At 66.2% G+C, this 56,141-nt stretch carries 54 protein-coding genes (2 of these 54 only partly in view); 22 read left to right on the top strand and 32 right to left on the bottom strand.

The window, feature by feature from the left end:
- A protein-coding gene (locus K4043_RS08030) for a prolyl oligopeptidase family serine peptidase (RefSeq protein WP_265308873.1) crosses the window boundary here: on the bottom strand, nt 1–1,225 show its 5' portion. 872 nt of this gene lie to the left of the window's left edge; only the first 1,225 of its 2,097 coding nucleotides appear in the window; its start codon is at nt 1,223–1,225; its stop codon lies off the left edge, out of view.
- Nucleotides 1,226–1,259: 34 nt separating this feature from the next.
- Complete coding sequence (locus tag K4043_RS08025; RefSeq protein ID WP_123730138.1) at nt 1,260–1,592, bottom strand: hypothetical protein; 333 nt, start codon at nt 1,590–1,592, stop codon at nt 1,260–1,262.
- Between the two features lie 197 nt (nt 1,593–1,789).
- Between K4043_RS08025 and K4043_RS08020 the strand changes: the two genes are divergently transcribed.
- Entirely contained in the window at nt 1,790–2,401 is a 612-nt protein-coding gene (locus tag K4043_RS08020; RefSeq protein ID WP_123730137.1) for a lipocalin family protein, read from the top strand.
- Nucleotides 2,402–2,549: 148 nt separating this feature from the next.
- Here K4043_RS08020 and K4043_RS08015 read toward each other — a convergent pair whose 3' ends face one another.
- The 3 genes from K4043_RS08015 to K4043_RS08005 form a co-directional block, all read right to left on the bottom strand.
- On the bottom strand, nt 2,550–3,239 hold the full coding sequence (locus K4043_RS08015; RefSeq protein WP_123730136.1) for a methionine ABC transporter permease: 690 nt from the start codon (nt 3,237–3,239) through the stop codon (nt 2,550–2,552).
- Nucleotides 3,236–4,243 carry a methionine ABC transporter ATP-binding protein gene (locus K4043_RS08010; RefSeq protein ID WP_123730135.1) on the bottom strand — a complete coding sequence of 336 codons (1,008 nt, stop codon included), beginning with the start codon at nt 4,241–4,243 and terminating at the stop codon, nt 3,236–3,238. The genes K4043_RS08015 and K4043_RS08010 overlap by 4 nt, the downstream gene beginning before the upstream one ends.
- A 132-nt stretch (nt 4,244–4,375) precedes the next feature.
- On the bottom strand, nt 4,376–5,272 hold the full coding sequence (locus K4043_RS08005; protein ID WP_265308870.1) for a DMT family transporter: 897 nt from the start codon (nt 5,270–5,272) through the stop codon (nt 4,376–4,378).
- A 79-nt stretch (nt 5,273–5,351) separates the two neighbouring features.
- Here K4043_RS08005 and K4043_RS08000 point away from each other — a divergent pair, with 79 nt between their 5' ends.
- Nucleotides 5,352–5,834, top strand: coding sequence for a YajQ family cyclic di-GMP-binding protein (locus K4043_RS08000; protein ID WP_123730133.1), 483 nt, complete (start codon nt 5,352–5,354; stop codon nt 5,832–5,834).
- A gap of 419 nt (nt 5,835–6,253) precedes the next feature.
- Here K4043_RS08000 and K4043_RS07995 read toward each other — a convergent pair whose 3' ends face one another.
- The 3 genes from K4043_RS07995 to K4043_RS07985 form a co-directional block, all read right to left on the bottom strand.
- The gene (locus tag K4043_RS07995) at nt 6,254–7,354 is read right to left on the bottom strand and encodes a helix-turn-helix domain-containing protein (RefSeq protein ID WP_265308869.1); all 1,101 of its coding nucleotides are present in this window, start codon (nt 7,352–7,354) and stop codon (nt 6,254–6,256) included.
- 88 nt (nt 7,355–7,442) lie between these two features.
- Nucleotides 7,443–8,570: an NAD(P)-dependent alcohol dehydrogenase gene (locus K4043_RS07990; RefSeq protein ID WP_265308868.1), complete on the bottom strand. Its 1,128-nt coding sequence runs from the start codon at nt 8,568–8,570 to the stop codon at nt 7,443–7,445.
- 14 nt (nt 8,571–8,584) lie between these two features.
- Entirely contained in the window at nt 8,585–10,048 is a 1,464-nt protein-coding gene (locus K4043_RS07985; RefSeq protein ID WP_265308867.1) for a benzaldehyde dehydrogenase, read from the bottom strand.
- A 210-nt stretch (nt 10,049–10,258) separates the two neighbouring features.
- Between K4043_RS07985 and K4043_RS07980 the strand changes: the two genes are divergently transcribed.
- Nucleotides 10,259–10,837 (top strand): DUF1415 domain-containing protein, encoded by a 579-nt coding sequence (locus tag K4043_RS07980; RefSeq protein ID WP_123730129.1) that lies wholly within the window; start codon nt 10,259–10,261, stop codon nt 10,835–10,837.
- Entirely contained in the window at nt 10,828–11,628 is an 801-nt protein-coding gene (locus K4043_RS07975; protein ID WP_123730128.1) for an SDR family oxidoreductase, read from the top strand. Before K4043_RS07980 ends, K4043_RS07975 begins: the two co-directional genes overlap by 10 nt.
- Nucleotides 11,629–11,755: 127 nt before the next feature.
- Here K4043_RS07975 and K4043_RS07970 read toward each other — a convergent pair whose 3' ends face one another.
- Entirely contained in the window at nt 11,756–13,789 is a 2,034-nt protein-coding gene (locus tag K4043_RS07970) for a M3 family metallopeptidase (protein WP_265308866.1), read from the bottom strand.
- Nucleotides 13,790–13,907: 118 nt separating this feature from the next.
- Nucleotides 13,908–15,020 (bottom strand): PLP-dependent cysteine synthase family protein, encoded by a 1,113-nt coding sequence (locus tag K4043_RS07965; protein WP_265308865.1) that lies wholly within the window; start codon nt 15,018–15,020, stop codon nt 13,908–13,910.
- A gap of 109 nt (nt 15,021–15,129) precedes the next feature.
- Between K4043_RS07965 and gloA the strand changes: the two genes are divergently transcribed.
- Entirely contained in the window at nt 15,130–15,657 is a 528-nt protein-coding gene (gene gloA / locus K4043_RS07960; RefSeq protein ID WP_123730125.1) for a lactoylglutathione lyase, read from the top strand.
- Nucleotides 15,658–15,705: 48 nt separating this feature from the next.
- Here the strand turns inward: gloA and K4043_RS07955 are convergent, their stop codons facing one another.
- Complete coding sequence (locus K4043_RS07955) at nt 15,706–16,068, bottom strand: hypothetical protein (protein WP_265308863.1); 363 nt, start codon at nt 16,066–16,068, stop codon at nt 15,706–15,708.
- Between the two features lie 183 nt (nt 16,069–16,251).
- On the opposite strand from K4043_RS07955, the gene K4043_RS07950 reads away from it, so the two are divergent.
- The 3 genes from K4043_RS07950 (at nt 16,252) to K4043_RS07940 (ending at nt 19,512) form a co-directional block, all read left to right on the top strand.
- Nucleotides 16,252–16,686: a VOC family protein gene (locus K4043_RS07950; RefSeq protein WP_265308862.1), complete on the top strand. Its 435-nt coding sequence runs from the start codon at nt 16,252–16,254 to the stop codon at nt 16,684–16,686.
- Between the two features lie 74 nt (nt 16,687–16,760).
- On the top strand, nt 16,761–18,059 hold the full coding sequence (locus K4043_RS07945; protein WP_123730122.1) for a putative DNA modification/repair radical SAM protein: 1,299 nt from the start codon (nt 16,761–16,763) through the stop codon (nt 18,057–18,059).
- Nucleotide 18,060: 1 nt separating this feature from the next.
- A complete protein-coding gene (locus K4043_RS07940) occupies nt 18,061–19,512 on the top strand; it encodes a UdgX family uracil-DNA binding protein (protein WP_265308860.1) in 1,452 nt (483 codons plus the stop codon).
- A 62-nt stretch (nt 19,513–19,574) separates the two neighbouring features.
- On the opposite strand, the gene K4043_RS07935 is transcribed toward K4043_RS07940, so the two are convergent.
- Nucleotides 19,575–20,006, bottom strand: coding sequence for a CBS domain-containing protein (locus K4043_RS07935; protein ID WP_123730120.1), 432 nt, complete (start codon nt 20,004–20,006; stop codon nt 19,575–19,577).
- 385 nt (nt 20,007–20,391) lie between these two features.
- Nucleotides 20,392–22,233: a glutamine--fructose-6-phosphate transaminase (isomerizing) gene (glmS, locus tag K4043_RS07930; protein ID WP_123730119.1), complete on the bottom strand. Its 1,842-nt coding sequence runs from the start codon at nt 22,231–22,233 to the stop codon at nt 20,392–20,394.
- Nucleotides 22,234–22,437: 204 nt separating this feature from the next.
- Between glmS and K4043_RS07925 the strand changes: the two genes are divergently transcribed.
- From K4043_RS07925 to K4043_RS07895, 7 genes are all read left to right on the top strand, one after another.
- Nucleotides 22,438–23,703 (top strand): efflux RND transporter periplasmic adaptor subunit, encoded by a 1,266-nt coding sequence (locus K4043_RS07925; protein ID WP_123730118.1) that lies wholly within the window; start codon nt 22,438–22,440, stop codon nt 23,701–23,703.
- 42 nt (nt 23,704–23,745) lie between these two features.
- On the top strand, nt 23,746–24,471 hold the full coding sequence (locus tag K4043_RS07920; protein ID WP_123730117.1) for an ABC transporter ATP-binding protein: 726 nt from the start codon (nt 23,746–23,748) through the stop codon (nt 24,469–24,471).
- Between the two features lie 8 nt (nt 24,472–24,479).
- Nucleotides 24,480–25,781 carry an ABC transporter permease gene (locus K4043_RS07915; RefSeq protein WP_265308857.1) on the top strand — a complete coding sequence of 434 codons (1,302 nt, stop codon included), beginning with the start codon at nt 24,480–24,482 and terminating at the stop codon, nt 25,779–25,781.
- 16 nt (nt 25,782–25,797) lie between these two features.
- Nucleotides 25,798–27,018, top strand: a complete 1,221-nt coding sequence (locus K4043_RS07910) for an FtsX-like permease family protein (RefSeq protein WP_265308856.1) — start codon at nt 25,798–25,800, stop codon at nt 27,016–27,018.
- Nucleotide 27,019: 1 nt separating this feature from the next.
- Nucleotides 27,020–27,427, top strand: coding sequence for a PDZ domain-containing protein (locus K4043_RS07905; RefSeq protein WP_265308854.1), 408 nt, complete (start codon nt 27,020–27,022; stop codon nt 27,425–27,427).
- Between the two features lie 79 nt (nt 27,428–27,506).
- Nucleotides 27,507–28,847: a sigma-54 dependent transcriptional regulator gene (locus K4043_RS07900; RefSeq protein WP_265308853.1), complete on the top strand. Its 1,341-nt coding sequence runs from the start codon at nt 27,507–27,509 to the stop codon at nt 28,845–28,847.
- Nucleotides 28,844–30,187, top strand: a complete 1,344-nt coding sequence (locus K4043_RS07895; protein ID WP_265308852.1) for an ATP-binding protein — start codon at nt 28,844–28,846, stop codon at nt 30,185–30,187. The genes K4043_RS07900 and K4043_RS07895 overlap by 4 nt, the downstream gene beginning before the upstream one ends.
- A gap of 90 nt (nt 30,188–30,277) precedes the next feature.
- On the opposite strand, the gene glmU is transcribed toward K4043_RS07895, so the two are convergent.
- Nucleotides 30,278–31,642, bottom strand: coding sequence for a bifunctional UDP-N-acetylglucosamine diphosphorylase/glucosamine-1-phosphate N-acetyltransferase GlmU (glmU, locus tag K4043_RS07890; RefSeq protein ID WP_265308851.1), 1,365 nt, complete (start codon nt 31,640–31,642; stop codon nt 30,278–30,280).
- Between the two features lie 84 nt (nt 31,643–31,726).
- Between glmU and K4043_RS07885 the strand changes: the two genes are divergently transcribed.
- Nucleotides 31,727–32,110, top strand: coding sequence for a GtrA family protein (locus tag K4043_RS07885; RefSeq protein WP_123730110.1), 384 nt, complete (start codon nt 31,727–31,729; stop codon nt 32,108–32,110).
- 81 nt (nt 32,111–32,191) lie between these two features.
- On the opposite strand, the gene K4043_RS07880 is transcribed toward K4043_RS07885, so the two are convergent.
- From K4043_RS07880 to K4043_RS07840, 9 genes are all read right to left on the bottom strand, one after another.
- Nucleotides 32,192–32,614 carry a F0F1 ATP synthase subunit epsilon gene (locus tag K4043_RS07880; protein WP_005411127.1) on the bottom strand — a complete coding sequence of 141 codons (423 nt, stop codon included), beginning with the start codon at nt 32,612–32,614 and terminating at the stop codon, nt 32,192–32,194.
- Between the two features lie 112 nt (nt 32,615–32,726).
- Nucleotides 32,727–34,133: a F0F1 ATP synthase subunit beta gene (gene atpD, locus K4043_RS07875; RefSeq protein ID WP_121040078.1), complete on the bottom strand. Its 1,407-nt coding sequence runs from the start codon at nt 34,131–34,133 to the stop codon at nt 32,727–32,729.
- A 37-nt stretch (nt 34,134–34,170) separates the two neighbouring features.
- Nucleotides 34,171–35,034 carry a F0F1 ATP synthase subunit gamma gene (gene atpG / locus K4043_RS07870; RefSeq protein WP_123730109.1) on the bottom strand — a complete coding sequence of 288 codons (864 nt, stop codon included), beginning with the start codon at nt 35,032–35,034 and terminating at the stop codon, nt 34,171–34,173.
- A gap of 76 nt (nt 35,035–35,110) precedes the next feature.
- On the bottom strand, nt 35,111–36,658 hold the full coding sequence (atpA, locus tag K4043_RS07865; protein ID WP_123730108.1) for a F0F1 ATP synthase subunit alpha: 1,548 nt from the start codon (nt 36,656–36,658) through the stop codon (nt 35,111–35,113).
- Between the two features lie 44 nt (nt 36,659–36,702).
- A complete protein-coding gene (locus tag K4043_RS07860; RefSeq protein ID WP_259259006.1) occupies nt 36,703–37,230 on the bottom strand; it encodes a F0F1 ATP synthase subunit delta in 528 nt (175 codons plus the stop codon).
- A 3-nt stretch (nt 37,231–37,233) separates the two neighbouring features.
- Nucleotides 37,234–37,704 (bottom strand): F0F1 ATP synthase subunit B, encoded by a 471-nt coding sequence (locus K4043_RS07855; RefSeq protein ID WP_123730106.1) that lies wholly within the window; start codon nt 37,702–37,704, stop codon nt 37,234–37,236.
- A gap of 111 nt (nt 37,705–37,815) precedes the next feature.
- Complete coding sequence (gene atpE / locus K4043_RS07850; RefSeq protein WP_017354883.1) at nt 37,816–38,118, bottom strand: F0F1 ATP synthase subunit C; 303 nt, start codon at nt 38,116–38,118, stop codon at nt 37,816–37,818.
- Between the two features lie 67 nt (nt 38,119–38,185).
- Nucleotides 38,186–38,980: a F0F1 ATP synthase subunit A gene (atpB, locus tag K4043_RS07845; protein ID WP_046273137.1), complete on the bottom strand. Its 795-nt coding sequence runs from the start codon at nt 38,978–38,980 to the stop codon at nt 38,186–38,188.
- Nucleotides 38,981–39,011: 31 nt separating this feature from the next.
- Nucleotides 39,012–39,380 (bottom strand): hypothetical protein, encoded by a 369-nt coding sequence (locus K4043_RS07840; protein WP_184997288.1) that lies wholly within the window; start codon nt 39,378–39,380, stop codon nt 39,012–39,014.
- A gap of 536 nt (nt 39,381–39,916) precedes the next feature.
- Here K4043_RS07840 and K4043_RS07835 point away from each other — a divergent pair.
- Nucleotides 39,917–40,735, top strand: a complete 819-nt coding sequence (locus tag K4043_RS07835) for a hypothetical protein (protein WP_123730103.1) — start codon at nt 39,917–39,919, stop codon at nt 40,733–40,735.
- A 493-nt stretch (nt 40,736–41,228) separates the two neighbouring features.
- Here K4043_RS07835 and lpdA read toward each other — a convergent pair whose 3' ends face one another.
- From lpdA to K4043_RS07815, 4 genes are all read right to left on the bottom strand, one after another.
- Nucleotides 41,229–43,043 carry a dihydrolipoyl dehydrogenase gene (gene lpdA / locus K4043_RS07830; protein WP_265308849.1) on the bottom strand — a complete coding sequence of 605 codons (1,815 nt, stop codon included), beginning with the start codon at nt 43,041–43,043 and terminating at the stop codon, nt 41,229–41,231.
- A 17-nt stretch (nt 43,044–43,060) separates the two neighbouring features.
- On the bottom strand, nt 43,061–43,675 hold the full coding sequence (locus K4043_RS07825) for a hypothetical protein (RefSeq protein WP_321160137.1): 615 nt from the start codon (nt 43,673–43,675) through the stop codon (nt 43,061–43,063).
- 29 nt (nt 43,676–43,704) lie between these two features.
- A complete protein-coding gene (gene aceF, locus K4043_RS07820) occupies nt 43,705–45,111 on the bottom strand; it encodes a dihydrolipoyllysine-residue acetyltransferase (protein ID WP_265308846.1) in 1,407 nt (468 codons plus the stop codon).
- 200 nt (nt 45,112–45,311) lie between these two features.
- Entirely contained in the window at nt 45,312–45,833 is a 522-nt protein-coding gene (locus K4043_RS07815; RefSeq protein ID WP_265308844.1) for a DNA-deoxyinosine glycosylase, read from the bottom strand.
- Nucleotides 45,834–46,025: 192 nt separating this feature from the next.
- Here K4043_RS07815 and K4043_RS07810 point away from each other — a divergent pair, with 192 nt between their 5' ends.
- The 3 genes from K4043_RS07810 to glpK all read left to right on the top strand — a co-directional run bounded on the left by K4043_RS07810 (nt 46,026) and on the right by glpK (nt 49,848).
- Nucleotides 46,026–46,658, top strand: a complete 633-nt coding sequence (locus K4043_RS07810) for an OmpW family outer membrane protein (protein WP_019183623.1) — start codon at nt 46,026–46,028, stop codon at nt 46,656–46,658.
- 148 nt (nt 46,659–46,806) lie between these two features.
- Nucleotides 46,807–48,300 carry a glycerol-3-phosphate dehydrogenase gene (gene glpD, locus K4043_RS07805; protein ID WP_265308843.1) on the top strand — a complete coding sequence of 498 codons (1,494 nt, stop codon included), beginning with the start codon at nt 46,807–46,809 and terminating at the stop codon, nt 48,298–48,300.
- A gap of 48 nt (nt 48,301–48,348) precedes the next feature.
- Entirely contained in the window at nt 48,349–49,848 is a 1,500-nt protein-coding gene (glpK, locus tag K4043_RS07800) for a glycerol kinase GlpK (RefSeq protein ID WP_265308842.1), read from the top strand.
- Nucleotides 49,849–49,920: 72 nt separating this feature from the next.
- On the opposite strand, the gene K4043_RS07795 is transcribed toward glpK, so the two are convergent.
- Both K4043_RS07795 and K4043_RS07790 read right to left on the bottom strand, forming a co-directional pair.
- The gene (locus tag K4043_RS07795; protein WP_121040102.1) at nt 49,921–50,715 is read right to left on the bottom strand and encodes a MetQ/NlpA family ABC transporter substrate-binding protein; all 795 of its coding nucleotides are present in this window, start codon (nt 50,713–50,715) and stop codon (nt 49,921–49,923) included.
- 113 nt (nt 50,716–50,828) lie between these two features.
- Nucleotides 50,829–51,794 (bottom strand): YafY family protein, encoded by a 966-nt coding sequence (locus tag K4043_RS07790; RefSeq protein WP_123730096.1) that lies wholly within the window; start codon nt 51,792–51,794, stop codon nt 50,829–50,831.
- 90 nt (nt 51,795–51,884) lie between these two features.
- Here K4043_RS07790 and K4043_RS07785 point away from each other — a divergent pair, with 90 nt between their 5' ends.
- Both K4043_RS07785 and K4043_RS07780 read left to right on the top strand, forming a co-directional pair.
- Nucleotides 51,885–52,502 carry a hypothetical protein gene (locus K4043_RS07785; protein WP_265308840.1) on the top strand — a complete coding sequence of 206 codons (618 nt, stop codon included), beginning with the start codon at nt 51,885–51,887 and terminating at the stop codon, nt 52,500–52,502.
- A gap of 122 nt (nt 52,503–52,624) precedes the next feature.
- Nucleotides 52,625–53,401 (top strand): DUF481 domain-containing protein, encoded by a 777-nt coding sequence (locus K4043_RS07780; RefSeq protein WP_123730094.1) that lies wholly within the window; start codon nt 52,625–52,627, stop codon nt 53,399–53,401.
- A gap of 67 nt (nt 53,402–53,468) precedes the next feature.
- Here K4043_RS07780 and hemC read toward each other — a convergent pair whose 3' ends face one another.
- The 3 genes in view from hemC to K4043_RS07765 are tightly spaced (at most 55 nt apart) and all read right to left on the bottom strand, a layout consistent with a single transcriptional unit that may run on beyond the window.
- Nucleotides 53,469–54,380 carry a hydroxymethylbilane synthase gene (gene hemC / locus K4043_RS07775; RefSeq protein ID WP_123730093.1) on the bottom strand — a complete coding sequence of 304 codons (912 nt, stop codon included), beginning with the start codon at nt 54,378–54,380 and terminating at the stop codon, nt 53,469–53,471.
- Nucleotides 54,381–54,435: 55 nt separating this feature from the next.
- The gene (locus tag K4043_RS07770; RefSeq protein ID WP_265308838.1) at nt 54,436–55,164 is read right to left on the bottom strand and encodes a LytTR family DNA-binding domain-containing protein; all 729 of its coding nucleotides are present in this window, start codon (nt 55,162–55,164) and stop codon (nt 54,436–54,438) included.
- A 10-nt stretch (nt 55,165–55,174) separates the two neighbouring features.
- Nucleotides 55,175–56,141, bottom strand: partial view of a histidine kinase gene (locus K4043_RS07765; protein WP_265308836.1) — the 3' portion only. Its footprint extends 80 nt past the window's final position; the window shows 967 of its 1,047 coding nt (coding positions 81–1,047); its start codon lies beyond the right edge, outside the window; its stop codon occupies nt 55,175–55,177.

The following is a 56,141-nucleotide window of genomic DNA, read 5'->3' as shown; positions in this document are numbered from 1 at the left end:
AATCGGTGACGGTCATCCACACCGCATCGCTGTCATCGGCATCCACCGCGCCGACGGCCACGGTGCCGAACGACGGCGCACCGGTGAAGGCCGTCGTCTTCCAGCCGGTGTCGCCCGGCGTCAGGACACTCAGGCGGCTCTTCACGTCGTCCAGCACGTTCAGGACCAGATGGTTCCTGGTCCAGCTGGTGCCGGCCAGCGAGGTGGTCTCGGTCGGCGCGAACAGCACGTCGAAGTCACGCTTGCCGGCAAGGTAATCGTCCAGCTTGGTGGCCAGCAGCGAGCCGGCGGCGTAGGTCTTGCCGCCCACGGTCCACGGCTCGCGCAGCTCCAGGGTCAGCCACTGCTTGCGCAGGCCCTTTTCGGCCGAGTTCGGCGCATCGATCCTGGTCAGCTTGCCATCGTCGGCACGCAGGTAGAGCTCGTTGTTGTAGAAGGCCAGCGTGCGGCTGACCAGGTTGCGCTCATAGCCGGGGGTATCGTCGTGCATGGCCGCGATGTACATGTCATCGGGCTTGCCTTCGTAGACCACCGAGGCCGAGGTCAGCGGGGTGCCGCGCTTCCACAGCTTGGCCACGCGCGGATAACCGGAGGTGGTCATCGTGCCGGTACCGAAATCGGTATAGACGAACACGGTGTCGCGGTCGATCCAGTTCAGGCCGCCCTTGGACTCGGGGCGGAAGAAGCCGTCCTTGATCCAGGTCTTGTTGGCCAGGTCGAACTCGCGGGTGACATCGGCATCGGCGCCGCCGCGCGACAGCGCGATCAGGCAGCGCGAATAGTCCGGGCGCAGGCAGTCGGCGCCGTGCCAGACCCAGTTCTCGCCCTCGGCCTTGTTCAGTGCATCCAGGTCCAGGACGGTTTCCCACTGCGGCGAGGCCTTGCGGTACTCGGCCAGCGTGGTGCGGCGCCACAGGCCGCGCTCGTGCTGCTTGTCCTTCCAGAAGTTGTAGTAGTAGTCACCGATCTTCTGCACGCCGGGAATCTTGGCGTCGGAATCGAGCACCTCGCGGATGCTGGTCTCCATCTGCTTGAACGCGGGGGTCGAGGCCAGGCGGCCTTCGGACTTGGCGTTCTGTTCCTTGACCCACGCCAGCGGTTTGTCGCCGGTGACGTCTTCAAGCCAGGCGTACTTATCCGCGGGGGCGTCAGCGGCCATGGCGGTTCCCGCCGCACCGGCGGAGATCAGACCTGCCACGAGGCAGGCGGAAGCGAATCGTGACATTGCAGCTCCAGGCGTTCATAGCCTTGGGACGCTATCACACCGGCTGGCCGCGGCTCACGTGTCGAAGGTCAGGCCGCGCCGGACGCACCAGCGGGCGACGCCGGCGCAGGGCCTGCGGCCCGCGGCGGCGGCGGGCGGTCCGGTTGAGCAGGCCGGCCAGCGGCAGGCGGAAGCGATGCAGGCTCCACCAGGCCATCAGCGGCATGCCGATCAGCCACATCGGCAGCCAGCCGATCCACTCGCTGTGTCCCCGTGCGGCGGGCCAGACCAGGACCAGGGCCATCCCGGCGAGGGCAACCTGCCTGACGCAACGCAGCACCCGGGGATCGGGACGGTCGGACAAACGCGGGGAAGACGACAGGGTCATGACACAGCTCCGTGCGAAAGTGATGCGTCACCTTGCCGCGCCGCTATCTCAAGGGCTGCGACCTTGTACGGCACGGCGTCGGGAGGGTCGCCGGTGTCGCGTCAGTGTGAATCGGTCACGCAACCGCTGCGCCGCCATTGACGTTCTCCGCTGTCCCACCCACCATGCCTCTGCCAGCCACTGGAGCCACCCGCCGCATGTCTTCGAACCGCCCGCTTCGCGCTGTCCTGTTGGTCTCCTCGATGGCATTGCTGTCTGCCTGTGCGTTCCGCCATGAGACCAAGCCGGAACCCGCGCCGACCCCGGTCGCCGTCGACAGCGCCGGTGCGCCGATCGACCTGCAGCGTTTCATGGGCACCTGGTATGTGATCGGCCGGGTGCCGAATCCCATCGAACGCGGCCACGTCGCCAGCGTCAACGAATTCCGCCTGCGTGGCGACCAGAAAGTGTCCATCACCTACCGCTACCGCAACGGCTTCTCCGAACCGCTGCAGGAGCTGACGGTGCGCGCTTCAGTGGACGAAAAGAGCGGCAACCACAACTGGCGCACCTGGTTCTACAAGGTCGTGCCGACCCACACCCGCGTGCTGGAAGTCGCGCCGGATTATTCGTGGGCGATGCTCGGCTACCCGGGCCGCGAGATGGCCTGGGTGTTCGCGCGCCAGCCGGACATGGACAAGGAGCTCTACAAGGAGCTCGCCACCCGCCTGCGTGACGATTACGGGGTCAACACCGACAAGCTCAAGCGCGTGCCGCAGCACCCCGAGCAGGTGGACCGGCTGGGCTTTGAAGTGCCGAACGTCCGATAAGGGCGGCGGTCAGGGCGACTCGCGCGGCTGCACCCTGCGCTAGATTTCCTGCCGGGTCGGCAGCGTCTTCAGATCGTACTCGGCCTGGAGGGCCAGCCACGACGCGGCGTCGAGGATGGCGTACCGACCAATGGTCGGTACCTACCGGTTACTTCCGGCTGTAATGCCCCACCAGGCGGTCGCCGATCATCTGCAGAATCTGTACCAGCACCAGCAGCAGCACCACGGTGACCAGGGCCACGTCGGTATGCGAACGCTGATAGCCGTCGCGGAACGCCAGGTCACCCAGGCCGCCCGAGCCGATCGCACCGCCCATCGCGGTGAAGCCGATCAGGGCGATCACGGTGACGGTGGCGCCAGCGATGAGGCCAGGCCGCGCTTCAGGCAGCAGCACCCGGGTGACCAGCTGCCAGGTGGTGGCGCCCATCGCCTGGGTGGCTTCGATCACGCCGCGGTCCACTTCGCGCAGCGCGGTTTCGACCAGGCGCGCATAGAACGGCGCCGCGCCGATCACCAGCGGCACGATCGCACCGCGGACGCCGAGCGAGGTACCCATCATCCACAGGGTGAGCGGGATCAGCACGATCATCAGGATGATGAAGGGGACCGAACGCAGCAGGTTCACCAGCAGCGCGAGCGCGCCATACAGCACCGGCTTGCGGTGCAGCTGCGGCGAGCCGGTCAGGAACAGCAGCACGCCCAGCGGCAGGCCGATCAGCAGCGTCAGCGGCAGCGAGCCGCCGAGCATCAGCAGGGTATCCAGCGTGGCCTGGCCGATATCGGCCCATTTGCCGGCGTCGAGATGGCGGAAGAACCCGCCTGCGGTAGCCAGGATCATCGGCGCAGCTCCTCAAGGTGGACACCGGCGGCGACAAAGCCGGCCTGTGCGGCCTGCACGTCGCCCCCGACCAGCGACACGGTCAACTGGCCATACGGGGTGTCCTTGATCCGGTCGATACGGCCGGACAGGATGTTGTAGTCCACGCCGGTCTCGCGCGCGATGCGCCCCAGCAGCGGTTCGTAGGTGTCCGCGCCAAGGAAGGTCAAGCGCACGATGCGCCCGGCGACGGCCTCGAAGTCCTTGTGCAGCTCGCCCTCGTCCACCTGTTCGGACTCGCTCACGAAGCGGCGGGTGGTCGGGTGCTGCGGGTGCAGGAACACCTCGGTGACCGGGCCGGTCTCGACCAGGTGGCCAGCATCGAGCACCGCAACGCGGTCGCAGACACGGCGGATCACGTCCATCTCGTGGGTAATCAGCACGATGGTCAGGCCCAGCTCGCGGTTGATCTTGCCGAGCAGTTTGAGCACCGAGGCGGTGGTCTGCGGGTCCAGTGCGCTGGTGGCCTCATCGCACAGCAGGATCTGCGGGCGGGTGGCCAGGGCGCGGGCGATGCCGACGCGCTGCTTCTGGCCACCGGACAGCTGCGCCGGGTACTTGTTGGCGTGCGCTTCCAGGCCGACGGTATGCAGCAGTTCGTTGACGCGGGCGTCGATCTCCGCCCGCGGCGTCCCCGCCAGCTCCAGCGGGAAGGCGACGTTGGAGGCCACCGTGCGCGACGAGAGCAGGTTGAAGTGCTGGAAGATCATGCCGATCTTCCGGCGCAGCACGCGCAGACCCTCGGCATCGAGCGCGGTGACATCCTCGCCATTGATCAGCAGGCGGCCGCCGGTGGGCTCCTCCAGCCGGTTGATCAGCCGGATCAGGGTCGATTTGCCCGCGCCGGAATGGCCGATGATGCCGAACACTTCGCCGGCCTCGATGGTCAGATCCAGCGGCTGCAGCGCGGCAATCGCGCGGCCGCCGACGGCATAGGATTTGTGCAGGCGCTGGAACTCGATCACTTCGCGGTCAACCGGGGCATCGACGGGAGGGGGCGTGCAGCCTACCAGCGCGGGACGGCCCTGGCCCGCGCGGCAGGATCGAATCATATTCCGTTTGATTATAAGGCGGCGTCATGGCCCACCCGGGCCGGCTCAGGGGTGGTCCAGCGGTCTGGGCGGTTGGACCTGGCGGACCCGCTCCCGATGCAGCAGGTACAGGCCGGAGGCCACGATGATCGCCGCGCCCAGCCAGGTGACCGAGTCGGGCAGCGCGCCCCAGAACAGCAGATCCCAGCCGATCACCCAGACCAGCCCGGTGTACTCGAGGGGTGCGATCATGGAGGCTTCGCCCAGCTGGAAGGCGCGGGTCAGGGCCACCTGCCCCCCTGCCCCGGCCAGGCCCATGCCGGCGATCAGCGCGGCATGGCCCAGCTGCAGTGGCCGCCAGTCGGGGATCGCCAGCAGACCCGCGCCGACGGCCATGATCACCAGGAACCACACCACCATCGACTGGGGGGTGTCGGTGCGGGTCAGCATGCTGACCGTGATCGCGGCCAGTGCGTAGGCGGTCGCAGCCAGCAGGACCATCAGCCCGGGCAGCGAGATGAAGCCGCCGACGCCGGGCCGCAGCACGACCAGCACGCCTACCAGGCCGATGCCGATGGCGATCCAGCGGCGCGGGCCGACCTTCTCCCCGAGCAGGGGCACGGACAGCGCGGCGATCAGCAACGGGGCAACGAAATAGATGGTGTAGGCCGTGGACAGCGGCAGGCTGCGCAGGGCGTACACGAAGCAGCCGATCATCGCCATGCCGAGCACGCCGCGCAGCAGGTGCAGGACCCAGCGCTTGGGCACCAGCGATCGCGGGCCGGCGGTGGCCAGCACCCAGACCAGCACGAACGGCAGCGAGGCCGCGCCGCGCAGGAAGGTGACCTGCAGGGTGGGATAGCTGGTGGCCAGCTGCTTCATGCCGGCATCCATCAGCGAGAAGCAGGCCACGGCCATCAGCATCCAGGCAACGGCGCGGGAGGGGGAGCGTTGGGTGTTCATGGCCCATTATCGCCGCCGGGGACGGGCCGTCCATGGCGGGTTGGTTAGAATGGGGCATTCACCCGTTGGAGTTCTCCCCATGCCCTCTTTTGACGTCGTTTCCGAAGTCGACACCCACGAGCTGACCAATGCGGTCGACCAGGCCAACCGCGAGCTGTCCACGCGCTTCGATTTCAAGGGGGTGGACGCCAAGTACGTGCTGGAAGACAGCGTGATCAGTCAGTCCGCACCGAGCGATTTCCAGTTGCAGCAGATGACGGACATCCTGCGTCAGCGCCTGACGGCGCGGAAGATCGATGCGGCGTGCCTGGAGTTCGGTGATATCGAGTCGAATCTGGCCGGCGCGCGGCAGAAGATCACGGTCAAGCAGGGGATCGAGCAGAAGGTGGCCAAGAAGATCGCGGCGAAGATCAAGGAGGCCAAGTTGAAGGTGGACAGTCAGATCAATGGCGACAAGCTGCGGGTGACGGGCAAGAAGCGCGATGATCTGCAGGATGCGATGGCGCTGTTGCGGAAGGAGACGTTCGAGGTGCCGCTGCAGTTCGATAATTTCCGCGATTGATCTTGGCCTGACGGCTGTAGCGAGGAGCGCCAGCGAAGGGCACCGCTGTTTGTTGCTGATGGGCGTTCGTTGTTTTTGGCGCTGGCAGCTCATCGCTAAAGGCTGGCGATTCACTGGCGAGGGCTGCGTCGGGTAGGGCCAGGCCTTGCCCGGACCCGCCGTAAACCCATCCATGGGGGCTCATGTCGCGGCATCCATGCCGCTCATGGTCCAGGCAAGGCCTGGCCCTACCCGCCGCCCCGACGCTTTCTCGGCGGACGGGCGAGCAAACTCGGCGGATCGGCGAGCAAAGCGGTAGTGCCGGCCCGTGGCCGGCAACCAGGCGATCTCCCATCGGTCGTGCCGCCCGTGGCCGGCAACCTCGTTGCGCAGATCTAAAAGATGCGGCTTCCGGCGTATGTACCGCCGGGCGCTGGTCATTACGCGCGAATCAGCTTGTACAGGGTGGTGCGTGAGATACCGAGCTGACGTGCGGCGGCGCTGACGTTGCCTTGATGCGCGGCCACGGCGTCGCGCACGTGCTGTGTGGTGTGTGTGCGCAGCGAAGTATTTGCAGCGTTGGCGCGCGGCGCGTCGAGTTTCAGGCTGGCATACGGTGCGAGTGGTCCGCGCAGGTACTGCACGTGCACGGCGGTGTCGTCATCCAGGCGGACGCGATGGGCAGGGCCGCTCTGCAGCAGGCGGCGGCGCTGGTGGGGGCTGGCGCCGGCAAACAGGCCGTCCAGGGTAAGAACGGGCAAGTGGCCGCGACGCGGCAGTCCGAACAGGCGGCGGGCCACGCGGTTGGCGGCGCGGACATGGCCGTCTTCTTCGATGGCCAGCAGGCCCTGCAGCGGTGAGTGCAGCCAGCGGGTGTCGTGTTGCACGGCCAGCAGGTGGCAGGGGCGGTGATCCTGCATGAGGCGGTTCTCGGCCGACAGCGCGGCCTGGCGGAAGTAGCCGTGCAACAGCTCGGCATCGCGCTCGCCGGTGCCGGTGATGTCCAGTGCGCCCAGTACTTCGCCATCCAACCCATGCAGCGGGACGCTCAGGCAGAACACCGAGGCGAAGCGGTCGAGATAGTGCTCGTTGCCGCGCACCAGGGCGGGCGCGTCTTCGGCCAGGCTGCAGGCCGGTGCGGTGGTGCCGATGTCGATCTCGCGCAGGCGGCGACCGATCTGGATCGGGCGCAGCACCGGCACGTCGGCCAGGCCATGTTCGCGCTGGGCGACGACCAGGCCGTCGGCGTTGACGCAGAACAGGGTCCATTGGCGGCCACCGAAGGCGGCCCAGAGGTGGTCCATGTCCTCGCGCACACAGCGTGCGAGGCGGCGGTCGGCAGGGTCGTCGAGGCGCGTGGCAGCCGCGGCAAGAGGCGCGTAGTACGGCTCCTGCCGCGGCTGCACGCCGGCCTGGCGCGAGCGCTCCCAGGAGCGCTGCACCGGCGGGCTGACCACGCTGTCCATCAACGCGCCGCCCTCGGCGAAACGCTGACGGGCGGCGGCCAATACCTGCTGCTGTTCCAGAACCATCGCGGCCATCGGTCGATCTCCACCTCGAACCGACAGCCTACTCCCGCAAAGCTGACTGGTACGTCGTCGCAGGCATGCATGCCTGCGACGGACCGTTTCACCCGCCGATGGTCAGGATCGGCTTGAGGGTGACACCGCGGGTGCTGTCCTCGGCGGCCTGATTGATCTGATCCAGCGGGTAGAACTTGACCAGCTTGTCGAACGGGAAGCGGCCCTGCTGATACAGCTGCACCAGCTGCGGAATGAACACTTTGGGCACGCTGTCGCCCTCGACGATGCCACGGATGCTGCGTCCGCCGAGCAGCAGGTTGTTGACGTCGAACTCGGCCTTAGTGCCCAGCTTCGGCGCGCCTACCACGCCGATCACCCCCAGCCCGCCGAGGGCCTCGATGCCCTGCGCGAGCACCTCCGGACGACCGGTGGATTCCAGTGCGAAGTTCGCGCCGCCGCCGGTGATCCCGCGCACCGCTTCAACCACATCGACCTCGCGGCTGTTGATCACGTGCGTGGCGCCCAGTTCCCTGGCCAGCTCCAGGCGCGAAGGCACCACATCGATGGCGATGATGGTCGTCGCACCGGCCACGCGTGCGGCCATCACCGCGCTCAGCCCGACCGCGCCGGCACCGAAGCTGGCGAAGCTGCTGCCGGCGGTCACCTTGAGCGAGTTGATCACCGCACCGGCACCGGTCTGGATGCCGCAGCCAAGCGGGCCGAGCAGTTCGATCGGCGCATCGTCGGGCACCTTGATCGCGTTGTTTTCGCGGCTCAGTGCGTAGGTAGCGAACGAGGACTGCGCGAAGAAGTGATCGTGCAGCGGGTTGCCGTCCGGGTCCTGGATCGCGGTGGAGCCGTCCAGCGCACCGCCACCGAAGTTCAGGCCGAAGAAATCCTTGCAGTAGGCGCCGTGGCCGCCGCTGCAGGGATTGCAGTGACCGCAGGCGCCGTAGGTCAGTACGACATGGTCGCCCACCTTGAGATCTTTCACGCCCGGGCCGAGCGCTTCGACGATGCCCGCGCCTTCATGGCCGAGCACCGCCGGCAGCGGCACGGGGTAGTACTGGTCACGCACGATCAGGTCGGTATGGCACAGGCCGGTGGCGACTACGCGGACCAGCACTTCATCGTCCTGCGGGCCACGGATGCGTGCCTTCTCGATCGTGAAGGGCTGTTCTTTTTCGCGCACCACGGCCACGGTGATGTCGCGCAGTTCTGCTGTTGCGGTCATGAGAATTTCCTGGATCAGATCGGGTACGCGGGCGCTTCGCCCTTGACGGTCATCCACTGCCACTGGGTGAACTCGTCGATGTTGGACGGGCCACCGATGCTGGTGCCGTTGCCCGAGGCGCCAACGCCACCGAAGGGATTGATCACCTCATCGTTCACGGTCTGATCGTTGATGTGCAGCAGACCGGTGCGCAGCCGTTCGCCCAGCTTCAGCGCGCGGCCCACGTTGCTGGACACGATCGCCATCGACAGGCCGTACTCGCTGTCGTTGGCCAGCTCCACCGCCTCGTCATCGGTATCGAACGGCACCACGACCGCGACCGGCGCGAAGATCTCTTCGTGGAAAGCCGGGTTGTCGCGGCTCACATCGCTGAGCACGGTCGGCTCGAAGAACAGATCCTTGTAGCCACCACCGGTGGCCAGGGTGGCACCGGCGGCCTGCGCCTCGGCGACGATGCGCGCGGCGTGGTCGCGCTGCTGGGCATTGATCAACGGCCCGATCGCCACCTCGCCGTCGGCCGGATTGCCGACCTTGAGCGATTTCGCCTTGGCCACCAGCTTTTCCAGGAAGCGCGCATGGATGCTGCGCTGGACCAGCACGCGGCCGGTGGCCATGCAGATCTGGCCCTGATGCAGGTAGACGCCCCACGCCGTGTTGGCGATGGCCAGATCCAGGTCCGCATCGTCGAGCACGATCAGCGAGTTCTTGCCGCCTAGTTCCAGCGACACTTTCTTCAGGTGTTTACCCGCCGCTTCACCCACCTTGCGCCCGGCACCGGTGGACCCGGTGAACTGGATCATCGCGATGTTCGGGTCACTGGTCAGCGCCGCACCGGCGGCACCATCGCCCGGCAACACATGGAGCAGGCCAGCAGGCAGACCAGCCAGCTCGAACAGGCGTGCGATCACGAAGCCACCGCACACGGCGGTACGCGGATCGGGCTTGAGCACCACCGCATTGCCCAGCGCCAGTGCCGGGGCGACGGCGCGCATGGCCAGATACAGCGGAAAATTGAACGGCGCAATCACACCGACCACGCCGAGCGGGCGGCGGCGCGCCAGATTCAGACGGCCGGGTTCGGACGGCAGCACTTCGCCGATGCTGCGCGAGGGCAGTGCCGCCGCTTCATGCAGCGCCTTGGTGTTCACCTTGGCCTCGAAGCCGGCCTTGAGCTGGGTGGAGCCACTTTCGCGGACCAGCCACTGCACGATCTCGTCGTTGTGCTCTTCGGCCAGCTGCGCGGCACGGCGCAGGACCTGCGCGCGAGTGTCATACGGGGCACTGGCCCAATCGCGCTGTGCGCTGGCGGCAGTGGCGGCCGCGCGTGCGATCTGCGCGGGGTCGGCCATCGCGATCTCACCGAGCCGCTCGCCGGTGGCGGGTTCGACCACGTCCTGGGTGCCTGCACCCGGGCTCCACTGACCCTCGAACAGCTTGCCAGACCACGTGGCCGTCGGCAGGAATGCATGTGTTGCCATCACGGAAAACTCCTTGCGTCGTGTACCCGGCCATTGGATACCTGCGGCGGGCCACTGCCTATTGGCCGTTGGCTCGATCACTGCAAGTGATTGCCGGATAAGGATTTATCAGGATGACCGGTGTCCAGTTAATGGACAGTGGAGCCGATCACCCACCCGCTTCACCGCCGCGCCGTACAATCAACAGCCCAGCCAGCGACACCGCCCGCCATGAACGATGCGTCCCTCACTGCCACCCACGATCCCATCGCCGAGACCCGGAAATGGCTGGAGCAGATCGTCATCGGCCTGAACCTGTGCCCGTTCGCCAAAGCGGTGTACGTGAAGGACCAGGTGCGCTTTGTGCTCAGCGATGCGACCACGCCGGAAGCGCTGGTCGAAGAACTGGCCGAAGAGCTGATCCTGCTGCGTGACACGCCGGCCGAACAGATCGACACCACGTTGATCGTGCATCCGGACGTGCTGACCGATTTCCTGGATTACAACGATTTCCTCGACAACGCCGATGCGGCGATCGAAGCACTGGACCTGCAGGGCATCCTGCAGGTGGCCAGCTTCCATCCGCAGTACCAGTTCGCCGGCGCGGCGCCGGATGACGTGAGCAACTACACCAACCGCGCGCCCTACCCGACCCTGCACCTGCTGCGCGAAGACAGCGTCGAGCGTGCGGTCGCCGCGTTCCCGGATCCGGACGTGATCGTGGAGCGCAACATCGAAACGCTGGACAAGCTCGGCATCGAAGGCTGGACGCGCCTGCTGGGCCGCAACGACATGCCGCCGTGCCACTGACTCCGGCCATTCTCGACTGGCCGGCACAGCCGCTGCGCGATCGCGTGGTGGTGATCACCGGGGGTGCGCAGGGGGTGGGCCGTGGCATCGCGCAGTCGGTGCTGGGCGCTGGCGGAAGCGTGATGATCGCCGATCTGGATGCCGATGCCGGCAAGGCCTGTTTGACCGAATGGGCGCTGCCGGAGCGCGCGGCGTTCCAGCGCGCGGACGTGGCCAGCGAGCGCAGTGTGCAGGCGCTGATGAAGGCGACGCTGAAGCGCTTTGGCCGCATGGATGGCCTGGTCAACAATGCCGGCATCGCCAGTGCCCATGGCACGCCGTTGGCGGAGATGCCGCTGGCTGAGTGGCAACGCCGCCTCTCCAGCCTGCATGGCGCCTTCCTGTGCAGCAAACACGCCCTGCCCGCCCTGCGCGAGCACACCGGGGCCATCCTCAACATCGCCTCGACGCGTGCATGGCAGTCCGAACCGGACAGTGAAGCCTATGCCGCGGCCAAGGGCGGGCTGGTCGCCTTCACCCATGCACTCGCGTTGAGCGAAGGGCCGGCGGTGCGGGTCAACAGCATCAGCCCCGGCTGGATCACCACCGATGCCTGGCAGGCACCCTCACGCCGGCGCACGCCCAAGCTCTCGCGCCGCGATCAGGCGCAGCATCCGGTCGGCCGGGTTGGCCAGCCGCCGGACATCGGCGCGCTGGCGGTGTTCCTGCTCTCGGACCTGGCCGGTTTCATCACCGGCCAGGACCACATCGTCGACGGCGGCATGACCCGCAAGATGATCTACGCCGAATGAGCCACGTCCGGTCCGATCACGCTGCCGGGTAGTGCCGGCCGCTGGCCGGCTCCTCACGTTGCATGACACCCCGCCCCTGGCGGCAGGATGCAGAGCCGGCCAGCGGCCGGCACTACCGTAACCAGGGTCACACCATCCCGTTGTGCCGCAGCAGCGCGTCCACGGTCGGCGCGCGCCCACGGAACGCAGCGAAGTTTTCTGCCGCACTCCGGCTGCCGCCCCGCGAGAGCACTTCATCGCGGAACCGCTGACCGGTCTCGGTCACCTTGTCCGGGGCTTCCTCGAACGCGGCATAGGCATCGGCGCTGAGCACTTCGGCCCACTTGTAGCTGTAGTAGCCCGCCGCATAGCCACCGGCAAAAATGTGGCTGAACTGATTGGGGAACCGATTCCAGGCCGGCGGCCGGTTGACCGCCACCTCATCGCGCACGCGCTCCAGCAGGGCCTGCACGCTGTCTTGGGTCGGGTCGAAATCACTGTGCAGCTGCATGTCGAACAGGGCGAACTCGAGCTGGCGCACAGTGAACATGCCGCTCTGGAAATTGCGTGCGGCCAGCATGCGGTCAAACAGCGCACGCGGCAGCGGCTCGCCGGTAGTTACGTGCGCGGTCATCGCCTGCACACGGTCCCATTCCCAGCAGAAGTTCTCCATGAACTGGCTCGGCAGCTCCACCGCGTCCCACTCCACACCGTTGATGCCGGCCACGCCGAGCTCGCCGATGCGGGTCAGCAACTGATGCAGGCCATGCCCCATTTCATGGAACAGCGTGGTCACATCGCTGTGGCTGAAGGTCGCCGGTTGCCCCGCGGCGCCCTTGCCGAAGTTGCAGACCAGGTACACCAGCGGCGTCTGCACACCAGCAGCGGTCTCGCGGCGGTTGCGGCAATCGTCCATCCACGCGCCACCACGCTTGCCTTCGCGCGCGTACAGGTCCAGATAGAACTGACCCACCAGCGCGCCCTGCGCATCGACCACCCGGAAGAAGCGCACGTCCGGGTGCCACACCGGCGCGCTGTCCGGCTGTACCTCCAGCCCGTAGAGACTGCGGATCACACTGAACAGGCCGTCCAACACCTTCGGCTCGGTGAAGTACTGCTTCACGTCCTGCTCGGAATAGCTGTAGCGCGCCTGCTTCAGCTTCTCCGCCGCGAAGGCCAGATCCCATGCTTCCAGCGCGGCCAGACCCAGTTCGTCGTGCGCGAAGGCCTCCAGCTCGGCACGGTCGCGCTGTGCATACGGTTTGGCACGCGCCGCCAGATCGCGCAGGAAACCCAGCACCTGCGGCGCATCTTCGGCCATCTTGGTGGCGATCGAATACTCGGCATAGTTGGCAAAGCCCAGCAGCGCGGCCAGCTCCGCACGCAGCACCAGCACGCGATCAATGTTGCCGCTGTTATCCAGCGCGGCATCGCCGAATTCGGAGGCGCGGACCGCGTTGGCGCGATACAGCGCCTCACGCAGCGGGCGATGTTCGGCGTAGGTCTGCACCGGGATATAGCACGGCATCTGCAGGGTCAGCTTCCAGCCGGGCAGGCCATCCTTCTCTGCGGCAGCGCGGGCAGCGGCGATCACATCGTCCGGCAGGCCAGCCAGTTCGGCGCGGTTTTCCACGTGCAGCGACCAGGCATCGGTCGCATCGAGCACATTCTGCGAGAACGTCGCCGAGAGCGCGGACAGTTCCTCGCGGATCGCGCTGTAGCGCGCCTTGCCGGCGTCATCGAGTTCAGCACCGCCCAGCCGGAAATCACGCAGGGCGTTCTCCAGCACCTTGCGGCGTGCCGGATCGTACTGCGCCGCTTCCGACGCAGCGGCCAGGGCGCGGTACTGCTGGTAGAGCGCCAGGTTCTGGCCCAGTGCGCTGCCGAAGCGCGTCACCTTGGGCAGGTTGGCGTTGTAGGCCTCGCGCAGCGCCGGGGTATTCACCACAGCCTGCAGGTGGCCCACTTGGCCCCATGCGCGCCAGAGGCGCTCAGTGGCATCGTCCAGCGGATCGGCGAAGGTCGCCCAGGTCACCGGGGTGACGGTCTCGGCGGTCGTTACCGCCGCCTCGGCCTCGGCCAGCAGGGCGTCGATCGCCGGGGCGATGTGCTCAGGCTGGATCGCATCGAAACGCGGCAGACCGGAAAAATCGAGCAGGGGGTTGGTGGGGGTCACAGGCATCTCCAGACAACGGGGCCGCTGCAGCGGCATCACCCCACGATATGGCATTGCCCCCTGCCCCGCACAAGGCCCCGGCGTGCACCGATGGGCCAGGTTCACGCCACGCCCGGTGTCCCGCTCAGTACACCGCTTCCAGCGAAACGCAGGGCAGCACCGGCAGGCCCTGCCCCGCCACCGCCGCGGCGAGCTGGGCATCGGCGCCCTCCACGTCGATGCCCTGCTTCGGGTACCACTCGGGGTTGTAGTAGCTGTGCGCGTAGCGCTCGCCGCTGTCGCACAGGATGGTGACGATCGAGCCGCTGCGTCCGGCATCGCGCATCAGTTGCGCGGCCTGCAGCACGCCGATGAAATTGGTGCCGGTGGAACCGCCGACGCGACGGCCCAGCTGGCGGCTGACATGGCGCATCGCGGCCAGGCTCAGCGCATCGGGCACCTTGACCATCGCATCGACGCTGGTCGGAATGAAACTGGATTCCACCCGCGGCCGCCCGATGCCTTCCACGCGCGAGCCGCCACTGCAGGTCAACTCGCGCCAGGGCTGCCCGGCCAGCGCGGCGCAGTAGCCGTCGTAGAACACCGACACTTCCGGGTCCGCACACAGGATGCGCGTGTCATGCCGGCGGTAGCTCACGTAGCGGCCCAGCGTGGCCGCGGTGCCGCCGGTGCCCGGGCTGCACACGATCCACTCGGGCACCGGGTGCGGCTCCTCGGCCATCTGCTTGAAGATCGATTCGGCGATGTTGTTGTTCGCGCGCCAGTCGGTGGCGCGCTCGGCGTAGGTGAACTGGTCCATGAAGTGGCCACCGGTTTCGCGGGCCAACGCTTCGGAATCGCAGTTGAGGTCGCAGGCGCGCTCCACCAGGTGGCAGCGGCCGCCGTGGAACTCGATCGCCGCGATTTTCTCGGGGGACGTGGTGGCCGGCATCACGGCGATGAACGGCAGGCCCAGCAGCCGTGCGAAATACGCCTCGGATACGGCCGTGGAGCCGCTGGACGCTTCGATCACCGGGCGCCCTTCACGCAGCCAGCCGTTGGTCAGCGCGTACAGGAACAGCGACCGGGCCAGACGATGCTTCAGGCTGCCGGTGGGATGGCTGGATTCGTCCTTGAAATACAGGTCGATGCCATCGAACCCCGGCAGGTCCATCGGGATCAGGTGGGTATCGGCCGAACGGTTGAAATCGGCTTCGATCTTGCGGATGGCGGACGCCACCCATTCACGCTGAGACATGATGAACGCTGGTCAGGGAGACACACCATTCTACCCGCCACCCCGCCCGGCCGGGACCGGTAACATGACGTGTCCGCCGCGCCGATGCGGCACCGCCCCCAGGATCCCCATGTCCCTTGCCGCTTTCCAGACCCAGCCGGGTGTCGCCGCCCAGCCGCCGGCCGAAACCACCGGTTTCGTGTTCAACCACACCATGCTGCGCGTGAAGGATGCTGCCGCCTCGCTGGCGTTCTACACCGGCGTGCTCGGCTTCCGCCTGATCGATCTGCGCCACTTCCCCGACGCCGAATTCAGCCTGTACTTCCTGGCCCTGCTGCCGGCCGGCACGCAGATCCCCGAGGGCGACGACGCCCGCCGCGTGTGGATGGCCGGGATTCCCGGCGTGCTGGAGCTGACCCACAACCACGGCACTGAAACCCAGGCCGGCGCGGTCTATCACGACGGCAACAGCGATCCGCGCGGCTTCGGCCACATCTGCGTGTCCGTGCCGGACATCCAGGCCGCCTGCAAGCGTTTCGATGCGCTGCAGGTGCCCTACCAGAAGCGCCTGGAAGATGGCCGCATGAAGCACCTGGCCTTCATCAAGGACCCGGACGGCTACTGGGTGGAGATCATCTCCAACACCCCGATCGCCTGATCCCGGCCGCTCCGCGATGCGCCGGCAGCTACCGGCGCGTCGTGGGCGTCATGGCTGGACCTGGAACTCGAAGGCCGCATGGAACGGCGCCTTCGGTGGTACGAACAGGGTTTTCCCGGCAAACCCCGCATCGACACAGCGTGCGACCGTTTCGTCGCCTTCGCGCCACGTCCGCACCACCTTGCCCTGCGCATCCAGCTGCAGCACCACTGTGAACGGTGCCAGCGTCTCCGGCGCGGGTTTCGGCATGCACCGCGCGAAACTCGCGCCGCCCACCCGGCTCATGCTGTCCAGCATTTCCGTGTACGCCGCCGGCGCCAAGCTGGCTTCATCACGATGCGCCAGTGCGCGCACCTGTTCATAGCCGGCGTCGCCTGCGACCGCCTGGGCCATCATCACCATCCACAGCATCGTTCCCTCCTCCGTCTGCGCGTTCATGACGCCAGCGCGCAGCGTAGGTCAGCGCGTGGGCTGGCGGAAGGGCTGCGGCCGACAGGTCCACGCGCGTGGTCAGCAAGATCGAGACGGCGACACTGTGTCCAACCGCGTGCAGTGGTATATCTGCGGACCGTCCACCCACCCAACGGAGTCGGTATGGAAACCATGGAACTGCACCGCGGCCGCCTGATCGATCACCTGCAGCTGGTGGTCAAGGATCTCGCCGACAGCCGCCGCTTCTACCAGGCCGTGTTCGACACGATCGGGATCCCGATTGCCGGTGAAGGCGACACCTATTTCTGGGCCGATGAGCTGTTCATTTCCACGGCGGACAGTGAAGCAGCGCTTGGCCAACTCACCGGCCGCCATCATCTCGCCTTCCAGGCCCGCGACCACGCGACCGTGGACGCCTTCCACCAGGCCGCATTGGCCAATGGCGGGAAGGACAACGGTGCGCCGGGCGAACGCCCTTACCATCCCGGTTACTACGCGGCATTCGCGCTGGATCCGGATGGCAACAACATCGAGGTGGTGTTCCATGGGCCGGCGAGGTACAGCGCGGAATCGGTGAAGGTGAGCTTCGACAGCTGAGCCGCAATCTGAACTCTTCAGGCGCGGGCTGACCCGTCTCACTGGATGAGACCGCGCCCCGGTACGGTCGCTCCATGGAGACGATCCGCAAACTGGCCATCCTTGCCGATGCCGCGAAGTACGATGCGTCCTGCGCCTCCAGCGGCGCGGGCAAGCGTGATTCGCGTGCGTCCGGTGGCATCGGCAGCACCGAGGGCATGGGCATCTGCCACAGCTACACGCCGGATGGCCGGTGTGTGTCGCTGCTGAAAATCCTGCTGACCAACTTCTGCATCTACGACTGCGCGTACTGCGTCAACCGCGTGTCGAGCAACGTGCAGCGGGCCCGCTTCAGCGTGGACGAAGTGGTCGCGCTGACGATGGATTTCTACAAGCGCAACTACATCGAAGGCCTGTTCCTCTCCAGTGGGATCATCCGCAACGCCGACTACACCATGGAACGGATGGTGGAAGTGGCGCGGGTGCTGCGCGAGGAACACCGGTTCGCCGGGTACATCCACCTCAAGACCATCCCCGAAGCATCGCCGGAACTGCTTGCCGCCGCCGGGCGCCATGCCGATCGGCTGTCGATCAACATCGAGCTGCCCACCGAAGCCGGGCTGGCCAGTTTCGCACCGGAGAAGTCACTGCCCTCGATCCGGGGCGCCATGGGTGAGCTGCGCTGGCAGATCGAGGAAGCCAAAGAGGCGCGCAAGTCCGATCCAGCCAGCACTGCGGTATCCGCACCGTCACCGGCCCCGCGCGGGCGGCGTGCGCGTGCCCCCCGCTTCGCCCCTGCCGGGCAGAGCACCCAGATGATCGTTGGTGCGGACGGTGCCAGCGACAACCAGATCCTCAGCGCGGCCGACAATCTGTACGGCAATTATCGGATGCGCCGCGTCTACTACTCCGCCTTCAGCCCTATTCCCGATGCCAGCAAGGCGCTGCCCCTGCAGGCGCCACCGCTGGCACGTGAGCATCGCCTCTACCAGGCCGACTGGCTGCTGCGCTTCTACGGGTACGGTGTGGAGGAAATCACCGATACCACCCAAGGCGGCATGCTGGACCTGGACATCGACCCGAAGATGGCCTGGGCGATCCGCCACCCCGAGCGCTTCCCGGTCGATCTCAATATCGCGCCCAAGGAGCTGCTGCTGCGCGTACCCGGGCTTGGCGTGCGCAACGTCAAGCGGGTGCTGATGGCGCGGCGACATGGACGCCTGCGCGTGGCCGATGTGGCCCGTCTGCGTGCACCGATGAGCAAGCTGCTGCCGTTCGTGCAGTTGGCCGACCATCATCCGCGGCGTGCACTGGATGATCCGGCGGCGCTGCGGGCGCGGCTGGCGCCACCGCCGCGACAGGGCGCATTGTTCCCCGACGCTGCTGCCCACTGACATGTCACGCTGGAGTGTGCGTGTCGAGCCGGCATGGTCGTTGGATGCATGGCGCGCGGCCGCGCGGCTGGCCTTGCGCCACGCGGTGCCACCGGATCAGCTGGACTGGCTGCAGGATCAGGGGGCTTCATTGCTTGATGCCCCGTCACTGACCTCGCTGGACGATGGCCGCACGCCACTGGCCGAGCCGCAAATGTATGTCTCCAAGGCGTTTGTCGAGCTGGCTGCCATCTGCCTGTGCCATCGCGATCCGCAACGGATGTCGCTGCTCTACCGCATGCTCTGGCGCATCACGCATGGCGAGCGCAGCCTGCTGTCCAACCCCGCCGATCCCGACGTGCTGCGCGCCATGGCCCTGAGCCAGGCAGTCCGCCGCGACACGCATAAAATGAAAGCGTTCGTCCGCTTCCGCGAAGTGCCCGGCGAGCAGGATGCCTTCATTGCCTGGTTCGAACCGGATCACCAGATCGTGGATCGCGTGGCGCCATTCTTCGCGCGTCGCTTCGCCGGCATGCGCTGGGCGATCCTGACGCCGTACCGCAGCGTGCACTGGGATGGGCAGGCGCTGTCGTTTGGTCCGGGTGGCCACCAGAGCGATGCGCCCGTTGAGGATGCGCGCGAAGAACTGTGGCGCACCTACTACGCCAACATCTTCAATCCGGCACGGCTCAACACGCGGATGATGCAGCAGGAGATGCCGGCCAGATACTGGAAACACCTGCCCGAGGCGTCGTTGCTGCCGCAGCTGGTCCGTGATGCCGGTGACCGGGTGCAGGAGATGCACGACCGTGAGGCACAGGCCCCGCGACGGCGTATCCCCGAGGCCATCGCCTCACCCACGCCGGTAGCGGATACCCCACCTGCCACACTCGATGCCCTGCGCGATGCGGCCGCCGCGTGCCGACGCTGCCCACTCTGGGAGCCGGCCACGCAGACCGTGTTCGGCGAAGGCCCACAGGACGCACGGATCATGCTGGTGGGCGAGCAGCCCGGCGACAGCGAGGACCTCAGCGGGCACCCGTTCGTCGGTCCCGCCGGACAGCTGCTGGATCGCGCCCTGCGCGAGCTTGGCATGGATCGCCGCACGCTCTACCTGACCAACGCGGTCAAGCACTTCCGCTTCGAACGGCGCGGCAAGCGTCGCATTCACAGCAAGCCGCAGATCACCCACATCAATGCGTGCCGGCCGTGGCTGATGGGCGAGATCGAGAACGTGCGACCGCAGGTGATCGTCTGCCTGGGGGCGAGTGCAGCCACCGCGGTGTTCGGCGCCGGGTTCAACCTGATGGCAAACCACGGACGCTGGCACTCACTGGAGGACGGCACCCGTGCATTCGCCACCGTGCATCCGTCGTGGGTGTTACGGCAGCCGGCAGGTGAGCCACAGCAGGCAGCCTATCGGCTGCTGCTGTCGGACCTTCAGCAGCTGAACGGCCTTGACGGCCGACGTTGATTCTCCAGCGTGGGGTTGCCGGCCGGCAGCCGGCGTTACCCGTCAGCTGGACACGGGCAGTATCAGTGCGCCGCCATGTAGATGTCCTGCAGCACCGCCTTTTCCAGCTCCAGCTCGCTGAGCAGATTCTTGACGATGTCGCCCAGGCTCAGGATGCCGACCAGCTTGGCGTCTTCGGTCACCATCAGGTGGCGGTGACGCGAGTAGGTCATGAGCGCCATCGCCTGCTTGAGGGTGGCGTCCGGTCCGATGCCTTCCAACCCTGCCGACGGCAGCGTGGAAATGACCCGGCGCCCGGCCTGCGGGCCGTCGTCGGCCAGCGTGCGCACGATGTCTTTCTCGGAAATGATCCTCACCGGCGCATCATCTTTCATGACCACAAGGGCAGCGATCTTATGCGCGCTCATCTTGTGGGCCGCCGCACCGATGGTGTCTTCCACATCGATGGTGACGATCGTTTCTTTCTTGGATTGCAGGAGTTCGCGGACGTTCATTCTTGTTTCCTGGTGCAGGGTACTGAAGTCGAGAGATGCGCCTGATTACAGCGAGGTCGGCAGTGAGACCGCCGTGCCTCGGTCACTCGATTCTACGACCGCACCCGGGCCCAGGAGTTTGCAAATCTGGGACGGTTCGTCGTGGAACGCGGTGCACGACCCTGAGAATGGCACCGTCGTTAAAACCGTCGCTGAATGCCTCAGCAGACTGAGACTAAAGTTCCGCTGCAGACGGCCGTGTAGAGCCACCCCATGGGTGGCTGTTCTTCGCTCCGGCTCCCGCAGCCACCCATGGGGTGGCTCTACAACGGGGTGATCGCACAAAAAAGGGTGGCCCGCAGGGCCACCCTAGATACGTGTCAGCGCCGCCTCGGCAGCGGACACATCACTCCACCGTCACGCTCTTGGCCAGGTTGCGCGGCTTGTCCACATCTGTCCCGCGGGCCAGTGCGGTGTGGTACGCCAGCAGCTGCACCGGGATGGTATGCACGACCGCGCTCAGCGCGCCGACATGGCGCGGCGTGCGGATCACGTGCACGCCGTCGGACTCCACGAAGTTGCTGTCCTGGTCGGCGAACACGAACAGTTCGCCGCCGCGCGCACGCACTTCCTGCATGTTGGATTTGACCTTCTCCAGCAGGCTGTCGTTCGGGGCGATCACCACCACCGGCATGTCTTCATCCACCAGCGCCAGCGGGCCGTGCTTGAGCTCACCGGCCGGGTACGCCTCGGCGTGGATATAGGTGATCTCCTTGAGCTTGAGCGCGCCTTCCAGCGCGATCGGGTAATGCAGGCCACGCCCCAGGAACAGTGCACTGCTCTTGCGTGCGAAGCGCTCGGCCCATGCGGCGATCTGCGGCTCCATGTTCAGCGCGTGCTGCACGCTGCCCGGCAGGAAGCGCAGCTGCTCCAGGTAGTCCGCTTCCTGCGCAGCATCGATGCGGCCGTGCAGTTTGCCCAGCACCACGGTGAGCTGGAACAAGGCGGCCAGCTGAGTGGTGAAGGCCTTGGTCGAGGCGACACCGATCTCGGCACCGGCGCGGGTGTAGCAGACCAGTTCGCTCGCGCGCGGAATCGCGCTCTCGGGCACGTTGCAGATCGACAGCGTATGCAGATGACCGAGCGACTTGGCGTACTTGAGCGCTTCCATCGTATCCAGCGTTTCGCCGGACTGCGAAATGGTGACGATCAGATGCTTGGGATTGGCGTACGCCGCACGGTAGCGATACTCGCTGGCGATCTCCACGCTGCACGGCAGGCCGGCGATGGATTCAATCCAGTAGCGTGCCGTCAGGCCGGCGTAGTAACTGGTGCCGCAGGCGAGGATCTGCACGCCTTCGATACCCGACAACACCGCCTCGGCGTTCTTGCCGAACAGCGTCGCCGGGAAGCCACCGGCGTCGATCGCCGCCTCGATGGTGTCGCCGAGCGCGCGCGGCTGCTCGTGGATTTCCTTTTGCATGAAGTGGCGGTACGGACCCAGCTCCAGCGACGCGAGCGAGACATCCGACAGGTGCACATCGCGCACGATCGGCTGGTTGTGCTCGTCGTACACCTGCACGCCGTCGCGGCGGATGTCGGCGGTATCGCCCTCTTCCAGGAAGATCACCGTGCGGGTGGCCTGGATGATCGCCGAGACGTCGGAGGCGACGAAGTTCTCGCCCTCGCCCAGGCCGACCAGCAGTGGGCAGCCCATGCGCGCGCAGACGAAGTGGTCCGGCTCTGCACGGCTCATCACCGCCAGCGCGTAGGCACCGGTCAACTCCTTGACCGTGCGCTGCAGCGCCGAGAGCAGGCTGTCGCCTTCCTTGAGGTGATGGTGCATCAGGTGCGCGATCACTTCGGTATCGGTCTGCGACTCGAAGGTGTAGCCCAGCGCGCGCAGCTTCTCACGCTGCTCCTCATGGTTCTCGATGATGCCGTTGTGCACCAGCGCCACACCGTGGCTGATGTGCGGGTGGGCGTTGGCCTCGGTCACGCCACCGTGGGTGGCCCAGCGCGTGTGGCCGATGCCGAGCAGCGACTGGAAGCCTTCGCTCGCAGCGGCCTTCTCCATCTCGGCCACGCGGCCGGTACGGCGCACACGACGGACGTCAGCTTCAGCGGCAGCGGTATCGATCACCGCAATGCCGGAGGAGTCGTAGCCCCGGTATTCCAGTCGCTTCAATCCTTCGATGAGTACCGGTACCACGTCGCGATGGGCGATCGCTCCCACAATGCCGCACATAGATTCAGATCCCTGGTGGTTAGCCTCGCATTCTAGCGTGGCGACCCGGGCGGCTTGGGCGCTGTCCGCTTAACGAAAGTGTCCGGTCCCGTGTCCGCGGACACCCGGACACGCCGCAGGATTCGCAAGCCATTGTTTTCAAAGGGTGAAAAGTTGGCACGAAGTCTGCTTTGTTATTTCACAACCCAACCGCGAACGAGCCCGATGATCCGCGACACTTCCGCCCAGGACCAGACCCTTTCCTCGCACGCCGCGCCCGCCCCGTGGAAGCGCTGGCTGTGGCCGGCGGTCGCCGCCCTGGTCGTGCTGCTGGCGATCGGCTTCGCCGCCCGCGCGTGGCTCGGCGCCAGCCGCTCCTTTGACAGCGCCCGTGTCCGCGTCGCCGAGGTCACCCGGGGCGACATGGTCCGCGATATCGCTGCCGACGGCCGCGTGATCGCCGCCAACAATCCGGTGCTCTACGCCATCTCCGCCGGCACCGTGACCCTGAAGGTGGTCGCCGGTGACGTGGTCAAGCAGGGCCAGGAGCTGGCCGTGATCGACAGCCCGGAACTGCGCAGCAAACTGGCCCAGGAACAGGCCACGCTGGCCGGCCTGCAGGCCGAGGCCAGCCGCGCCACCCTGGATGCCACCCTCGCCCGTGCCACTGCCCAGAAAGACACCGACCAGGCCGTGATCGAACGCCAGGCCGCAGTGCGCGATCTGGAGCGCTACAAGCGCGGTTTCGATGGCGGCGCGGTACCGCAGGTCGATGTCGCCAAGGCTGAAGACACGGTCAAGAAGAGCGACATCCAGCTGGAACATGCCCGCAAGGATGCGATGTTGAAGGCACAGGGCGCCGATCTGGACGCGCGCAACAAGCGCCTGCTGGCCGATCGCCAGCGTGCCGTGGTGACCGAAGTCGAACGCCAAGTCGATGCGCTCACCCTGCGTGCCCCGTTCGATGGCCAGGTCGGCCAGGTGCAGGCCACCCAGCACACCAACGTGGTCGCCAATGCACCGATCCTGGGCGTGGTCGATCTGTCCCGCTTCGAGATCGAGATCAAGGTACCGGAGAGCTTCGCCCGCGAGCTGTCGATCGGCATGCCCGCCCAGCTCACCGGCGGCAGCGGCCAGTTTGCCGGTGAGATCTCCGCCGTCTCCCCGGAGGTAGTCGCCGGCGAGGTCAACGCCCGCATCCGCTTCTCCGACAAGCAGCCGCAGGGCCTGCGCCAGAGCCAGCGCATGCAGGCACGCGTACTGCTCGATACCCGCCGCAACGCACTGAAGATCGAGCGTGGCCCGTTTGTTGAACAGGGCAACGGCTACGCCTACGTCATGGACGGCAGCAGTGCCGTTCGCCGCCCGGTCAAGCTCGGTGTGAGCAGCCTGGGCGAAGTTGAAATCCTCTCTGGCCTGCAACCCGGCGATCGTGTCGTGGTGTCCGGCAGCGATCTGTTCGGCGATGCCGAGCGCGTGTCCATCAACTGATTCACCCCTTTCGATCTTCCCGACATTCAAAGGAACACAGCCATGCTTGAAATGCGCTCGGTCGCCAAAGTCTTCCGCACCGAACAGGTGGAAACCCATGCCCTGCGGTCGCTGGATCTGCACGTGCGCGAAGGTGAGTTCGTCGCCGTGACCGGTCCGTCCGGTTCGGGCAAGACCACCTTCCTCAATATCGCCGGCCTGCTGGAGACCTTCACCAGCGGCACCTACCTGCTGGATGGCCAGGACGTCAGCCAGCTCGGCGACGACGCGCGCAGCCGGCTGCGCAACCAGAAGATCGGCTTCATCTTCCAGGGCTTCAATCTGATCTCCGATCTGAACCTGTTCGACAACGTCGATGTGCCGCTGCGCTACCGCGGCATGCCGGCGGCAGAGCGCAAGCAGCGCATCGAACATGCGCTGGCCCAGGTGGGCCTGGGCTCGCGCATGAAGCACTACCCGGCCGAGCTGTCGGGCGGTCAGCAGCAGCGCGCCGCGATCGCGCGTGCGCTTGCGGGCAGCCCCCGCCTGCTGCTGGCCGATGAACCGACCGGCAACCTGGACAGCCAGATGGCGCGTGGCGTGATGGAACTGCTGGAAGAGATCAACGCCAAGGGCACCACCATCGTCATGGTCACCCATGACCCGGAGCTGGCCGCGCGAGCCAAGCGCAACGTGCACATCGTCGATGGCCAGGTCACCGATCTGCTGCGCGATCCGGTGCTCGCCACGCCGCGCCCGTCCGTCGCCGCCGCCATTGCCAACGACTGAGGCCCGCCATGCTCGCCTACTACTTCCGACTGGCCCTGCGCAGCTTCCGGCGCAACAAGGTGCTGACCGCGCTGATGGTGGTCGCCATCGCGCTGGGCATCGGCGCGTCGATGACCACACTGACCGTGTTCCACGTGCTGTCCGGCGATCCGATTCCGCAGAAGAGCGATCGGCTGTTCGCCGTGCAGGTCGATCCGCGCCCGATGCTGGGCTACCAGCCTGGCGAGGAACCGGAGGAGCAGCTGACCCGCTTCGATGGCGAGGCACTGCTGCGTGAGAAGCATGCCAAACACCAGGCCCTGATGACCGGTGGTGGCGTGACCATCGAGCCGGACAAGGCCTCGCTGCGTCCGTTCGATACCGATGCACGCTACACCTCCACCGATTTCTTCCCGATGTTCGATACGCCGTTCCAGTACGGTCGTGCCTGGCCGGTGGCCGACGACGACGGGCGCGGCCGCGTGGTGGTCATTTCGCAGGCGCTCAACCAGAAGCTGTTCGATGGCGCCAACAGCGTCGGCAAACCGCTGCGCATGGACGGCCACACCTTCACGGTGGTGGGCGTGCTGGACGAGTGGAATCCGAACCCACACTTCTATGATCTGGAGACCGGCAGATACGGTGGCAGCGAGGACATCTACATACCTCTCTCCACCGCGCTGGAGCTCAGGCTGGGCCGCAACGGGAACATGAACTGCTGGGACAACTCCGGTGGCGATGAAACGGCGGTCAATGCACCGTGCACCTGGATGCAGTACTGGTTGGAACTGGCCTCGCCGGCCGATGCCGCCGACTACCGCGCCTACCTGGAGAACTACTCGGCCCAGCAGAAGTCCGCAGGCCGCTTTGAGCGCGCACCGAATGTGCGCCTGCGCAGCGTCATGGACTGGCTGGACCACAAGCAGGTCGTGCCGGGCGATGTGCGCCTGCAGCTGTGGCTGGCGATGGGCTTCCTGCTGGTGTGCCTGATCAACACGGTCGGCCTGCTGCTGGCTAAATTCCTACGCCGCAGCGGTGAGATTGGTGTGCGTCGCGCGCTCGGCGCCAGCCGTGGGCAGATCTTCCTGCAATCGCTGGTCGAAGCCGGCACGGTGGGCCTGGCCGGTGGCCTGCTCGGCCTGCTGCTGGCGCTGCTGGGGCTGTACGCGGTGCGTCAGCAACCGGTGGACTACGCCAAGCTGGCGACGCTGGATGGACAGATGTTGCTGATGACCTTTGCGCTGACCCTCGTCGCCAGCCTGCTGGCAGGCTTCCTGCCTGCATTGCGCGCCATGCAGGTCACCCCCGCCATCCAACTCAAATCGCAGTAAGGATCCGGAGCACATCATGGATATCCGTCCCATTCTTTCCACCCTGCGTCGGCACAAGACCGCCGCAGCGCTGATCGTGCTGGAGATCGCACTGACCTGCGCGATCGTCTGCAACGCGCTGTTCCTGATCGGCCAGCGGATCGAGAAGATCAACCAGCCCAGCGGCATCGCCGAAACCGAACTGATGGAGATCCGCCTGGGCGGTGTCGGTAAGCAGGTGAACGTGGAAGCCCGCACCCGTGAGGACCTGGCTGCGCTGCGCAGCGTGCCCGGCGTCAAGAGCGTGGTGACCATCAACCAGCTGCCGTTCCGCCGCAACTCGTGGAACTCCACCCTGTCCCGGGTGCCCGACCAGGAGCGCCCGACGCTGAGCGCATCGCAGTACTTCGCCCGCGAAGGCGTGTTGGAAACGCTGGGACTGAAGCTGGTGGCCGGCAGCGATTTCCAGCCCGGCGAGTACCGTGAGTACAGCGAGGTGGTCGCCGACGAGACAGCCGATTCCAAGGGCAGTTCCGTCATCCTGACCCGTTCGGCCGCCGAAAAGCTCTACCCGGGTGGCGATGCACTGGGCAAGACGATTTACAGCGGCCGCATGCCATTGCGCGTGACCGGCGTGGTCGAAGCGCTAGCGCGCCCGGGCAGCGTCGAGGGCGACACGCATCACTCGATGCTGCTGCCGATCCGGATGAGCTATGACATGGGGTTCTACCTGATCCGTGTCACCGACCCCGCCCGCCGCGATGAGGTCCTCAAAGCGGCGGTTGCTGCACTGGAACGGGTGGATCCCAGCCGCATGGTGCGCGCGAAGCTCACCTACGAGCAGGTCCGCCACAAGACGTTTGCCAACGACCGCGCCATGGTCGGCCTGCTGATCACCGTCTGCGTGGCGCTGCTGGTGGTCACCGCGCTGGGCATCGTCGGCCTGGCCAGTTTCTGGGTGCAGCAGCGGACCAAGCAGATCGGCATCCGCCGGGCGCTCGGCGCCACCCGCAGCCAGATCCTGCGCTACTTCCAGACCGAGAACTTCCTGTTGGCCACGGTCGGCATCGTGCTGGGCATGTTGATGGCCTACACGATCAATCTGTGGCTGATGAACAACTACGAGCTGCCGCGCATGCCCATCAGTTACCTGCCGATCGGCGCGGTGCTGTTGTGGTTGCTTGGCCAGATCGCTGTCTTCGGCCCGGCACGTCGTGCCGCCGCCGTTCCACCCGCTGTTGCCACCCGGAGTGCCTGAAATGCGCCAGACCAAGACCAGGATCACCCCCCTGTTGCTGTCCCTCCTGCTGGCCGGTGCCCCCGCGCTGGCGGCCGCCCAGACCGACACCTCACGCCTGGAATGGCGTGATGCCGGCCACCACCTGGTGGTCGATGCGCAGGATGGCATCGTGCGGGTCACCACCACCGAGCCGAGCACCTACTTTGGCCTGCGCAGCGGTGACCGGATCATCCGCGTGGGCGACCAGCAGGTGCGCAGGATCGCTGACCTGACCCACACCCTCGGCGGCAACAAGGGCTCCCGTGTGCCCGTCACGGTGCTGCGCAAGGGCAACCAGAAGACCGTCTACGTCGACAGCGCCGCCTGGAGCGAAGCGCTGGCGGTGGAAACCCCGGCCATTCCGCAGGCACCCCGCGCCGGCGGCTGAGGGCAGCCACGCCGGGCCATCTGCCTCTTGGCCCGGCGCTCCGGTACTCTTGATCCCACTTCCGGTCCTACGCTGCCGCATGCCCTCGATCCTGATCATTGACGACAACGCCAGCGTCGGCACCGCACTGAACGTGCTGTTCTCGCTGCACGACATCGACACCCTGCACGCGCTCTCGCCCGAGCAGGGCCTGGCCCTGCTGGAACAGCAGCCGGTGGACCTGGTGATCCAGGACATGAACTTCACCGAAGACACGACCTCCGGCGAAGAAGGCGAAGCACTGTTCCTGCAGATCCGTGCACGCCACCCGGACCTGCCGGTGATCCTGTTGACCGCCTGGACGCATCTGAGCAGCGCGGTCGATCTGGTCAAGGCCGGCGCCGCCGATTACCTGGCCAAGCCATGGGACGACCGCAAGCTGCTGATCACGGTCAACAACCTGCTGGAACTGTCTGAAACCCGCCGGGAACTCGATCGCCGCCGCGACCGTGAGCAACGCAACCGTTCTGCACTGGAAGCCCGCTACGATCTGCGCGGCGCAATCGTCGCCGATGCGGCCAGTGAGCGCGTGGTGAGCCTGGCCTGCCAGGTCGCACGCTCGGCGCTGCCGGTGCTGATCACCGGCCCGAATGGCGCGGGCAAGGAGAAGATCGCCGAGATCATCCAGGCCAATTCGCTGGTCGCCAAGGGCCCGTTCGTTGCCCTCAACTGCGGTGCGATTCCCTCCGAGCTGATCGAAGCCGAGCTGTTTGGTGCCGAAGCCGGTGCCTACACCGGCGCCAACAAGGCGCGCGAAGGCAAGTTCGAGGCCGCCGATGGCGGCACGCTGTTCCTGGACGAGATCGGCAATCTCTCCCCCAGCGGCCAGATGAAGCTGCTGCGCGTGCTCGAAACCGGTCGTTTCGAACGCTTGGGTTCCAACCGCGAGCGGCAGGTCAAAGTGCGCGTCATCAGCGCTACCAACGCCGACCTGCCGGCGATGATCCGCGACGGCCAGTTCCGCGAGGATCTGTACTACCGCCTCAATACCGTCGAGCTGGCGTTGCCACCGCTGGCCGAGCGCCCCGGCGACATCCTGCCGCTGGCCGAGCGCTTCCTGGACAGTGGCAAGCCGCTGTCCACGGCCGCGGCCACCGCGCTGCAGCGCCATCCGTGGCCGGGCAATGTCCGTGAACTGCGCAATGTGCTGCAACGCGCCGAACTGCTGTCCACCGGTCCGCGCATCGAGGTGGGTGATCTCAACCTGCCGCGCACTGCCGCGCCCCGTGCGGCCAGCCCGGTGGTGGATCCGGACCGCAGCCGGATCGAGAACGCGCTGGCCCACAACCACGGCATCATCGCGCAGACCGCCGCCGAACTCGGGCTCAGCCGCCAGGCGCTGTACCGGCGCATGGACCGTTACGGCATCCCGCGCGAATGAAGCGGCGTTCGTTCACCTTCCGGTTGTTCCTGCGCCTGCTGCCGGTGCTGGCGCTGGCCGCGGCATTCCCGTGGTACCTGGCATTCTGGCTGGACCACGGCTGGGCGGTGACGTTCATCTCGACGATCATCCTGTTGTCGCTGATGTGGTGGAGCCTGCGCCGTGCCACCGCGCCGATCCGCTCACTGCTGCGCGCCCTGTCCGGCACGACCAGCAGCTACCGCGATGGCGAGTACAACTTCGGCATCTACTGGCCCGCCAACGACGAGCTGGGCGATCTGGTCCAGGCCCATCGCGAGCTGGGCGATGTGCTGCGTGCGCAGCGTCAGGAGCTGGTCCAGCGCGAACTGCTGCTCGATACGATGGTGCAAAACACGCCGGTGTCGATGCTGCTGCTGTCGCACGGCGGCGATGGTGTGCAGCGGGTGGTGTTTTCCAACCTGGCCGCGCGCAAGCTGCTGCACAACGGCTGGAAGCTGGAAGGCCAGCGCATGCACGATGTCATGGAGACCATGCCGGTCGAACTACGCGACGCCATCGCCCGCGGTGGCGACAGCCTGTTCGCGGTGCGCGAAGAAGACGGCGATGAGGACGACGAACAGGTCTACCACCTGTCACGGCGCAACTTCCACCTCAATGGTCGCCCGCATGACCTGTTGTTGATCCGCCTGTTGACGGCGGAACTGCGCCGGCAGGAAGTGCAGACCTGGAAAAAGGTGATACGGGTGATCAGCCACGAGCTCAACAACTCGCTGGCCCCGATCGCGTCGCTGGCGCACTCCGGCGGCGAGCTGGTCCGGCGTGGCAAGGTCGAACGCCTGGAGGAGGTCTTTGCCACCGTCGAAGACCGCGCACGTCACCTCGAAGGCTTCATCCGCGGCTATGCGCGGTTCGCCAAGCTGCCGCAGCCGCAGCTGCAGACCGTGCAGTGGAATATGTTCCTCACCGGGCTGCAGCACCAGATTCCGTTCCGGATGGCGGAGATTCCAGACGACCTGCACAGCCGGGTGGACATCGCCCAGCTGGGCCAGGCACTGCTGAACCTGCTCAAGAACGCACACGAGGCGTGTGCCGACGCCGAACCGCCCACCGATGACGTGGAGGTGCGCCTGACCCGCCTGCCGCAGTGGTTGCGGTTGGAGGTGCTCGATCGCGGCAAGGGCATGAACGAGGCCGTGCTGCAGAACGCGCTGATGCCGTTCTATTCCACCAAGCGCAACGGGACCGGATTGGGACTGGCGCTGACCCGGGAGATCGTGGAAGCCCATGGTGGCCGGATCTCACTGCAGAACCGCCGCGAAGGCGGCCTGTGCGTCGCGATCTTCCTGCCCGCGGGTTGAGTCAAGCCGGCTTGCACGCCCGGTCGTGCCGGCCGCTGGCCGGCACCGTCGTGAACCCGGGATTGCCTGGTTGCCGGCCAGCGGCCGGCACTACTTCTTCGTGGGGCGCTTCCAGCCGTCGATGGTTTCCTGGCGGGCACGTGCGACGGTCAGCTTGTCCGCCGGTGCGCCGCGGGTGATCACCGAACCGGCTGCCACGGTAGCGCCCTCACCGATCACGACCGGCGCCACCAGCGAGCTGTTGGAGCCGATGAAGGCACGATCACCGATGGTGGTATGTGACTTGTTCACGCCGTCGTAGTTGCAGGTGATGGTGCCGGCGCCAATGTTGACCTTGCTGCCGATCACCGCATCGCCCAGATAGGTGAGGTGGTTGGCCTTGCTGCCCGCACCCAGCACGACCTTCTTGGTCTCCACGAAGTTGCCGACATGCGAACCTTCTGCCAGCACGGTGCCGGGACGCAGGCGGGCGAACGGACCAATCTCGGCCGCGCCCTCGCTGATCACGCCGTCCAGATCGCAGTGCGGCTTGACCACGGTGCCCGCCGCCAAGGTGACGTCCTTGAGCCGGGTGAATGCCCCGATGCTCACACCGTCGCCCAGCACCACGCGCCCTTCCAGAATCACGTTGACGTCGATCTGCACGTCGCTGCCGACCGTGACCGTGCCGCGGATATCCAGCCGCGACGGATCAAGCACGCGTGCGCCCTGTGCGCACAGCGCACGCACGTCACGCAGCTGCCAGGCGCGTTCGAGCTGCGCCAGCTGCCACGGATCGTTTGCGCCTTCGGCATCCTGCGGATCCTGCACGAAGGCCATCTCGGCCGGGGTGTAATCGCTGGCCGCCGCGGCAAAGATGTCGGTCAGGTAATACTCGCCCTGCGCGTTCGCATTGGAGAGCTGGGACAACCAACGGCGCAGTGCCGTGGATTCGGCGGTGATGATGCCGGTATTGATGGTGCGGATGCTGCGCTGCTCGTCGGTGGCGTCTTTCTGCTCGACGATCGCGCCGACCTTGCCCTCGGCATTGCGCACGATGCGGCCATAGCCGGTCGGATCAGCGACCTCGGCCACCAGCACGGCCAAGCGGCCCGGCTGCGACAGCAGGTGGCGCAGGGTTTCCCCGCGGATCAGCGGCACGTCGCCGTACAGCACCAGCACGGTCGCCGCATCCGGCACCTCCGGCATGGCCTGCAGCACCGCATGGCCGGTGCCCAGCTGCTGGCTCTGCTCGGCCCAGCGCAGGTCAGGCTGGTCAGCGAACGCCTGCCGCACGGCTTCGCCGCCATGGCCGTACACCACATGGATCGCTTCGGGCTGCAACTGGCGCGCGGTCTCGATCACGTGGGCAAGCATCGGGCGGCCGGCAATCGGCTGCAGCACCTTGGGCAGGGCCGACTTCATGCGCTTGCCGGCACCGGCGGCCAGGATGATCACGTGCAGGGGCTGGGTCATGGGCAGATCGGGTTCCGGGAAACGTTGAGGGGAATTCTAGTGCGCCGATCGTTAACATGTGGGATTGTCCGCCGCGAATCACTCATGAGCCTCCTCCGCCAGGGCAGCAGTTACCTCATCATCGGGTTGGTCCAGCTTGTCCTGGATTGGGCGGTGTTCGTCGGTGCGACCGCGCTGGGCATGCCGACGGTGCCGGGCAATCTGCTCGGGCGCGTGGCGGGCATGCTGTTGGGGTTCTGGCTCAACGGTCGCTACACGTTCGCGCACGAGGGCGCACATCGGCTCGGCTGGGCACGGTTCGCACGCTTCCTGCTGCTGTGGGCGGTGCTGACAGCGATCAGCACGCTGCTGGTGACGCTGGCCGCCGAGCATCTCGGCCTGCGCTATGCGTGGCTGGCCAAACCGCTGGTGGAGGGCGGCCTGGCCGCGGTGTCGTTCCTGCTGATGCGCACGTTGATCTTCCGCTGAGGCATCCGCCGCCGGCGGGCAAAAAAAACGCCGGCGAGCCGGCGTTTTCCCTTCGTGGATGGCGCCGTCGCGCCGCTCCACTCAGTGCTTGAGCGTCTTGCGCAGGCGTTCGAGCGCCTGCAGCTGGACCACGGCTTCGGCCAGCTTCTGCTGGGCTTCGGCCACTTCCATCGCTTCGCCACGATTGGCCAGGATGCGTTCGGCTTCTTCCTTGGCCTTGCGGACCGAGGCTTCATCGATGTCCTGGGCACGGATCGCGGTGTCGGCCAGCACGGTCACGACCTGCGGCTGCACCTCGAGGATGCCGCCGGAGATGGCGAAATCGAGCTGTTCGCCGTTCGGCGTGGTCACTACCACCTTGCCCGGCTTCAGGCGGGTGATCAGCGGGGCATGCTTGGGCGCGATGCCCAGCTCGCCCAGCTCGCCGGTGGCCACGACCAGGGTCGCTTCACCACGGAAGATTTCCTGCTCGGCGCTGACGATGTCGCAACGAATGGTGCTCATGTAACTCTCTTCGCTAGGGGGCGGGTTGAACCCACCGCAGGTGTTCCGCAGCGGTGGGCAGACGCCCACCCCGTGTCACGGTCGGGACGGACCGGAGTCCGCCCCTGCCGCATCAGGCCTTCTCGGCCATCTTCTTGGCCTTCTCGACCGCTTCTTCGATGCTGCCGACCATGTAGAACGCCTGTTCCGGCAGGTGGTCGTATTCGCCATCGACGATGGCCTTGAAGCCACGGATGGTGTCCTTCAACGACACGTACTTGCCCGGCGAACCGGTGAACACTTCGGCCACGTGGAACGGCTGGCTGAAGAAGCGCTCGATCTTACGGGCGCGGGTCACGGCCTGCTTGTCTTCTTCGGACAGTTCGTCCATGCCCAGGATCGCGATGATGTCCTTCAGTTCCTTGTACTTCTGCAAGGTCTGCTGGACGCGCTGGGCGGTGTCGTAATGCTCGTGGCCGATGACCAGCGGGTCCATCTGGCGGCTGGTCGAATCGAGCGGATCCACGGCCGGGTAGATACCCAGCGAGGCGATCGAACGCGACAGGGTCACGGTCGAATCCAAGTGGGCGAACGTGGTGGCCGGCGACGGATCGGTCAAGTCATCGGCGGGCACGTAGACGGCCTGGATCGAGGTGATCGAGCCATTCTTGGTCGAGGTGATGCGCTCCTGCAGGACGCCCATTTCCTCGGCCAGGGTCGGCTGGTAACCCACGGCCGACGGCATACGGCCCAGCAGTGCCGACACTTCGGTACCGGCCAGGGTGTAGCGGTAGATGTTGTCGACGAACAGCAGAACGTCCTTGCCCTTGCCGTTTTCGTCCTTCTCATCGCGGAAGTACTCGGCCATGGTCAGGCCGGTCAGCGCAACGCGCAGGCGGTTGCCCGGCGGCTCGTTCATCTGGCCGTACACCATCGCGACCTTGTCCAGGACGTTGGAGTCCTTCATCTCGTGGTAGAAGTCGTTGCCCTCACGGGTACGCTCACCCACGCCGGCGAACACGGACAGACCGCTGTGCGCCTTGGCGATGTTGTTGATCAGTTCCATCATGTTGACGGTCTTGCCGACGCCGGCGCCGCCGAACAGGCCGACCTTGCCGCCCTTGGCGAACGGGCACATCAGGTCGATGACCTTGATGCCGGTTTCCAGCAGCTCGGTGGCCGGGGACTGGTCTTCGTACGACGGCGCGGCACGATGGATTTCCCACGTGTCGCTGGCGGTGACCGGACCGGCTTCGTCGATCGGGCGACCCAGCACGTCCATGATGCGGCCCAGCGTACCCGCGCCGACCGGCACCGAGATGGCGCGTTCGGTGTTGGTGGCGACCAGGTTGCGCTTCAGGCCGTCGGTGGAGCCCAGCGCGATGCAGCGGACCACGCCGTCACCCAGCTGCTGCTGCACTTCCAGCGTGATTTCGGTGTTGTCCACCTTCAGCGCGTGGTACACCTTCGGCACCGACTCGCGGGGGAATTCGACGTCGACGACGGCGCCGATGATCTGAACGATCTTGCCCTGACTCATTGCTGCAATCCTCTAATGTGTGCTTTGACTGTGCGCGTCAGACTGCTGCCGCGCCGCCGACGATTTCGGAGATTTCCTGGGTGATCGCTGCCTGGCGGGCCTTGTTGTAGACCAGCTGCAGGGTTCCGATCAGCTTGTTCGCGTTGTCACTGGCCGACTTCATCGCCACCATGCGTGCCGCATGCTCGGAGGCCACGTTTTCCAGCACGGCCTGGTACACCAGCGACTCGACGTAACGCGTCATCACGTGCTCGAGCACGGTCGCGGCGTCGGGTTCGTACAGGTAGTCCCAGTCGTGATGCGCGACCTGCTTCTCAGCGGCCGGCAACGGCAGCAGCTGATCGAAGCTGGCCTTCTGCGTCATCGTGTTGATGAAGCGGTTGTAGACCAGGTACACGCGGTCGACCTTGCCCTCGGTGAAGGCATCGAGCATCACCTTGATCACGCCGATCAGCTGTTCCAGGTGCGGCACATCGCCCATGTGGGTGACGCTGCCGACCATGTTGACCTTGACCCGGCGGAAGAAGGTCGAGGCCTTCTGGCCGACGGTGACCACATCGATCTCGGCGCCCTTTTCCTGGTACTGGCGCACTTCGCCCAGCATCTTGCGGAACAGGTTGTTGTTCAGGCCACCGGCCAGGCCGCGGTCGGAGGAGATCACGATGTAACCGACCCGCTTGACCTCGTCACGCTGGACCAGGAACGGATGCTGGTAATCGGTGCTGGCCTGGGCCAGGTGACCGATCACCTGCTTCATCGCCTGCGCATACGGACGCGACGTCTTCATCCGCTCCTGCGCCTTGCGGATTTTGGAGGCCGAGACCATTTCGAGCGCGCGCGTCACCTTGCGGGTGTTCTGCACGCTCTTGATCTTGGTTTTGATTTCGCGTCCGCTTGCCATCTCTTATTCCCGTAGAGCGGAGGGGTGCCCCGCTTTGTCACAGTGAAGCGGGGCTGAGCCCCGCTCTACATGCGGCTTACCAGCTGCCGGTGGTCTTGAACTCGGTGATGCCCTTCTTGAAGGCAGCCTCGATATCGTTGTCCCAACCGCCGGTGGCGTTGACCTTTTCGATCAGCTCGCCCTGGGTATTGGCGAAGTGGGCATGCAGGCCTTCTTCCAGCGCCAGCAGCTTGCTGACCGGCACGTCGTCAAGGTAACCCTCGTTGACGGCGTAGATGGTCAGCGCCTGGTTGGCGATCGACATCGGCGCGTACTGCTTCTGCTTCATCAGCTCGGTGACGCGCTGACCGCGCTCGAGCTGCTTGCGGGTGGCTTCGTCCAGATCCGAAGCGAACTGCGCGAACGCAGCCAGCTCGCGGTACTGGGCCAGCGAGATACGGATGCCGCCGGACAGCTTCTTGATGATCTTGGTCTGGGCCGCACCACCGACGCGCGACACCGAGATACCGGCGTTCACGGCCGGGCGGATGCCGGAGTTGAACAGATCGGTTTCCAGGAAGATCTGGCCGTCGGTGATCGAGATCACGTTGGTCGGCACGAACGCCGAGACGTCACCGGCCTGGGTTTCGATGATCGGCAGCGCGGTGAGCGAGCCGGTCTTGCCCTTGACGGCGCCGTTGGTGAACTTTTCCACATACTCTTCGGACACGCGGGCAGCGCGCTCGAGCAGGCGGGAGTGCAGGTAGAACACGTCACCCGGGTAGGCTTCACGGCCCGGCGGACGCTTCAGCAGCAGCGAGATCTGGCGGTAGGCAACGGCCTGCTTGGACAGATCGTCGTACACGATCAGCGCGTCTTCGCCGCGGTCCATGAAGTACTCACCCATGGTGCAGCCCGAGTAGGCGCTGATGTACTGCATCGCGGCCGATTCGGACGCGGTCGCAGCGACCACCACGGTGTGCGCCAGGGCGCCGTTCTCTTCCAGCTTGCGCACGATGTTGGCGACGGTCGAGGCCTTCTGGCCGATCGCGACGTACACGCACTTGATGCCGGTCGCCTTCTGGTTGATCACCGCATCGATGGCCAGGGCGGTCTTGCCGGTCTGGCGGTCACCGATGACCAGCTCGCGCTGGCCACGGCCGATCGGGATCATGGAGTCGACCGACTTGTAACCGGTCTGCACCGGCTGGTCGACGGACTTGCGCCAGATCACGCCCGGGGCCACACGCTCCACCGGGGCGGACAGCTTGGCCGCGATCGGGCCCTTGCCGTCGATCGGTTCACCGAGCGCGTTGACCACGCGACCCAGCATTTCCGGACCCACCGGCACTTCCAGGATGCGACCGGTGGTCTTGGCCACGTCGCCTTCGCGCAGGTTCTGGTAATCACCCAGCACCACGGCGCCGACCGAGTCGCGCTCCAGGTTCAGGGCCAGGGCGAAGGTGTTGTTCGGCAGTTCGATCATTTCGCCCTGCATCACGTCGGCCAGACCGAAGATGCGCACGATGCCGTCGGACACGCTGGTCACGGTGCCTTCGTTGCGCGATTCCGCGGCCAGCTTGACCTTCTCGATGCGGTTCTTGATCAGTTCGCTGATTTCGGAGGGGTTGAGCGTGGTTGCCATCGTCAAGTCCTAGTGCCGGCGGTCACGCCGGACGTTAAATGAATTCAGTTAGCGAGCGCGGTCTGCAGGCGCGACAGCTTGCCCTTGAGCGAGCCATCGATGACCACATCGCCGGCGTCGATCACGGCACCGCCGATCAGCGACGCATCGACCGCGGTCGTCACGTCCACCTCGCGGCCGAAGCGCTTGCGCAGCGCGGCCTTGATGGCGTCCAGTTCGGCGCCGGACAGTGCCGAGGCCGAGGTCACGGTGGCCTTGACCACGTGTTCGGCTTCAGCGCGCAGCTGGTCGTACATGCCGGCGATTTCCGGCAGCAGCGGCAGACGGTGCGCGTCGGCCAGCACGGCCAGGAAGCGACCGAAGGTCTCGCTGGACGATTCCGGCACCAGCAACGCGACGGCGGCGTCGCGCTCCAGCTCCGGGTTCGACAGCAGGGCCGCCACGCGCGGGTCGGCAGCTACGTGGGCGGAGAACGCAAGCGCGTCCGACCACGGCGCGAACGTGCCTTCGTCGCGCGCGGTCGCGAACGCGGCGCGGGCATACGGGCGTGCAAGCGTGAGGGCCTGGCTCATCGATCAGATCTCCGATGCCAGCTCGTCGAGCAGCGCCTTGTGGGCGTTGGCGTCGATTTCGCGCTTGAGCAGCTTTTCGGCACCGCTCACGGCCAGCGCGGACACCTGCTTGCGCAGATCTTCACGGGCACGGTTGGCGGCAGCTTCGATCTCGGCGTAGGCCAGATCTTTCTGGCGGGTGGCTTCGACGATGGCTTCGTTCTTGGCAGCATCAACGATCTGGTTGGCGCGGGCGTGGGCCTGATCGATGATCTCGTTGGCCTTGGTGCGCGCATCCTTCAGGGCATCGTTGACCTTTTCCTGCGCCTGGGCCAGATCCTTCTGGCTGCGGTCAGCAGCGGCGAGGCCTTCAGCGATCTTCTGCTGACGCTCTTCGATGGCGTTCATCAACGGCGGCCAGATCTTGGTCGCGATGATCCAGATCAGACCGGCAAATGCCAGTCCCTGGGCAACGAGGGTAAAACCGATATCCATGGGGTTCGCTCAATCGGGGGTGACGGGGTGGATGGGCCGCCGTGGCGGCGCATCCGATCCTTCATCCGCGATCAGGCGCACAAGGCGCCTGATCGTTTCGCTGTTGCTGGATTAACCAGCAACCTGCGGCAGGCGTGCAACGAACTCGCCGATCATCGGGTTGGCGAAGGCCAGCAGCAGGCCGACGGCGACCGAGATGATGAACGCGGCGTCGATCAGGCCGGCGGTGATGAACATGCGGACCTGCAGAACCGGAATCAGTTCCGGCTGACGGGCAGCCGATTCCAGGAACTTACCGGCCATGATGGCCAGACCGAGACCGGCACCCAGCGCGGCCAGGCCGATCATGATGCCGACGGCGAGGACGGTGGAGCTCTGGACTTGGGCGAGGTTGGTCAGGACGGCGAAGTACATGGTTTTCTCCTGGAACTTTGAATAGCTAAGGGTTTAGAAACAAACGGATGAAGGGTGAAGCGAAAACTCAGTGAGCGTCTTCCGACAGGCTCAGGTACACGATGGACAACATCATGAAGATGAACGCCTGCAGCGGAATCACCAGCAGGTGGAACAGCATCCAGCCCAGGCCGAATGCACCGCCTGCGATGGCACCGGCGATACCCGCACCGCCCAGCACCCAGATCAGCAGGAAGACGATCTCGCCGCCGAACATGTTGCCGAACAGTCGCATCGCCAGCGAAATCGGCTTGCTCAGCCATTCGACGATGTTGAGGATCAGGTTGAACGGCATCATCCACTTGCCGAACGGCGCGGTCAGGAATTCCTTGGTGAAGCCACCCAGGCCCTTGGAACGCAGCGCGAAGAACAGCATCAGGAAGAACACGCTGATCGACATGCCCAGGGTGGCATTGACGTCGGCGGTCGGCACTGGCTTCCAATACGGCACGCCAAGCGCTTCCAGCGGCATGGCGATGAAGTCGGCCGGGATCATCTTGATGAGATTCATCATGAGGATCCAGAAGAACAGCGTGATCGCGATCGGGGTCACCAGCTTGCTGGTGCCGTGGTAAGTGTCCTTGGCCTGACGGTCAACGAACTCCAGGCAGATCTCGACGAACGCCTGCCACTTGCCCGGAACGCCGGCAGTCGCCTTGCGGGTTGCCATCCAGAAGCCAAACACCATCAACAAACCCATCAGGACCGAAGTCACAATGGTGTCGACGTGAATCGCCCAGAAACCACCTTCCTGCATATGGAACGTCAGGTTGTGCAGGTGATGTTGGATGTAGGAGGTGGGTGTCAGCGCCTCGCCTGCCATGTGTCCGGAACCTTGAGTTAAATAAATTGGATCAGCGCCTGGCCAGAGCCAGGACCTGGAACATCAACCCGACGGCGATACCGGCCAGCAGCGCCAATGCAGGCAGCTTGAAGACCAGGAACCCCACCATCAGGACGCCGAATACGAGCACCCACTTTGCCACCACCGCCAGGATCAGGCGGGTCATCGCCGATCCTGCCGCCTGCACACCGCCACCGAGCGCCATGCGCGCAGCAACCCAACCGGCTGCCGAGACTGCCACACCAGAGAGCAGCGCCCCCAGGGCGGCCTTCGGGCCTCCCCAGAACAGCAGGCCAAGAGCCAGGACAGCCACTGCAGCGAGCGGGTAAACCGCTGCGCGCAGCATCAGTCGCCGACCCGCGTCAACGGAGTTCAGCACGTGAATGTCCTGCATGGTTGTGAGTAGGAAAGGCCGAGGCCGCAAGCAAACGCCTCGTCGAGCCGCCAAATTATAGCAATGGGACAATTTGAGAGACAACCGCTGCCTGTTCATCCCGGATGTGGCCCCGCCGTTGGGGCCTCCTGCCCGCCTGTGCCACCTGCGGTCCAATCGGTTTGCGCGGGAGTGAGCCGATGCGGCAGTGCAGCATGTTGAACTTTGGCGACGACGACCGGTCACATCGATGAGCCTGCCGTTGAATCCTCGTCGGCGTCCCGCGAGCGGGCTGGTACAGGGTGGCCCCGAAGCCCTCTCCGGGGCCACCCTCTTTTTTCAGCGCTGGGGGTGTGATCACGAACCCGGCGTAGCCGACCCGTCGTTAACGGCGGTCCGAGCCGAAAACGGCCAGTGCGCGGACCTGCGGGTGTTCGGCGCGCATGAACGGTACACACAGCCTCCACCATACCTTCACGAATGGTGGACGTCGCAGTGGGCAATGTGACGCCACATCACTAGAACCACCGCAAGGACCCCCGATGCGCCCGATGCTCTCCCTGCTTGCCGTGCCAGTTGCTCTGGCCGCACTCTCCTATGCCGCTCCGTCCCACGCTGCCGAAGGCGATGACCGCTTCGCGCTGCGTCTGGGTGCGATGCAGATCGATTCGGACAACACGATCCGCGGCAACACCAACATCGCGGGCCAGGACGTTGGCTTCTCCGAAGATTTCGGCCTCGGCGGCAAGGAATGGGAGCCGCGCATTGACGGCATGTTCCGCATCAGCAACCGCCAGCGCCTGCTGTTCAACTACTTCAAGTACGACAAGGATCGCCGCGAGACGCTCGATCAGGGCGTGAGCTTCGGTGACACCAACGTGCCGGCCGGCAGCTTCATCAAGGGTGAGCTGAAGTATCAGGTCGCCAGCCTGGTGTACGACTACTCCGTCGTGGACACTGAGAAGTTCGACCTCGGCCTGCAGCTCGGTGCCGAGTACGCCAAGGTCAGCACCAAGGCGTACGCCGACGTGGGTGATCTGTACCAGGGGGAGTTCCTGGACGAGAAGGCCGACGGCGTGGCGCCGGTGGTCGGTGCCCGCCTGAGCTTCAATCCGTCCGAGAAGTGGATGATCACGCTGCAGGGTCAGTACCTGAACACCAAGTGGGGCAACTTCGACGATTACGACGGCGATCTGAGCCGTGCCAATGCGATCGTCGATTACCGCTTCACCAAGAACTTCGGCGTGTTCGCCGGCTACGACTGGTTCAAGCTGGACGTGGACCAGAGCGGCAGCGATGGCACGATCGGTCTGAAGCAGGAGTTCAAGGGTCCGGTGGCTGGCGTCAGCTTCGTCTTCTAAGCCCTTCGCACTACCCCTCTCCAAGCGCGGCCTCCGATGTGATCGGGGGCCGCGTTTTTTGTGCGCTTAGGGTTTAAGGGCGGCTTGGTCGAGTGGCGGGCACGGACACCCTGTCGTGCGAATGTCCCCCGGCGACGGCCTGCGGCCGTCACCTCCTCCTTGATTTCGCCCCACAGGGTATCCATGCCCGCCTCGACAAATTCCGGTGGTGGTCTGCAGGAGAGCGTTAGGCGCACGCTGCGCAGGCCGGGGGCCGCCGCGGCCGGTAGGCCGTTGGGCAAAATCAAGGAGGAGGCAGCCGCCACCAAGCGGATGCCGGAGGACATTTGCCGAACGGCCTACCGGTCGCGGCGGGCCCCGGCCTGCGCAGCGAAGCGATCCCAAGAGATGCTGTTTCGCCAGCCTCAGCTTCAGCTTCAGCAACAAAAAACCCCGGCTTTCACCGGGGTTCTTCGTTGAGCTGGAGCCACCACCAACGGCGGTGATCGACCAATTACTTCTTCTTCGGCATGTACAGATCGGTGATCGTGCCGTCGTAGATTTCCGCCGCCATCGCCACCGATTCGCTCAGCGTCGGATGGGCGTGGATGGTGTGGCCGATGTCTTCGGCCTCCGCACCCATCTCGATCGCCAGGCCGATCTCGGCCAGCAGGTCACCGGCATGCACGCCGACGATCGCACCACCAATGATGCGATGGGTCTCTTCGTCGAAGATCAGCTTGGTGAAGCCTTCGGTACGGCCGATGCCGATCGCGCGGCCGCTGGCGGCCCACGGGAACTTGGCCACGCCGACCTTCAGGCCCTTGGCCTTGGCTTCGGTTTCGGTCACGCCGACCCACGCGATTTCCGGATTGGTGTAGGCCACCGACGGAATCACACGCGCCACCCATTCCTTCTTCTCGCCGGCAGCCACTTCCGCGGCCAGCTTGCCCTCGTGCGTGGCCTTGTGGGCCAGCATCGGGTTGCCGACGATGTCGCCGATCGCAAAGATGTGCGGCACGTTGGTGCGCATCTGGCGGTCGGCCGGGATGAAGCCACGGTCGGTGACCTGCACGCCGGCCTTCTCGGCATCGATCTTCTTGCCGTTCGGCGAGCGGCCCACCGCGACCAGCACGCGGTCGAAGGTGCTGGCGTCCAGACCCGGCTTCTCGCCTTCCACCGCGGCTTCGAAGGACACGGTGATGCCGGCCTTGTCGGCCTTGACGTCGGTCGCCTTGGTCTTCAGGTGGACCTCGACGCCCTGCTTCTTCAGGCGATCTGCCAGCGGCTTGACCAGGTCCTTGTCGGCGCCCGGCATCAGCTGGTCCATGAACTCGACCACGGTCACCTTGCTGCCCAGCGCCGCGTACACCGTCGCCATTTCCAGGCCGATGATGCCGCCACCGACCACCAGCAGCGAACCCGGCACGTCGGCCAGCTCCAGCGCATCGGTGGAATCCATGACGCGCTTGTCGTCCCACGGGAAGTTCGGCAGCTTCACCGCCTGCGAACCGGCGGCGATGATGCACTGCTCGAAGCGCAGCAGCTGGGTCTTGCCGTCGTCGCCGACGATTTCCAGCTCGTTGGCCGAGACGAACCTGGCCAGGCCCTGCACGGTGCGCACCTTGCGCTGCTTGGCCATGCCGGCCAGGCCCTTGGTCAGCTGGGTGACCACCTTTTCCTTGTAGCCGCGCAGCTTGTCCAGGGTGATGGTCGGCTTGCCGAACTCCACGCCGAACTCACCGGCGTGGGCGACTTCATCGATCACCGCGGCGGCATGCAGCAGCGCCTTGGACGGGATGCAGCCCACGTTGAGGCAGACGCCGCCGAGGCTGGCGTAGCGCTCGATCAGCACGGTATCCACACCCAGATCGGCCGAACGGAAGGCGGCGGTGTAACCGCCCGGGCCTGCGCCCAGCACCACCATCCTGCATTCGATATCGGCCGGCTTGCCCGAGGACAACGCCGGCTGCGGCGCGGCCGGTTCGGCCGGGGCGCGGTGCGACGGGGTCACCGGCGGCTTGCTGGCCGGGGCGGCCTCGGCCTTGGGTGCTTCGGCCTTGGCCGGCGCAGCCGGTGCGGCAGCCTCGCCTTCGGCCTCCAGCAGCAGCACGACGTCGCCTTCGGAGAGGTTGTCGCCGAGCTTGACCTTGATTTCCTTGACCACACCGGCGGCCGAGGACGGCACTTCCAGCGTTGCCTTGTCCGATTCCAGCGTGACCAGACCCTGGTCCTTCTTCACCGTGTCACCCACGGCGACCAGCAGTTCGATCACCGGGACACCGCTGTAATCGCCGATGTCGGGAACCTTGATTTCAATTGCGGCCATTCGTGTTCTCCTGGTGCTCAGCCGGCCTTGCCGCCGAGCAGTTGCTGCAGTTCGTCGAGCGACTCGTCCAGATCTTTCCAGCGACGGTCGAGCTTCTTTTCCTTGGTGTCGCTGGCTTCGATCAGCAGCGCCACCTGTTTCATCATCAGCCGGCCCGCACCGCACTCCGGCCGGGTGCCGCTGTATCGCTGGCCATCCACGGTGAAGGACAGCACGTCACCCTCCAGCACCGGCGCCTTGCGGTCGCCCGGTACCTGCGCGGCCAATGCGGCCTGCCAGCTGTGCAGCAAACGCTGCGCCAACAGCGCCGGGATGCTGACCTGGTACTGGTCCGGTTCCTGGTCCACGCGCAGTTCCACGCCGCCCTGGCGGGCACCGCTGTTCCAGGTGTAGACGCGCTTGTCGGCCCGGCTGTAGCGCAGGGTCCACTCCTGGTCCTGGGTACCGGGCAGCAACGCCACTCCGGTCTCCACGCCACTCTTGGGCAGGCTGACCAGCGACAGCGCCGGCTGCGCCTTGCCGTCGAACAGGGTTTCCACTGCCTGGCCATAGTTGCCGACCGCCGGTGGCCAGCCATGACCCAGGTCGGACGCGCATTCGCGCCCGCCCGCCTGCGCCATCGGCAGCGCCATCAGCAGCCCGGCCAGGACCAGGCCCTGCTTCACAGCAGGACGCGCCGCATGTCGGCCAGCACCTGCGAGAGGTAGGTGGTGAAGCGGGCGGCCAGTGCGCCGTCGATGACGCGGTGGTCATAGCTCAGCGACAGCGGCAGCATCAGCTTCGGAGCGAACTCCTTGCCATTCCAGACCGGCTGGATCGACGACTTGGACACGCCCAGGATGGCCACTTCCGGCGCATTGACGATCGGAGTGAACGCGGTGCCGCCGATGCCGCCCAGCGAGCTGATCGAGAAGCAGCCACCGCTCATGTCGGCCGGGCCGAGCTTGCCGTCGCGCGCCTTCTTGGCCAGTTCGCCGGATTCCTGCGCGATCTGCACCACACCCTTCTTGTCGACGTCGCGGATCACCGGGACGACCAGGCCGCTCGGCGTATCGGCCGCGAAACCGATGTTGAAGTACTTCTTCAGGGTCAGGTTCTCGCCGCTGGCATCCAGCGACGCGTTGAACTCCGGGAACTTCTTCAGCGCCGCGGCGCTGGCCTTGACCAGGAAGGCGAGCATGGTCAGCTTGATGCCGGCCTTCTCGTTTTCCTTGTTCAGCGCCACGCGGAGGGCTTCCAGCTCGGTGATGTCGGCCTGCTCGAACTGGGTGACATGCGGAATCATCGCCCAGTTGCGGGCCAGGTTCGCGCCGGAGATCTTCTTGATCCGGGACAGCGGCTGGACCTCGACCTCACCGAACTTGCTGAAGTCGACCTTCGGCCAGGCCAGCAGGTTCAGACCGCCACCGGCCGCCACGGTACCGCCGGTGGCAGCGCCGCCGCCGGCCAGGGCCGACTTCACGAACTTCTGCACGTCGGACTTGGTGATGCGGCCACCCTTCTCGGTGCCGCTCAGCTGGTTCAGGTCCACGCCCAGCTCGCGGGCGAACACGCGCACGGCCGGCGAAGCGTAGGGCACCTTCTGCGGCAGCACGCTGTCGGCGTTGAAGGCCACCGGCGGGCTGGTCGGCGAGCCACCCGACGGGGCAGCGGCGGCCGGGGCCGGCTGGGTCGGCTTGGCGGCGGACTGCTCGATATCACGGGCGGCCAGCTTGTCCGGCTCGGCCGGGGTGGCGACCGGCTCGACCTTGGTCGCGGTCTCGGCGGCTTCGGCCTTGGCAGCAGGGGCAGCCGGGGCAGCAGCAGCGGCCGGCGCCGCGGCGGCTTCGCTGACTTCGATCAGGGCCACAAGCTTGCCCTCGGAGAGGTTGTCGCCGATCTTGACCTTGATTTCCTTGACGATACCGGCCACCGAGGACGGCACTTCCATCGTGGCCTTGTCCGATTCCAGCGTCACCAGACCCTGGTCTTTCTTGACGGTATCTCCAACGGCGACCAGCACCTCGATTACCGGGATATCGCTGTAGTCACCGATATCGGGGACAAGTGCTTCCTTGATTTCGGCCATGGGGAAAACTCCGGCAATCTGGTGTAGGGAATCGCCTATTGTGGGGGCTTCGCGCGCCAGCGCCAACCAGCTTGGCGAATTTTCAGCGCCGCTGTCCCGGGACAGGCTGTTGCAGGCATCTGCTTTGGCCGGATTGGGCTTGGCACAGTGCAAAGCGGAATTTTCCAGTCGGTACCGTATTGTCCAGCGCTGTCCCCGCCTCAGCGCCGGATGGCATCGGCCAGCGGTTGCCATGCCTCCACCAGCCCGGGCAACGGCCAGGCCGCGTTGGCCGGGCTGGTGGAAGGCAGCGACCAGACCGGCACCTCGCGCGCCGCATCGAGCAGCGCCGGCACGATGAAACGCTGGAACGCCCGGTACGCGGTGCCGCCATTGCAGGCGATCGCGCGCAGCGCAGGCAATCCGTCGATCAGTGCCCCAAGCGCATTGGGCACTTCACTGCCGCGCACGATCGACGCATCCAGGCTGCCGCGTCGCTCACACTGCCCGATCACATCCCACACGCCCACACCGCGCGCGTTCAATGCACGCACGCGATCCGGATAAGGAAGCGTCGCGTCGATTCCGCACAGCACGCCCATCAGCGGCCAGAAACGATTGCGCGGATGGGCGTAGTACTGCGCCGCCTGCAGTGATGCGACACCTGGCATCGAACCGAGTACCAGCACGCGGCAGTCGACGTTCAGCTGCGCAGGGAAGCCGATGCACGTTGTCGTTTTCATCACACCATCGCCAGATGCATGAATGTCAGGAGTTGCATGATCGCCTGTAAATACAGCGGTTTTGCACTGATCGCTGAATGGAAACAACTAAATTTTAACGTGCGTCGGACGCGATTCAGATTGCGGGGACTACGGTTGCCTCGCCCCACAACACCGGGGCCCAGAACAAAAACATCCTGAGGAGATTCCCCCATGCGCTCCATCCGTACCCTGACCCTGGCTACCCTGACTGCACTTGCTTTTGCGCCGGCTGCTTTCGCGCAGGACAGCACTGTTGATACCGCTTCTGGCAAGCACTTCGCCGTCGTCGGCGGCGTCTCGCTGCTGCAGCCGAAGAACGATCCGCTCGATGGCGTGCGCAAGGTGGACGGCGGCCCGGCCCCGACCCTGAGCTTCAGCTACTACATCAACGACAACTGGGCCGTGGAACTGTGGGGCGCAGCCGACAAGTTCGATCACCGCGTGCGCGGCACCGATGGCGCCCGCCTGGGCACGGTCGAGCAGCAGCCGATCGCGTTGAGCGGCCAGTACCACTTCGGCCAGGCCGACAACGTGTTCCGTCCGTTCGTGGGCGCCGGTTACTACGAGTCCAACTTCAGCAATGAAGACCTCGCCAGCGACATCGGCCACATCGGCGTCAAGACCGCCAAGGGCGCGATCGGCACCGTCGGCGTGGACATGAACATCAACAGCACCTGGTTCGCCCGTGCCGATGCCCGCTACATGCATTCGCGCCCGGAGCTGACCGTCAACGGTGAAGGCACCGGCGACAAGGCCAAGCTGGATCCGTGGACCGTGGGCTTCGGCATCGGCGCGCGCTTCTAAGCACGCCGTTCCGCTTCCACGCAGTACGCACAACGGGCCCCTCGCGGGCCCGTTGTCGTTGTGGGGCCCGCCACTTTCATCGGGCGTTGCCGGCCGGTGGCCGACACTGGGGTGACGATGGACCCGACCGGTCCGCCCCGGGGAGCCGATGAGCGAATCCTTCGACGTGCTGGTGGTGGGCGGGGGCATCAACGGCGCCGGCATCGCCCGCGACGCAGCAGGACGCGGCCTGTCGGTCTGCCTGTGCGAGCAGGATGACCTGGCCGCGCACACTTCCAGCGCCAGCACCAAGCTGATCCATGGCTGCCTGCGCTACCTGCAGCAGGGCGAGTTCGCGCTGGTGCGCAAGGCGCTCAACGAGCGCGAAACGCTGCGCCGGCTTGCACCGCATCTGATCGCCCCGACCCGCTTCGTGCTGCCGCATGCGCGCCACCTGCGCCCGGCCTGGATGCTTCGCGCAGGATTGTGGCTCTACGACCACCTTGGCCACACCAATCCCCATTTCCCGCGCTCGCAGCGCATCGACCTGCAGCGCGATCGGAGCGGCACTGCATTGCAGCCCGCCTACCGGACCGGCTTCACCTACGCCGATGCACGCGTCAACGATGCCCGGCTGGTGGTGCTCAACGCGCTCGATGCGCATGAGCGCGGCGCCGACATCCGCACACGCACCCGCTGCGAACAATTGATCCGCCACCACGATCACTGGTGGGCCGTACTTCGCACCGCCAACGGCGACGTGCAGCGCATCCGCGCCCGCTGCGTGGTCAATGCCAGTGGGCCGTGGGCCGGTGCCGTGCTGGAACGGGCCGGACTCGATGCGCCGTTGGGAGTGCGACTGGTGCAGGGCAGCCACCTGGTGGTGCCGCGCCTGTTCGCCCATGACAGTGCGTACCTGTTCCAGCAACCCGACCAGCGGGTGGTGTTCGCGATTCCGTTCGAGCAGGACTTCACCCTGATCGGCACCACCGATACCGACTACGACGGCGACCCGGCGCAGGTGCAGCCCCGCGCCGACGAACAGACCTACCTGCTCGAGGCGGTGAACCGGTTTGTGCGCGTTCCGGTACGCGCCGAGGACATCGTCTGGCGCTACAGCGGGGTGCGCCCCCTGTTGGCCGATCATCACCGCGATGCATCGCGGGTCACGCGCGACTACCGGCTGGAGCTGGATACGGCTGGCGCGCCGCTGCTGAGCGTGCTGGGCGGCAAGCTCACCACCTACCGCGCACTGGCCGAGGACGCGCTGGGGCGGCTCTCACCTGCGCTGCCGGAGATGGGCGCGGCGTGGACCGCCGGTGGACCGCCGTTGCCGGGGGGCGATGGCGGCACGGCCGCTGAAGTGGCCGAGGCGCTGCAGCGTGACCACCCTCGCCTGCCCCCTGCCCTGCTGCAGCGTCTGGCCAGCAGCTACGGCACCCGTGCGGTCGGGCTGCTCGCCGGCGCACAGACACTCGACGCGCTTGGCCAGGACCACGGCGGCGGCCTCTACGACCGCGAACTGGACTACCTCATCGCGCACGAATGGGCCCGCACCGCCGACGACGTGCTGTGGCGCCGCAGCCACCTGGGCTTGCGCGTGGACGCGGCACAACGAGAAGCGCTGGCCACCACCCTGCAGGCGCGTGTTTCGATGCCGTAGGCTGTACGCCTGTCACGCCTCACGGCATCGATTTCCACGGAGCAGACCATGGACAAGCACTACGTGCTCGCCATCGACCAGGGCACGACCAGTTCGCGCGCCATCCTGTTCGATCGTGCCGGGCGCATCGCCGGCAGCGCGCAACGCGAGTTCACCCAGATCTTCCCGCAGCCGGGCTGGGTCGAGCATGACCCGCGCGAGATCCTGACCAGCGTCTACACCACGATCACCGAGCTGTTGAACCGCCACCAGGTCGACCCGCGCACGATCGCCGGCATCGGCATCACCAACCAGCGCGAAACTACGGTGGTGTGGGACAAGGCTACCGGCCAGCCGATCCACAACGCCGTGGTGTGGCAGTCGCGGCAGAGCCATGCGATCTGCGAACAGCTCAAGGCTGATGGCCACGAGCCGCTGATCCGGCGCAAGACCGGGCTGTTGATCGATGCGTATTTTTCGGCGACGAAGATCCGCTGGATCCTCGATCACGTGGAGGGTGCACAGGCACGCGCCGAGCGCGGCGAGCTGCTGTTCGGCACCATCGACAGCTGGTTGATCTGGAACCTCAGCGGCGGCCAGGCGCACGTCACCGATGTCACCAATGCCGCGCGCACGCTGCTGTTCGATATCCATGCATTGCAGTGGGACGATGAACTGCTGGCCCTGTTCAACATCCCGCGCGCGATGCTGCCGCAGGTGCGCAGTTCCAGCGAGGTGTATGCCACCACCCGGGCGCAGTTCTTCTTCGATCAGCACCTGCCCATTGCCGGCATCGCCGGCGACCAGCAGGCCGCGCTGTTCGGCCAGGCCTGCTTCGAACCGGGCATGGCCAAGAACACCTACGGCACCGGCTGCTTCATGCTGATGAACACCGGCGAGAAGGCAGTGAGCTCCGACAATGGGTTGCTGACCACCATCGCGTGGGGCATCGATGGGCGTGTGGAGTACGCACTGGAGGGCTCGATCTTCGTCGCCGGCTCGGTGGTGCAATGGCTGCGCGACGGGCTGCGCATGTTCGGCAAGTCCAGCGATTGCCAGGCCTACGCCGAGCGTGCCGCGGATAATGGCGGCGTGTACCTGGTGCCCGCGTTCGTGGGGCTTGGGGCGCCGTACTGGCGCAGCGATGTGCGCGGCGCGATGTTCGGACTGACCCGCGGCACCACCAAGGAGCACTTCATCCGCGCGGCGGTGGAATCGATGGCGTACCAGACCCGCGACGTGCTGGCGGCGATGCAGGCCGACGCGGGGATCGAACTGAAGGAGCTGCGCGCCGATGGTGGCGCGATCGCCAACGACTTCATGGCGCAGTTCCAGAGCGACATCCTGGGCGTGCCGGTGCTGCGCCCGCAGGTGGCCGAAACCACCGCGCTGGGCGCGGCCTATCTGGCCGGGCTGGCCACCGGCTTCTGGCGCAGCCGGGCGGAGATCGCCGAGCAATGGGCGGTGGACCGCCGCTTCACCCCGCAGATGCCGGTGGATCAGCGCGAGGCGCTTTACACCGGCTGGCAGCAGGCGGTGGAGGCGACGATGGGGTTCCGCGTGGGGTGAGGCCCGCGTCGGCGATCATTGCCGCGCGGGCGCGGCCAGCCACGCATGGCGTGGCTCTACCGTGGGTGCCGGTCAGAATGCCGGGAGGACCGCGCCCTTGTACTTCTCGGCGATGAAAGCCTTCACTTCCGGGCCGGTCAGGGCCTTGGCCAGCTGCTGCACGCGGGCATCGTCCTTGTTGTCCGGACGCGCGACGAGGAAGTTCACGTACGGCGAATCCTTGCTTTCGATCGCCAGTGCATCCTGGGTCGGGTTGAGCCCGGCATCCAGCGCGTAGTTGGTGTTGATCAGGGCCAGATCCACCTGGTCCAGCACCCGCGGCAGCATCGCCGAGTCCAGCTCGCGGAACTTGAGCTGCTTCGGGTTGGCGATGATGTCGCGCTGGGTCGCCAACGCATTGGTCGGGTCCTTGAGCGTGATCACGCCAGCCTTGTGCAGCAGGATCAGCGCGCGGCTGTTGTTGCTCGGGTCGTTGGGGATCACCACGTCGGCACCGTTGGGCAGGGCATCCAGTGATTTGAAACGACGCGAGTACGCACCGAAGGGCTCGATATGCACGCCGATCACCTTGACCAGGTCGGTCTTGCGGTCCCGGTTGTAGGCGTCCAGATAGGGCTCGGTCTGGAAGTAGTTCACGTCAACCTGCTTCTGCACCAGCTGGTCGTTGGGCTGCACGTAGTCATTGAAGACGCGCACGTCCAGGGTCAGGCCTTCCTTTTCCAGGATCGGCTTGACCACCGCGAGGATCTCGGCGTGCGGCACCGCGGTGGCGGCAACCACCAGCTTCTTGGAATCATTGGCCGGCTTGCCGCAGGCGGCCAGAGCCAGCGAAGCGGCAAGCAACGGGAGCAGCAGGTACTTTTTCATGGGGGCAGCGGGATCCGTAAGGGCAGCAACGCCCCACGATACCGCACGCCCCGGCCCTTGCGGAATCCGGGGCATATGACCCCACGGCATGAGCCGATGCCGGCCCGGCCGGCTTACTCGTAGCTGGTCAGCGCCAGTGCCAGCAGCGCCTTGGCCTGTTCGCGCAGCATCACCGGCTCCACGATTTCCGCGTCCGAGCCGTAGTGCAGCACGTCCATCAGCAGTTCACGCGAGACGCTGTAAGGCAGTTTCAGCTCATAGCGGCCATCGGGCAGGAAACGGCCCTGCTGCTTGGAATGCCAATGCTCATCGGCCACCCAGCGTGCGGCCTTGGCACTGAACACGATGGTGGCCCAGCCCTTGGGCGGCCCAGAGAAGATGCCGTAGCTGGCGCCCAGCTGCTCGTCCAGCTCGGTCTCATCCACATCACGGGCGGTGGTATCGATCACGCGTGCCTTGTAGATGCGATCCACCGCGAAGCTGCGCAGGCCTTCGCGGCCGTGATCCCAGGCATCGAGGTACCAGTTGTCGCGGTAATGGGTCATGCGCTGTGGCGACACGGTGCGCTGGGTCGCCTCATCGGTGGAGCGGGCCCGGTACTCGAAGGCCAGCTGCTTGCGCTCCAGTACCGCCGAGGCGACCGCGCGGAAGCTGGCTTCATCGAACTTGCGGCCGCGATGCGGAATCACCCGGACCCGGTCGACCGGCCAGCTGGAGACACCAGCCTGTGCGGCCAGCAGGCCTTCGATGCGCTGCTGCAGCGGGGCCAGCACGGAAGAGAGCACGCCGCCCCCCGTGCGCGAGAGCAGGTGCTGGGAGGCCAGCAGCGCGTGCAGCTCTTCCGAGCTGAGCCACAGGCCCGGCAGCTCGAAGCGGTCGCTTTCGTCGGCCTGGTAGCGGAAGCCCGCCTCGCCGTCGCCTTCCACCGGCGCCATCAGCGCATCGCGCAGGAAGGCCAGGTCGCGGTAGACAGTCGCGCGGGAACACTCCAGTTTTTCCTGCAGGGCCGCCACCGTTACCGGGTAACGGGCGGACTTGAGCAGGCGATGCAGGGCGTTGATGCGTTCATATCGGTCCATGACCCGATTATGTCCGAGTCGCCGTCGTTGTGGCGGCTTCGGCTGCATCTTCGGCTATCGTGGGGCCCCCACCGCCTGCTGCCGCCCGTCATGCGCCTGTTGCCCGCCCTTGCCCTGTCCGCCGCCGCCCTGCTGCTCAGTGGCTGCGGACGCAGTGAAACGCCCGTGGCTGCGGTACCTGCCGCGACGGCGACGACACCGGCCGCCGATCCGGTGGCCACCGTGCTGGCGGCCAGCCAGCGCTTCGGCCAGCTGCGCAGCTTCCACGCGGTGATGAAGATGCAGGGCCCGCGCGCCCTGGAGGCGCAGATGGACTACGTGGCCCCGGACCGCTATCGGCTGATCACCGACGATGGCCCGCAGACGATCATCGGCGGCACCTTCTTCCTGCAGCGTGCCGGCGAAGTGCGCCAGATTCCGGTGCCCGAAGGCATGCTGGCGCAGTGGCGCAACCCGCTGCCGGACGATCTGGAGCCAGCGCAGCTGACGGTGCGCGATCTTGGCGAGGACCGCGCCGGTGGCCAGCGCGCGCATAAATACGAGGTGCGCCACGCCACTGCGGCCCCCGACGGCCTGCTGTACTGGGTCAATGCGCAGGGCCTGCCGGTGCAGATCGAGCGCATGGGCGAGACGAACGGTCAGCCGTTCCGCATCACCGTCACCTACTCGCGCTTCGACGACGCCTCGCTGCGTATCGATGTTCCCTGAACAGGGATCCAGGCCGAACGGGTCCTAAAGCCGGGGCTCGCCGCCGAATGTGACGCAGAACGCATCAAGTATCATCCCCCCCTTGTTGTCCCTCCCCCTTGTCCGATCACGGAGAACCGTTGATGTCCCTGCGCGTTTCGTTGCTTGTTCCCCTGCTGCTCTGCGCCCCGGCGGTTTATGCACAGGACGCTGCCGAACTGGCAGCGATGACCTCCCCCTGGAGCGGCAGTGGCGGTGAACTGGGCTTTGCCTCGGCCCGCGGCAACAGCAATACCGAGAGCTTCAACGGTCGTCTGCGCCTGCGCTACACCGACGATGACTGGGTGCACAGCATGGACCTGTTCGGCCTGCGCTCGCGCTCGGAATACACCGATACCGAAGACGACGGCACCACCATCCGCCGCCGCAACACCACCGCCAACCGCTACACCGGCAGTGCCGGCAGCGCGCTGCAGCTGGGCGAGCACCGCCAGATCACCGCCACGGTGCGTTACGAGCGCGACGATTTCGCCACCTACGACCGCCAGAGCTCGTTCGGTCTGGGTTACGGCACCCGGATCATCGACGGTGAGCGCTTCTACATGGACGCGCAGATCGGTCCCGGTGTGCGCCGCACCCACAACACCGAAGACGACGCGACCCGTACCGGCCTGATCGGCCGCGGCCTGTTCGATCTCAAATACACGCTGACCCCGAACACCGATCTGGTGAACACGCTGCTGGTCGAGTCGGGCTCGTACAACACCTTCGCGCAGAACGATTTCGGCGTGTCGGTGAGCATGAACGAACATCTGGCGCTGAAGGCCGGCTGGCAGGCACGTCACAACAGCGACGTCGCCGAAGACAAGCGCAAGACCGACACGCTGACCACCATGAACGTGGTCTACAAGTTCAAGTAATCGGGCGGGCGCACCGCGCACATTGCGCGGCAGGGACTGCCGGCCAGCGGCCGGCACTACCCTCGATTCAGACGCCCAGCAGTTCCCCGGCACCGGCATCGAGCAGGCCGCGCGCCACGCGCTGGCCCAGCGTCTCCGGATCACTGGCCGGGCCACGCGCCTCAGCGCGCACGATGCGACCATCGGCGACACCGCCGACCAGGCCCTGCAGGAACAGATTCTCGCCTTCCCATTGCGCAAAGCCGGCGACCGGCACGTGGCAGCTGCCATGCAGCGCGCGGTTCATGGCGCGCTCGGCTTCCACGCAGGCGCGCGTGTCGGCATGGTCGAGCGCGGCGAACAGCGCCATCACACCGGCATCGTCGCCATTGCATTCCACCGTGACCGCGCCCTGTGCCGGTGCCGGCAACCACGCCGGCGCGGCCAGGCGCGCCACGATGCGGTTGCCCAGGCCGAGGCGTTCCAGCCCGGCCACGGCCAGCACGATGGCGTCGTAGCCACCGTTGTCGAGCTTGGCCAGCCGGGTGTTGACGTTGCCGCGCAGGTCCGACAGCTCCAGATCCGGACGCAGCGCGCGCAGCTGGGCCTGGCGGCGCAGTGACGAAGTACCGACGCGTGCACCGATCGGCAGCGCGTCCAGCGAGGCATACAGATTGGAGATGAAGCCATCGGCAGGATCATGCCGGGGGAGCATCGCCGGCAGCGCGAATGGCGCATCCAGTTCCATCGGCACATCCTTGAGCGAATGCACGGCGCAATCCGCGTCACCGCGCAGCATCGCCAGCTCCAGTTCCTTCAGGAACAAGCCCTTGCCACCGATCGCCGCCAGCGAGCGGTCCAACACCTCGTCGCCGCGCGTGCTCATCGGGATCAGCACCACCTCCAGCCCCGGATGCGCCTCACGCAGGCGATCGGCGACGTATTCGCTCTGCCACAGGGCAAGCGGGCTCTTTCGGGTGGCGATGCGCAGGGTCTTCATGGCGCCATTATCGACGCACAGGGGCGTATCGACCAACGGTCCGGCACACCCACACTCAAAGATGCTTGAGGTCCTGCTTCAGGCTGGCCACGCAACGGCGGCTGACTTCCAGCGGCGCGGGCCCGTGGCGCAGCACCGCCTGGACCTGGCCTGCGCCATTTCGTCGCAGCTCCACCAGTTCATGGCGGGCCACCAGGCAATTGCGGTGGATACGCACGAAGCGGTTGCCGAACTCCTCTTCCAGCGACTTCAGCGATTCTTCCAGCAGGTCCTCGCCGCGGGCATGATGCACGACCACGTACTTTTCTTCGGCCTGCAGGTAGTGGATGTCCTCGACCGGGATCAAGCGCAGGCTGCCCCGCAGGCGTGCGCACAGCAGCGTGCGCGCCTGTTGGCTGGCGGCCGTCGGTGGACCGCTGCGGCCGGCGAGGAAGGTGCGGGCCCGCTCCAGTGCGGCGGCCAGGCGCTCGGGGCGCACTGGCTTCATCAGGTAATCGATGGCCGCCGCCTCGAACGCGGACAGCGCATGGGCGTCATAGGCGGTGCAGAACACCACGGCCGGACGCGGCTCGAAGGTGGCCAGGTGGCGGGCCGCCTCCAGTCCATCCAGGCCGGGCATCGCGATATCGAGCAGGACCAGGTCCGGCTGCAGCTCGGCGCAGGCATGCAGAGCCTGTTCGCCGTTCTCCGCCTCGGCCACGACCTCGATACCGGCCTGATCGGCCAGCAGGGCGCGCAGCCGCTCGCGGGCCAGCGGTTCGTCGTCGGCGATCACCACCTTCAAGACAGTTTCCTCACTGGACCGGGACCGTGATTTCGCAAGCATAGTAGCCGTCGGCCCACGCCCCCGTCATCCGCGCGGCCGGGCCGAAGCGCCAGGCCAGGCGATGGGCGATGTTGCGTTGTGCATGCCCGGCGCCCTGCAGCAGCGGCAGGCCGCGCGTGGCCGGATCCGGTGCTGGGTTGCGCACGCGGATGCGCAGATTGGTCCCGTCACTGGACAGTGCCAGCACGATCGTGCCGCCCGCGGGTACCCGCGAGATGCCATGCAGCACGGCATTTTCGACCAGCGGCTGCAGCACCAGCCGCGGCATCGGCAACGACCAGGGCAGCGGTTCGTCGCGCAGCCAGATCACTTTCAAGCGGTCCCCCAGGCGCAGCGACTCGATCGAGAGGTAGCGCTCGGCCAGTTCACACTCGGCCTGCAGCGTGGAATCGCCATCGCCGGCACCAAGCGCGGCGCGGAACAGGTCGGACAGATCGAGCACCGCGCGCTCGGCCACGTCCGGATCGCGGCGCAACAGGCTGGCGATCAGGTTCATGCTGTTGAAGAGAAAGTGCGGGCGGATCCGTGCCTGCAGCGCGTCGGCCTGGGCGCGCGCGTTGGCCAGCATCTGTGCGCTGCCACGATCACTGACGTAGAAGTAGCGCAACGCCAGCGCCGTGATCAAGGCGGTCATCGCCGCGCTGCCGAGAGTAAAACGCCAGAAGCCGACCGCCTGGGCGAAGCTGCTGCCACCGAGCACGCCATACAGCGCGTGCACGATCGCCGCGCAGGCACCGGCGATCAGCCCGGTCATCACCACCACCAGCACCATGCCCGGCAGTTCCGGCAGCCGCGAGAGCACCGCACGCAGACTGCACAGGCTGACCGTTACCGCCAGCGCCAGCCAGAGCGCGAAGCCGCTGGCGGACAGGAAGTCCGACAGCGTCCAGTGACGGCTGCCATCGGGTGCCAGCGCCACCACCACCACCACCAGC

This window comes from Stenotrophomonas sp. SRS1 (assembly GCF_026130205.1).
GTDB lineage: Bacteria > Pseudomonadota > Gammaproteobacteria > Xanthomonadales > Xanthomonadaceae > Stenotrophomonas > Stenotrophomonas rhizophila_B.
The sequence above is the reverse complement of the archived record's forward strand: the minus strand, read 5'-3'. Positions and strand labels throughout refer to the sequence as shown.

Bases quoted from the DNA above. Each gene is read 5' to 3' on its own strand.
- K4043_RS07935 (WP_123730120.1), bottom strand. From the start codon at position 20,006: ATGAACGTCCGCGAACTCCTGCAATCCAAGAAAGAAACGATCGTCACC.
- lpdA (WP_265308849.1), bottom strand. From the start codon at position 43,043: ATGGCCGCAATTGAAATCAAGGTTCCCGACATCGGCGATTACAGCGGT.
- atpE (WP_017354883.1), bottom strand. From the start codon at position 38,118: ATGTACTTCGCCGTCCTGACCAACCTCGCCCAAGTCCAGAGCTCCACC.
- K4043_RS07910 (WP_265308856.1), top strand. From the start codon at position 25,798: ATGGATATCCGTCCCATTCTTTCCACCCTGCGTCGGCACAAGACCGCC.
- K4043_RS07885 (WP_123730110.1), top strand. From the start codon at position 31,727: ATGAGCCTCCTCCGCCAGGGCAGCAGTTACCTCATCATCGGGTTGGTC.
- K4043_RS08015 (WP_123730136.1), bottom strand. From the start codon at position 3,239: ATGATCCTGGCTACCGCAGGCGGGTTCTTCCGCCATCTCGACGCCGGC.
- glmU (WP_265308851.1), bottom strand. From the start codon at position 31,642: ATGACCCAGCCCCTGCACGTGATCATCCTGGCCGCCGGTGCCGGCAAG.
- K4043_RS07860 (WP_259259006.1), bottom strand. From the start codon at position 37,230: ATGAGCCAGGCCCTCACGCTTGCACGCCCGTATGCCCGCGCCGCGTTC.
- gloA (WP_123730125.1), top strand. From the start codon at position 15,130: ATGTCCCTTGCCGCTTTCCAGACCCAGCCGGGTGTCGCCGCCCAGCCG.
- K4043_RS07810 (WP_019183623.1), top strand. From the start codon at position 46,026: ATGCGCTCCATCCGTACCCTGACCCTGGCTACCCTGACTGCACTTGCT.
- K4043_RS07880 (WP_005411127.1), bottom strand. From the start codon at position 32,614: ATGAGCACCATTCGTTGCGACATCGTCAGCGCCGAGCAGGAAATCTTC.
- K4043_RS07945 (WP_123730122.1), top strand. From the start codon at position 16,761: ATGGAGACGATCCGCAAACTGGCCATCCTTGCCGATGCCGCGAAGTAC.
- hemC (WP_123730093.1), bottom strand. From the start codon at position 54,380: ATGAAGACCCTGCGCATCGCCACCCGAAAGAGCCCGCTTGCCCTGTGG.
- K4043_RS07990 (WP_265308868.1), bottom strand. From the start codon at position 8,570: ATGACCGCAACAGCAGAACTGCGCGACATCACCGTGGCCGTGGTGCGC.
- K4043_RS07920 (WP_123730117.1), top strand. From the start codon at position 23,746: ATGCTTGAAATGCGCTCGGTCGCCAAAGTCTTCCGCACCGAACAGGTG.
- K4043_RS07790 (WP_123730096.1), bottom strand. From the start codon at position 51,794: ATGGACCGATATGAACGCATCAACGCCCTGCATCGCCTGCTCAAGTCC.
- atpB (WP_046273137.1), bottom strand. From the start codon at position 38,980: ATGGCAGGCGAGGCGCTGACACCCACCTCCTACATCCAACATCACCTG.
- K4043_RS08020 (WP_123730137.1), top strand. From the start codon at position 1,790: ATGTCTTCGAACCGCCCGCTTCGCGCTGTCCTGTTGGTCTCCTCGATG.
- K4043_RS07970 (WP_265308866.1), bottom strand. From the start codon at position 13,789: ATGCCTGTGACCCCCACCAACCCCCTGCTCGATTTTTCCGGTCTGCCG.
- K4043_RS07835 (WP_123730103.1), top strand. From the start codon at position 39,917: ATGCGCCCGATGCTCTCCCTGCTTGCCGTGCCAGTTGCTCTGGCCGCA.
- glpD (WP_265308843.1), top strand. From the start codon at position 46,807: ATGAGCGAATCCTTCGACGTGCTGGTGGTGGGCGGGGGCATCAACGGC.
- K4043_RS07785 (WP_265308840.1), top strand. From the start codon at position 51,885: ATGCGCCTGTTGCCCGCCCTTGCCCTGTCCGCCGCCGCCCTGCTGCTC.
- K4043_RS07795 (WP_121040102.1), bottom strand. From the start codon at position 50,715: ATGAAAAAGTACCTGCTGCTCCCGTTGCTTGCCGCTTCGCTGGCTCTG.
- K4043_RS07995 (WP_265308869.1), bottom strand. From the start codon at position 7,354: ATGGCCGCGATGGTTCTGGAACAGCAGCAGGTATTGGCCGCCGCCCGT.
- K4043_RS07900 (WP_265308853.1), top strand. From the start codon at position 27,507: ATGCCCTCGATCCTGATCATTGACGACAACGCCAGCGTCGGCACCGCA.
- K4043_RS08025 (WP_123730138.1), bottom strand. From the start codon at position 1,592: ATGACCCTGTCGTCTTCCCCGCGTTTGTCCGACCGTCCCGATCCCCGG.
- atpD (WP_121040078.1), bottom strand. From the start codon at position 34,133: ATGAGTCAGGGCAAGATCGTTCAGATCATCGGCGCCGTCGTCGACGTC.
- K4043_RS07925 (WP_123730118.1), top strand. From the start codon at position 22,438: ATGATCCGCGACACTTCCGCCCAGGACCAGACCCTTTCCTCGCACGCC.
- K4043_RS07965 (WP_265308865.1), bottom strand. From the start codon at position 15,020: ATGTCTCAGCGTGAATGGGTGGCGTCCGCCATCCGCAAGATCGAAGCC.
- K4043_RS07980 (WP_123730129.1), top strand. From the start codon at position 10,259: ATGAACGATGCGTCCCTCACTGCCACCCACGATCCCATCGCCGAGACC.
- glpK (WP_265308842.1), top strand. From the start codon at position 48,349: ATGGACAAGCACTACGTGCTCGCCATCGACCAGGGCACGACCAGTTCG.
- K4043_RS07905 (WP_265308854.1), top strand. From the start codon at position 27,020: ATGCGCCAGACCAAGACCAGGATCACCCCCCTGTTGCTGTCCCTCCTG.
- K4043_RS07950 (WP_265308862.1), top strand. From the start codon at position 16,252: ATGGAAACCATGGAACTGCACCGCGGCCGCCTGATCGATCACCTGCAG.
- aceF (WP_265308846.1), bottom strand. From the start codon at position 45,111: ATGGCCGAAATCAAGGAAGCACTTGTCCCCGATATCGGTGACTACAGC.
- K4043_RS07955 (WP_265308863.1), bottom strand. From the start codon at position 16,068: ATGCTGTGGATGGTGATGATGGCCCAGGCGGTCGCAGGCGACGCCGGC.
- K4043_RS07825 (WP_321160137.1), bottom strand. From the start codon at position 43,675: ATGGCGCTGCCGATGGCGCAGGCGGGCGGGCGCGAATGCGCGTCCGAC.
- K4043_RS07915 (WP_265308857.1), top strand. From the start codon at position 24,480: ATGCTCGCCTACTACTTCCGACTGGCCCTGCGCAGCTTCCGGCGCAAC.
- atpA (WP_123730108.1), bottom strand. From the start codon at position 36,658: ATGGCAACCACGCTCAACCCCTCCGAAATCAGCGAACTGATCAAGAAC.
- K4043_RS07855 (WP_123730106.1), bottom strand. From the start codon at position 37,704: ATGGATATCGGTTTTACCCTCGTTGCCCAGGGACTGGCATTTGCCGGT.
- K4043_RS08005 (WP_265308870.1), bottom strand. From the start codon at position 5,272: ATGAACACCCAACGCTCCCCCTCCCGCGCCGTTGCCTGGATGCTGATG.
- K4043_RS07815 (WP_265308844.1), bottom strand. From the start codon at position 45,833: ATGAAAACGACAACGTGCATCGGCTTCCCTGCGCAGCTGAACGTCGAC.
- atpG (WP_123730109.1), bottom strand. From the start codon at position 35,034: ATGGCAAGCGGACGCGAAATCAAAACCAAGATCAAGAGCGTGCAGAAC.
- K4043_RS07895 (WP_265308852.1), top strand. From the start codon at position 28,844: ATGAAGCGGCGTTCGTTCACCTTCCGGTTGTTCCTGCGCCTGCTGCCG.
- K4043_RS07940 (WP_265308860.1), top strand. From the start codon at position 18,061: ATGTCACGCTGGAGTGTGCGTGTCGAGCCGGCATGGTCGTTGGATGCA.
- K4043_RS08000 (WP_123730133.1), top strand. From the start codon at position 5,352: ATGCCCTCTTTTGACGTCGTTTCCGAAGTCGACACCCACGAGCTGACC.
- glmS (WP_123730119.1), bottom strand. From the start codon at position 22,233: ATGTGCGGCATTGTGGGAGCGATCGCCCATCGCGACGTGGTACCGGTA.
- K4043_RS07780 (WP_123730094.1), top strand. From the start codon at position 52,625: ATGTCCCTGCGCGTTTCGTTGCTTGTTCCCCTGCTGCTCTGCGCCCCG.
- K4043_RS07985 (WP_265308867.1), bottom strand. From the start codon at position 10,048: ATGGCAACACATGCATTCCTGCCGACGGCCACGTGGTCTGGCAAGCTG.